Origin of the sequence: Enterococcus sp. DIV0970a, from assembly GCF_051711265.1 — a bacterium.
GTDB lineage: Bacteria > Bacillota > Bacilli > Lactobacillales > Enterococcaceae > Enterococcus_D > Enterococcus_D casseliflavus.
In genome coordinates this window covers 3,370,685-3,414,082 of record NZ_JBIOMF010000001.1, presented here as the reverse complement: position 1 = coordinate 3,414,082, position 43,398 = coordinate 3,370,685, and the positions used below count along the sequence as shown (strand labels likewise).

Here is a 43,398-nt window from a genome sequence, read left to right as displayed (position 1 = left end):
AAATTGTCCTCCTATAACTAAGAATAGATATAACTAAAATAGCACGGATTGAAAAAGTTTTCCACAGATTACGATAAAAAAGGTTAGAAAAAAATACTTTTCCACAAAACGGGATAAAAGAAAAATGGAAATGCACATGTTCGAAATTCGACTATCCACAGGTAGAAAAAGAATGTGCATAACTATAAAAAAATTTCCTTTATCCACAGATCGATGTGAAGATCACGCCTTGATAACACTAAGTTTTAGGGTAGTTATCAACAGTCAAAAAAGTGATTGTGGAAAACTTTTCTACAGGCTGTTCGTTTGTGGAAAAAGCCAAAATAACTCTGGGGAAAAAGTTATCCACAAAAATTAGCTATAAACAGCAAACCCACACAAATAAAAGGGATTGTGGATAAAGAATGCCTGATTTTGAGCAAACTTCTTATTGACAAACTAGTACTTGACTCGTTATACTATCAAAGTATGTCTGTGCGCATAAGCATTATCCTGATGGAGGTGGAAATAAATGAAAAGAACGTATCAACCAAATAAACGTAAACGTCAAAAAGTTCACGGATTCCGTAAACGTATGAGTACAAAAAATGGACGTCGTGTTTTAGCTAGCCGTCGTCGTAAAGGCAGAAAGGTTATTTCTGCGTAAGCCACTGAATGCCAGTGGTTTTTTTTATGCCGTTTTTGCGGAATATAGTGTCTGACTTTTGGCAAATATGGTATTATTGACAGGTGAGTGGTTACGGATTCAATCCGTTTCGCGAAGCTTAATTGAAAGAAGTGAAGGAACCGAAGATGAGAAAATCCTATCGAGTAAAAACAGAGCAAGATTTTCAAAAAGTTTTTCAGGCAGGAAATTCTTTTGCAAATCGGAAGTTCGTGGTGTATGTCTTACCTAAAGAGCAATCACATTTTCGAGTTGGTTTATCTGTAGGGAAAAAAGTCGGTAATGCAGTGAAGCGAAATGAGGTCAAACGCAAGATTCGTGCGAGCTTAACGGAAATGAAACCGCGAATCGAACCAGCGATCGATTTTATTGTGATCGCCCGTCCAAGTATCGCCACTTGTTCCTCAAAGGAAATCTACTCGAATTTAGAGCATGTCTTAAAGCTTGCCAAAATTATTCATTAATGGAAAGGAATTAGTTACGTGAAAAAAGGGAAACGCGTCTTACTATTTTTGGGAGTTCTCTCATTAGTAGTTGTCTTATCTGCCTGCGGTGCAACAGGTGAAGTAAATGCACAAAGTACCGGTCTATGGGATCGTTACATCGTTTATTATTTTGCAGAGGCGATCAAAGCCCTCTCCTTCGGCAATGCCGGGATCGGGATCATCCTCTTTACATTGATCATCCGGGTCATTTTGATGCCGTTGATGCACTTTCAAACCAAAAGCATGCGCAAAACGCAAGAATTACAACCGAAGCTAAAAGCGCTGCAGCAGCAATATGCGTCAAAAGATACAGAAACACAAAGCAAGTTAAAAGAAGAAACACAACGTTTGTATGCGGAAAACAATGTCAATCCCTATGCCGGCTGTCTACCATTATTGGTACAAATGCCGATTTTGATGGCCTTGTGGCAATCGATCTCACGGGTTCCTGCTCTGCAAGAAGGAAAATTCTTATGGCTGCAGCTGGGTGATCGTGACCCATACTTCATCTTGCCGATTTTAGCGGCGCTCTTTACTTTTGCAAGTACCTACTTATCAAGTATGAGCCAAGTGGAATCAAATGCGAGTCTGAAAATCATGAATTTCGCTATGCCAATGATGATCTTACTGATGGGGATCAACATTGCCAGCGGTCTTTCCTTGTACTGGGTCGTTTCCAATGCATTCCAAGTTGTGCAAACAATGATCTTAAATAACCCATTCAAGATCCGCCAAGAAAGAGAAGAAGCTGCCCGCAAAGAACGCGAGCGTGAACGTGCGCTGAAAAAAGCAATGAGTCCTAAAAAGAAACGGAAAAAATAAGAGGAGGTTGCACTGCAATGCCGATTTATGAAAATCTGACAGTAGATGAAGCAATTCAAGAGGGATTGCAAGTCCTTGGTATCACCAAAGATCAAGCAGTAATCGAAGTCCTGGATGAAGGAAAAAAAGGCTTCTTGGGTCTAGGAAAAAAACAAGCACGGGTCTCCATTGAAAAACGAATCGTTGAAGAACCGGCACCCGTTGAAGAAGTACCAGCAAAACCGCTGGTAGAACCAGATCCTGTGACGACAGAGGAAGCAAGCAGTGTGATGGAAGCGGCCGCGAGCGAACCTGTTTTGCTGACGGATCTTTCAGATGAGGAAGCGCTGGCTCAGCTGGGACTCTATCTGACAAATATTTCAAAAGCATTGAATGCACCCGCCTTAGTAAAAACCGCTCGTCAAGACGGCGTGATCGTCTTTCATTTAGAAACGCAAAAACAAGGCATTTTGATTGGGAAGCACGGCAAAACCTTGAATGCACTGCAATATTTGGCGCAAGTGTATATTCACCGCATCGCGAAAAACAAATTGTCGATTGTAGTGAATGTCGGAGATTACCGTGAAAAACGTCAAGCGATCTTAGAACGTTTGGCTAGCCGTACTGCTGAAAAAGTCAAACGAACAGGCCGCCCGGTCTTTTTAGAGCCGATGCCGGCGTTTGAAAGAAAGCAGATCCATTCCGTATTGAGTAAAGATGCGTATGTTCAAACTCATTCTGAAGGGGATGAACCGTATCGCTACTTAGTAGTGGAACCTGCGGACAAACGAATTTAATGAAAAAAGGGAAAGGCGGTCTGACAAGCCTTTCCCTTTTTTGATGGGAAAAAGCGATTGACAACAAATTTAAAACCAAGTATCCTTGACTAGAAATCATTCTTATCAAAGTCAACATACGTTACGTAGGTCAGCCTTTGGTATCAAAAAAGAGTCCGTATGCCGCGGACTCTTTTTTGTATTTTTCTTTGATGATAGAGGCAATTAGCCGCCGATGGTTGATTGAGTAAATTGAACCACTGTACCATAGGCAAAGATCTCAAGGTAGGTTTTGTCGCCTTCGACGATGCGGTCATGTTCGAAATGACAGTTGATCACTGCATTCGCTCCGTAGCTGTGGGCGGTTTCTTTTAAGCGATAGGTCACATCTGCCAACAGGTCGTTCAAATTCACAGATGTATCAAATAGATCTACTTCGATTTTGTCTGCCGCAAAGACGATATCCCGCACGACGTAAGGCCGATTCACGTTTCCTGTCGATAAAATGATTTCTTTAATGCGAGCAGCGCTGTTTGATGATTTGATGGTTTCCATAATAGATCCCTCTTTTCTTATTCTTTGCTTTTATTTTAAAGGTTTTTGCGGACAGATGCAAAATTTAAAAGTTTTTGAAGGAAGCTTGCGACTCGCGCAAAAATGTGCTAATCTATTTCCAGAATTTAATTGACAAGCAGTCAAAGTGCTAAGTCTACTCGTTTTTATTGATTTTCAATCAATTTGACGGGTGGAGTGGGCACTTTTTTTATGTGAAAAAATAGGAGGAGCAAGCAACATGGCGAATATTACGCAAGAATTTGATACGATTGCCGCGATTTCCACCCCGCCAGGCGAAGGGGCCATCAGTATTGTGCGATTAAGCGGGGAAGAAGCGATCGCAATTGCGGATCAGATTTTTCAAGCAGGCACTAAAACCCTCGCCCAAGTGCCTAGTCATACGATCCATTATGGTCATATCGTGGATCCAGAAGAAAACCGTTTGATGGATGAAGTGATGCTATCAGTGATGAAAAAGCCGCGGACCTTTACCCGAGAAGATGTCGTTGAGATCAATTGCCACGGCGGGATCGTTGTCGTCAATCAACTCTTGCAGCTGGTTTTACGACAAGGCGCACGGTTGGCTGAGCCGGGAGAATTCACGAAGCGGGCCTTTCTAAACGGACGGGTTGACCTTTCTCAAGCCGAGGCGGTGATGGACTTGATTCGTGCCAAGACCGATAAGGCGATGAATCTCGCAGTCAATCAGCTGGATGGCAATCTTTCCCACTTGATTCGGACCTTACGCCAAGAGATCTTAGAGACGCTGGCGCAAGTTGAAGTGAATATCGATTACCCTGAATACGATGATGTGGAAGAATTGACGACCCGCTTATTGCTAGAAAAAGCCACGATGGTCAAAGGGCAGATCCAAGCCTTATTAGCGACTGCCCAACAAGGAAAAATTTTGCGAGAAGGTTTGAGTACTGCGATCATCGGTCGGCCGAATGTCGGTAAATCCAGCTTATTGAACCATTTATTAAGGGAAGAAAAAGCCATCGTGACAGACATTGCTGGTACGACTCGAGATGTCATTGAAGAGTATGTCAATGTTCGCGGGGTACCATTGAAACTGATCGATACGGCTGGTATCCGCGAAACAGAAGATGTCGTTGAGAAAATCGGAGTCGAACGCAGCCGCAAAGCATTGGCAGAAGCGGAGTTGATTTTGCTGGTTCTCAACCAAAGCGAAGGATTGACCCAGGAAGACAAACAATTGCTGGAGCTGACTGCTGGCAGCCGTCGGATCATCTTATTGAATAAGACCGACCTTGAGCCAAAATTAGCACCTGCTGAGCTAGCGCAGTACGCAGCAGATGAACCGATTTTTTCTGTCTCTGTGTTGACCAACGAAGGCTTAGACCAACTGGAACAAGCCATTGCCGATCTATTCTTTGGGGGCAAGACCACCGATAAGGATGCTTCCTATCTTTCTAATACTCGCCACATTGCCTTATTAGAAAATGCCGTTCAGTCGTTGTCTGAGGTCATCCAAGGGATCGAAGCAGGAATGCCTGTCGACTTGGTTCAAATCGATATGACACGCTGCTGGGACTATCTAGGAGAAGTTGTCGGCGACAGTGTCCAAGATGAGTTGATCACCCAATTGTTCAGTCAGTTTTGTTTAGGAAAATAAAGAATGCGCCACTGGCGTAAAAAGGAGAACACCATGCAAGAATATCAAGCAGAAAGTTATGACGTGATCGTTGTTGGTGCCGGCCATGCCGGATCAGAAGCTGCCTTGGCAGCCAGCCGAATGGGGGCAAAAACCCTCTTGCTGACCATCAACTTAGACATGGTCGCATTCATGCCTTGTAATCCCTCCGTCGGCGGACCAGCAAAAGGCGTCGTGGTGCGCGAAATCGATGCTTTAGGCGGAGAAATGGGCAAAAATATCGACAAAACCTACATCCAAATGCGGATGCTCAATACAGGAAAAGGTCCCGCTGTGCGGGCCTTGCGGGCGCAAGCCGATAAACATGCCTATGCGGCTGAAATGAAACGAACGATCGAAAAAGAAGCCAATCTGACACTGCGCCAAGGAATCGTTGAAAAGCTGATCGTTGAAGAAGGCGAATGCCGTGGCGTCGTGACCTCTACAGGCGCTCGTTACCAAGCCCAAGCTGTAGTGATCACTGCGGGAACAGCGTTGCGAGGAGAGATCATCATTGGAGAGTTGAAGTATTCTTCTGGACCAAACAACTCCCAGCCATCGATTGGACTAGCCGATCATTTGAAAGAGCTTGGCCTAGAGATCGCTCGTTTTAAAACGGGTACACCACCGCGGGTGAAATCCAGCACCATCAACTATGAGGTAACGGAGATCCAGCCTGGCGATGAACAACCGAATCACTTTAGTTACAGCACACCCGATGAAGCCTACAATCAAAACCAAGAACCTTGCTGGTTGACCTATACGAACGAAGGGACGCACCAAATCATCAACCAGAATTTACACCGGGCGCCGATGTTTACAGGGATCGTTGAAGGAGTAGGTGCCCGTTATTGCCCATCTATCGAAGACAAAATCGTGCGTTTTGCAGACAAATCTCGTCACCAACTGTTCTTGGAACCAGAAGGGTTGAACACCGAAGAAGTGTATGTTCAAGGGCTTTCTACTTCTATGCCAGAAGATGTCCAAGTCCAAATGCTGCATTCCATCGCAGGTTTAGAAAAAGCGGAAATGATGCGGACGGGCTACGCCATTGAATATGATGTCGTGGTGCCTCATCAATTGCGTCCAACATTAGAAACCAAAGTCATCGAAAACCTCTTTACGGCAGGACAAACCAACGGAACCAGCGGCTATGAAGAAGCGGCCGGTCAAGGCTTGATCGCAGGCATCAATGCTGCTTTGAAAATTCAAGGCAAAGAACCCTTCATTATGAAACGCAGCGACGGTTATATCGGTGTGATGATCGATGATTTGGTGACCAAAGGAACCAATGAACCTTACCGCTTATTGACCTCTCGTGCCGAATACCGCTTATTGCTGCGTCATGATAATGCGGATCTGCGTTTGACCGAAGTGGGACATCAAATCGGGCTCGTCCCAGAAGCACAATACGAAGCGTATGTAGCGAAAAAAGAAGCTGTTGAAGCAGAAATTAAACGTTTATATAAGATCCGCATCAAACCAACGCCAGAAGTACAAGCGTATTTGACTGCTAAAGGGACGGCAACCTTGAAAGATGGTGTTTTAGCAAATGAATTCTTGCGTCGGCCTGAAGTGACGTATGCCGAAATGCTGCAATTTATCGAAGCCAATGAAGCATTGAAGCCAAAAGAGATCGAACAAGTCGAGATCCAAATCAAATACGAAGGCTATATCAAAAAAGCTCTCGAAAAAGTGGAGAAACTCAAACGGATGGAAGCCAAACGCATTCCTGAAAACATCGACTATGCCGCTATCAATGGCTTGGCAACAGAAGCCAAACAAAAACTGCAAAAAATCCAACCCGAAACCATCGCCCAAGCGAGCCGTATCAGCGGAGTAAACCCAGCTGATATCAGTATTCTGATGGTGTATATCGAACAAGGGAAGATTGCAAAGGTTAACTAAAGACGGTTAATATTCTTTGAATAACCAATTCATAAATGATAAATAGAGTGTCAAAAGCCCGCTGCGAATTGTTTTCGCAGCGGGCTTTTTGTCTTAATAATTGACTTATTCCACTTTTTCAATCGTAGTGGTTCCCCAATTCATGATGTTGCTGAGATGGACATAACCATCGTACAAATTCAAGAATATCGAGAAGGCACAGACGATATAGATCAATACATAAAAATTATTGGCCTTTTTGTTACGCCATAAGACAAAGCCATCTAAAATCAAACCTAATGGAAAGAGAAATGAGCCGATTCCAGCTAACAGTAGCAAGAGCAGACTTTCATCTTTTTCCGTTGCCATCGTTCTTTGGAGTAACGACAATTTTTCTTTTTTGTCGTTGATTTCTTGATTGTTGGTTTCGATCCGCTCTTTTAAGGCTTCGTTCTCACGTAAAAGCTCATCGATCGAGACTTGGTAGAGATCGCTCAACAAAATCAAATTCTCAATATCTGGATAGCCGCGCCCATTTTCCCATTTTGAAATCGACTGGCGTGAAATCTGTAATTTTTCTGCGACAGCTGTTTGCGACAATCCGGAAGACTCGCGACAGCTTTTTAATTGTTCTGCTAAAGCCAATGTATGCTCCTATCTGCTATTTAACAACTAGCTTCCCATTTGAGATCGTGGTTACGACACTCCCATTGGTAGTGATTATACCTGCTTTTTGCTTAAACGTACAGGTGGCTTTGGTGGACGTGTGAGTTAATGAACTAGAAGTGATACTTCCTCTGTGAGCAACTAAACTTAAATTCGAAGTGCCTGTAAATTGATTGCGGCTATTGACCGTTACATTATAACTAGCAGTCCAATTACCTGTGGATGTTTTTGACACACGATACGTTCCCGCTGCCAGATTTGCTCGGAATGACGGCAGTTTTTCAATGGTCAAAATCACCTCGTTGCCTTCTTCATCTACCGTAACCAGCTGCTCATAGGGACTATCTGATGCTAAGTCATAAACGAGTTCAGGTTCTTCCACTGTCTGGGCGGCAGCTGGGAGAGCAAAGAGGAAACAAAGAAAAATAAACGGCACAAAAAATAATTTTTTCACAAACACCACTCCTTGTACTTTTAATAATTCAAGTATACAAGGTTTATTTAGTTAAAGAAAGTACAAGCTAGTTTACAGGGGTAACGGCTGGTTCACAACTGTTGCTAGATCAGCATTTCATAGACTTATTTTTTAGGATGTCGAGAAATTTTAAACGTAATGGTTCATTCAAAAGGTCTTCGTTTTTTAGGTTTCTGACAATGAAACGTTGCTTTTTAAAAGAAACGTTAAAGAAGCGGTTGCTTTAGTTTTAACCAAACCTAGCTGTAAAAGGAAACAAAAAAGCGAAAGAGAAGGTAACGTTTCGCGCCGTTAAAACGACAAACGTAAGACCTCCTTCCGCTTTTTTGCGGCCAATTTTATTCTCCTAAATCAATATCCTTTTGATGGTCACCATCTTTTTTATAAACGTTCACCACGGATTCTTTGTTTTCGGCAATTTCTTTGGCACGGGCGATGGCCTCTGCTTTCTTATCGAAATGATCACTGGCACGTTTTGCTCCTTTGGAACGGACTTGCCATTTGTCGTCTTCATACACAACTTCTACATCCGCATCCATTAATTTTTCCGCATTCTTATTGGTTTGATGGGTATCGTCTTTTTGCGGATTTTTTTCTTTCTGAAAAGCTTTCTTCTCCTCTTCATCTGCATTGTCATACCATTTTTCTGCTTGACTCGTGGCGATCGGGATCGCCCGATCATCGGAATAGCCATCGGCTAGCAGGGCATTGGCGATATCGATCGCTTTTTTACGAACTAAGGGGTCTAGATTCTTCATTGACGCAGGATAATCACGGACATTCCAAGGCATTGTTTGTTTCCTCCTTTTTCTTGATCCAAGGTCATTTTCTTAGGGGTTCCCTTTTACAGGTACTACCAGTTACTACTTATTAGTTTACCCCCTTCTATAAAAAAGGGAAATCATTTGATTTCTGGTCAAAAATGGGGGCACTTTCTTTTTTCATTTTCTAATAAACGAGGATTTATTTTTGTTAACAAAGCGTTATATTTCCCAAAAAAAAATGAATGGTTTAGAATTTTATTATAGAGAAAAGGAGGACGTAAGAATGAGTGAACCTATTTTGACTGATCCACGGGAACTTTATCACACGGGTAAATACAGCAAACAGGAACAAGATACGCCTGCTTTACAAGAAGAAATGCGACCAAAACCTGATTGTGGTGAAGAATCTTATGAGGGAAGTCAGCAGTTAGAAAACCGGCGGGTACTGATCACCGGTGGGGATTCTGGGATCGGACGAGCAGCAGCGATTGCCTTCGCCCGTGAAGGAGCAGACATTGCCCTACACTTTTTCCCAGGAGAAGAAGAAGATGCCGAAGAAGTTGCAGGGTACATCAAAGAAGCTGGGCGCAAAGTGATCTTGCTACCCTATGACCTGCGAGACGAAGCGGCACCACAAGAGATCGTTGACAAAGCGGTGGCAGCATTAGGTGGGTTAGATACATTAGTATTGAACGCGGCACAGCAAATCACGCGGCCATCGATTGCAGAATTACCGATTGAACAAGTGAAAGACACCTTTATGGTAAACATTATCTCAATGTTTGCATTAGTCAAAGCTGCTGAGCCGCACTTACCGGCTGGGGGAGCGATCGTGACAACGACTTCTGTCCAAGCCTTTAGTCCAAGTGCCCATTTAATGGATTATGCGGCAACCAAATCGGCGATCGCTAGTTTTACAGTCAGCTTGGCGAAACAATTTGCTGAAAAAGGAATTCGCGTCAATGGGGTAGCCCCAGGACCGATCTGGACACCATTACAGTTAGATCATGGCCAACCGCAAGACCAGCTGCCTGAATTTGGTCAGCAAGCGTTACTTGAGCGGGCAGGACAACCAGCTGAGCTGGCACCTGTCTATGTCTTTTTAGCTTCCAATAAAGCTAGCTATGTGACAGCACAGATTTATGGTGTTACCGGCGGAGAAGCCATCAACTTGTAAGCTTATCAAAAATTGGAGAAAAAGGAGGAGGTGTCCTATGAGTAAAGGGTGGAAAATCGTATCAATTATCGTTTCGTTGATCTTTATCACTGTCTTATTACCAATCGTATTAATGAGTAATCCTTATATGCAGCTGCCATTTGGTTTGGACAGCAGAGGCAATGTCGTCACGTATTTCTTTGACAACTTGTTTATGCGTCAATATATGTTTTGGGTAGCTGTTGTCTTGATCGCCTTATTCTTGATCGTGATCTTAGTCGTGCTTCTTTATCCAAAAACCAAAACGACCTTTGTTTTGAAAGAGGATAAGGGCGCATTGACGATCGATAAGAAAGCAATCGAAGGACTTGTACGTACGAAAGTAAATGAAAAAGAATTTGTTGAAGGACCAAAAGTTCATGTCAAGGCGACCAAAAATCGAATTTTGATTAAAATCAAAGGACGCTTGAAACGGACGTCTGCCTTAGTCGGCAAAACCGAAAACTTAATGGCGGAAATCCAACAAGATGTCCAACGAGTGCTTGGTTCAAGTGAGAAAGTCAAAGTCGAAGTCAACTACGCGAATTTTGAACAAAATGAGACTCCGGAAAACCCGCGAGTAGAATAGGAGGGCTATGATGAACGAACTACAACAATACAAAATCCCATTGATTTTTGGAGCAATCGGCCTTGTTCTGGCTGTGTTGTTTGTAACGATCGGTTTTTTCAAAACATTGCTGATTCTACTCCTAACAGGTTTGGGTTTTGCGTTAGGATTGTATCTCCAACGTACCGGTATCATCGACGAATTTTTTAACCAACAATAACGCATTTTAATAGGAGGAATTTTTAATGAATAACGATAAAAACGAATTAAACAATGATAAAAAAGTCAGCGCACATCCAGATCCAGTGGTTCCTAACACCAATCATCAAGCAAATGAAAATGCGATTCCGATGACTGAAGCACCAGATCCAGTGGTACCAAATGCTGAAAAAGCAGTAGCAGGACAACAAAACGGACCAAAACCAGGGGATCATCCAGCACCAGGAAATCCAAATCCAGCAGGACATCATCCAGCACCGCCAAAACCTGGCCACAACGATTTTGAAGGACCAACTGGCGATGCACCCGTTCATGGTTCATTGACCTATGATGACAAAGTGATCCAAAAAATCATCGGGATCGCATTAGAACACGTGGATGGTCTGTTGACGGTCGATGGTGGTTTCTTCTCTAACATTGCGGAAAAATTAGTCAATACAGACAATGTGACTGCGGGTATCAATACCGAAGTAGGGAAAAAACAAGTAGCCGTTGATTTAGATATCGTGGTTGAATACGACCGCAACATCCCAGAAATCGCTGACCAAGTCAAAGAAGTCATCCAAAAAGAAGTAACGACAATGACCCAATTAGAAGTTATCGAAGTCAACATCAATGTTGTAGATGTAAAAACGATCGCTGAATACGAAGAGGAACAAGAAACGGTTCAAGACAAAGTATCGTCAGCTGCATCTAAAACCGGCGACTTTGCTTCACGTCAAACCAACAAAGCCAAACATGCGGCTTCCCGCGCGTCTGATCGTATCGAAGAATACAACGAGCCTCGGGTGAAATAAAAAAGTTTCATATGAAACAAAAACAAGCATTGATCCTGTGATCAATGCTTGTTTCTTTGAGAAAAAAGCTGACCAGGAGGGTTGGCAGCCTCGCTGGTCAAGGAAAAATGAAAAAAGTTTTTTGGATTGAAATGAGTATAATTCCCATGCCTTAAACCAACCTTAAAGCCCCAGTTAAAAAATGGTAAATTCTCCTAGAAAGCAATGTCTGGCTATTGCATCACATTGCTTTTTGCGTTAAAGTAGGAACTAGTCTGTGAAACATTTTTCTGTTTCACAAAATAGAAAGGATTCGTTATGCTACCTGAAGAATTTCATGAAGAATTACGCAAAAACGGGATCGTTTTAACCGAAGAACAAATGGAAAAATTCGCTGTCTATTTCGAGCGTTTAGTTGAATGGAATCAGAAGATGAATCTAACTGCAATCACGGAAAAATCAGAAGTGTATTTGAAGCATTTCTACGATTCTGTTTCCTTAGCTTTTGAAACCGCCTTTGACCCGCAAAGTCATTTGTGTGATGTCGGTTCAGGTGCTGGCTTTCCAAGTATTCCACTAAAAATCGTGTTTCCTGAATTAGAAGTGACGATCGTCGACTCTTTAAATAAGCGCATCACCTTTTTACAAACCCTTGTGACGGATCTACAATTGGAAAATGTCCACTTGTACCATGACCGCGCAGAAACATTTGGTCAAAACCCGCAATTTCGTGGGCAATTCGATTATGTGACTGCTCGTGCGGTTGCCCGTTTGAATGTGTTAACGGAACTCTGTGTGCCATTGGTGAAAAAAGCAGGCTATTTTTATGCGCTCAAAGCTGCCAAAAGCGAGGAAGAACTGGTTGAAGCCAAACCAGCCATCTCACTCTTAGGCGGCAAATTTATTGAAGAAAAAAGCTTTACCTTACCGGTCAGCGGCGATGAACGCCATCTTTTGATCATTCAAAAGAAAAAAGAAACGCCAAAGAAATACCCCCGCAAACCGGGAATGCCAGCGAAACAACCAATCAAATAGGAGGAAAATCAATGGCCCGTATTATTTCTGTTGCAAACCAAAAAGGCGGCGTAGGCAAAACCACCACAACGGTGAACCTAGGTGCGTCCTTAGCATTTGTCGGCAAAAAAGTGTTACTCGTAGATATTGATGCCCAAGGCAACGCCACAAGCGGTGTCGGCATTCGCAAACCAGATGTGGAACAAGACATCTATGATGTATTAGTCAATGAAACACCGATCGTTGAAGCGATTTTACCTAGCAGTCGGGAAAACTTGGATATCGTTCCAGCGACGATCCAATTAGCTGGTGCGGAAATTGAATTGACCTCCATGATGGCGCGGGAATCTCGATTGAAATCGGCTTTGAATGAAATCAAAGAACAATACGATTATATCTTTATCGATTGCCCACCATCTTTAGGTCATTTGACGATCAATGCCTTTACCGCCAGTGATTCGATTTTGATCCCAGTCCAATGTGAGTACTATGCATTAGAAGGGCTGAGCCAACTATTGAATACCGTGCGTTTAGTACAAAAACATTTTAACCCTGAGTTAGAGATCGAAGGGGTCTTACTGACGATGTATGATGCCCGCACGAACTTAGGCGCGGAAGTCGTGGAAGAAGTCCGCCGCTATTTCCAAGAAAAAGTATATGAAACCATTATTCCGCGGAATATCCGGTTGTCTGAAGCACCTAGTCATGGATTGTCGATCATTGATTATGATCCACGCTCAAAAGGAGCCGAAGTCTATCAGACGTTAGCAAAGGAAGTGTTAGCCCGTGAAGAATAAAGGGAAAGGATTAGGGCGTGGGATCGATGCGTTGTTTCAAGACCTGCAAGGGTTAGAAGAAGTCGATATCAAGACAGAAAAAGTCGTTGAACTGCCTTTAAACGAATTAAGACCCAACCCTTATCAACCGCGAAAAACCTTTGATGAGCTTTCATTACAAGAACTAGCCAATTCGATCCAGCATTCGGGGGTCTTTCAACCGATCATCGTGCGGCAATCATCCGTCAAAGGCTATGAGATCATTGCTGGTGAACGCCGGTTTCGAGCGTCCAAACTAGCTGGCAAGGAAACGATCCCAGCCATCATCCGCAATTTTGATGAAGAATCGATGATGCAAGTCGCCGTTTTAGAAAACTTGCAGCGGGAAGATTTGAATCCTTTAGAAGAAGCAGAAGCTTATGACATGCTGATGAAAAATTTGAAATTGACCCAAGCACAAGTCGCTGAACGCTTAGGGAAAAGCCGCCCGTATATCGCCAATTATTTGCGGTTACTGTCCTTGCCGAAACTCGTCAAAGAAATGGTTCAAGATGACCGTTTGTCTATGGGACAAGCCCGGACATTATTAGGGTTGAAAAACAAAGAACAGATCTTAAAATTAGCCAATCGTTGTGTCAAAGAAAATCTGACAGTCCGCCAATTAGAACAAATGGTCGCTGAGATGAACGACACGAAAAACGAAAAGAAAAAAGTTCCGCGTCTGATTCGGGAAAAACCGTACTATTTACGAGAAAGCGAAGAACGGTTGATGGATAAATTCGGCACAAATGTCGAGATCCGCGAAAAAGAAGGCAAAGGAAAAATCGAGATCGAATACCTGTCACAAAAAGATTTAACCCGTATTTTAGATTTATTGAACATTCAATTTGATGAAGCTTGAGGTGATAAAGATGTATGATCTTGGGGATATTGTCGAAATGAAAAAACCGCATGCCTGCAAAGCCAATCGTTGGGAAATCATCCGCATGGGGGCAGACATCAAAATAAAGTGTACGAATTGCGGCCACATCGTCATGATGACGCGCCGAGAATTTGATAAAAAGATGAAGAAAATCCTAGAAAAAAAAGAGAAAGAGTGAAGTGAAGCATGGCGTTAACTGCCGGAATCGTTGGATTGCCAAATGTGGGCAAATCTACTTTATTTAATGCAATAACCAAAGCAGGAGCAGAAGCCGCAAACTATCCGTTTGCGACGATCGATCCGAATGTAGGAATGGTGGAAGTGCCAGATTGGCGCTTACAGCGTTTAACAGAATTAGTCCGTCCGAAAAAGACAGTCCCAACCACCTTTGAATTTACGGATATTGCTGGAATCGTCCGCGGTGCCAGCAAAGGGGAAGGATTAGGCAACCAATTTTTGAGCCATATCCGCCAAGTGGATGCGATCTGTCATGTCGTTCGTTGTTTCGACGACGACAACATCACCCACGTGGAAGGCCGCGTGGACCCATTAGCTGATATCGATACCATCAACTTGGAGTTGGTTTTAGCAGATTTAGAATCCGTCAACAAGCGCTATACTCGGGTCGCAAAAATTGCTAAAACCAAAGACAAAGATGCGGTGGCGGAATTGGCCGTTCTTGATAAAATCAAACCGGTCCTAGAAGAAGGGATCTCAGCTCGTTCGATCGAATTTACAGATGAAGAACAGCGCATCGTCAAAAGTTTGTTTTTACTAACGACCAAACCAGTTTTATACGTTGCCAACGTAGCAGAAGAAGACGTGGCAGACTATGAAACCAATGACTATGTCAACAAAGTGAAGGAATTTGCAGCGAGCGAAAATGCGGAAGTGATCGTCATCAGTGCTCGTGCCGAAGAAGAGATCGCTGAGCTGGAAGAAGAAGACAAAGCAGAGTTTTTAGAAGCATTAGGAATTGAAGAATCAGGGTTGGATCAATTGATTCGTGCTGCCTATGATTTACTTGGTCTAGCAACGTACTTTACCGCTGGTGAACAAGAAGTGCGTGCGTGGACGTTCCGTAAAGGCATCAAAGCACCGCAAGCAGCGGGGATCATCCATACGGACTTTGAGCGCGGCTTTATTCGTGCGGAAACTGTTTCCTTTGAAGATCTGAACCAATACGGCACGATGCAAGCGGCCAAAGAAGCCGGTCGGGTACGTTTGGAAGGAAAAGATTATGTCGTGCAAGATGGCGACGTGATGTTGTTCCGTTTTAACGTATAAAGGGCTTTCTTCCCAGTGAATTTGTGGTAAAATGTCCATTGTGAAGAAAACGCAGAAGGGAGAATCAATTCATGGAACCAGAAACTCTGCGAAATTATGTTTCCGAAAATCGTGAATTAGAACAACAATTAACAAAACGAAACCAACAATATATATTTGATTTAAAAAAATCGCTAGAGGCAGCCAACCTTTCTGAAGAAGAAAAAACGATTGCCTTGCATGAGATGCTGCCGGTCTTAGTCAAAGAACAAAAAGGCGGCAAAACAGCCCGCCAATTATTTGGTACAGTGTCTGAACGCACCGAAGCCATCATCAACAAACCCGTTGAGCAAAAAGAATCCGGACCCTTCTTGATGTGGTTGGATAGCACCTTGCTGATTTTAGGGATTTTTGGCTTGATGTTAGGGGTTATGGGAATCTTTACTAGAGGACAAGCACAACCTTATGGCTTATTGACCCTCTTCTTGATGGCGATGCTTGCTGGTTGGGTCTTCTACTTGATGTACAAATACATGTATCAATATGAACGCCCAGGTGCCGATAAGAGCAAACGGCCGAAGATGTGGAAGATCATTTTGATTTTAGTCGCAGCCTTCATGCTATGGATCGTTGTGATCTCGCTTTCTGCGATGATCCAACCACCATTGAATCCACAAGTGGATCCTGTGATCGAAGCCTTGATCGGGGCAGTGGCATTAGCCGCGAAGTACTACTTGAAACGCAAATACAATATCATCAGCAGTATGTCTGTTCCTAGAGGCTGATGACTACACGTTGATCGTGCGCCTTCTTTTGTTAAAAAAGACCGCACGATCAGCGTGTTTTTTTGGCTCTTCGACATTTAGTGTTGGTAGAGAAAGATACAACTGAAAATTTAGTCATAACCAGTTAGGCAGATTGCTTAACTGGTTTTTGTTTTACTTGGAAGATTAAGCCTTGAATGAGATAAATTCTTGCTCGAAAGTTGTGGAAATTTCGATAGCCGTAGGCTACTCGTTTTATCACTTTTATCTTGTTGTTTCTTCCTTCTAATGCCCCATTACTATACCTGGTTTTTAAAGCATATTGAATCCCTAATTTGTATTTATTTAAAAACGTCAGCTTCTTACAAAACCATTGTGGGAGGCGTTGATCTAAGCTGTTGATCGTATCGAAAAAGCTTTGGCTGTCCTTGTGTTTAAAGTGATAGAGGAGGAGCTGACAAGTCTCGTAAGCCCTTGTTAATTGTTCGTCATAACTCAAAAGTTCATCGACGATCGCTTTTTGCGTCATTGGTCTACGAAAGGATCGATCATATTGATAATTGGAACTATCCAGATCATAAGCATGCTTAAGGAGCAATTTCCAGAATCGCTTCAATCGTCGATACTTTGTCGGTTCCGTTTTTTGAAAGCTGTTCATTGTTTTAATTCGCAACTGGTTTAACGCACGAGTGATTTGTTGGACAATGTGAAAGCGATCGGTCACGATTTTTGCGTTTGGGAAGACCGCCTTTACAAGTTCAAAATAAGGGGCATTCATATCCATCACGACGTATTTCACGTTCGCTCGTGCTTTTCGGGTGAATTTAAGGAAATATGGTTTTAAGAATGCAAGGCGACGATTCTCCAATACGCCGATCAATTGTTGGGTCTGCCCATTCATAAAGACAAAACTCATTTTTCCGCTGCAGGACTTCATTGATTTGAACTCATCAAAACAAAGGACCGAAGGTAACGTATCAAAACGAGGATGATACGTTTTTAAACAGGTGTGTAGGACACGCAGAACGGTTACGTCAGAGACAAAATAGCGATCGGCAATTTCTTTTCTTGTTGTATTCTTGGCCAGCTCCAAGGCGATTTGAACCTTTAATTCTTTTGAAAGATAGCAGTTTTCATCCACCAAGTTTGTCTGAGCATTGAATGTCGACTGACATTCTTTACAGTAAAAGCGCGTACGTACCAAGCGTAATTCTGTTTTGGTGTCTCGATAAGGCAAAAGTTGAACTTTTGTTTTGTGTGAGCCATTCTTGATGATTTGTCCTTCATTTTTGATGCCACATTTACGGCAATGGCTTGGTATATAGCTAAGTTTGGCATGGATAAGATTGATGCGAAACCCCTCTTCTTCTACTGTCTCTAACCATTCTTCTTCGAAGAATAAATTTTCATCTGTTAAACCTAACAATTTTCTAGTACAATGATCCATGGAGATATCCTTTCTTGGTTTGGTTTTGTTTTAGACGACTAAATTCTACCAGTTAGGCTATCTCTTTTTCTATCTTTTTTTACAAAAAAAGTGTCAATAGAAAATCCGTAGATTTTCCACCAACACTAAATATTGTAGAACCGTTTTTTTAGAAAAAATGGCGAATTATGAGATTTAACCAAAGGTTTGAAGAGGATTATTAAGAAAGCTTTCCGAATGGTTGACTTATGAAAAAATCTTTGCTATTTTTTTTAAAATACCTAAAAACTTTAAGGAGTGGTTACAAAAATGTCCAACTGGGAAACCAAATTTGTAAAAAAAGGGTTAACGTTTGATGATGTCTTATTGATTCCGGCAGAAAGTCACGTCTTGCCAAATGACGTGGATATGAAAGTGCAGCTTGCCCCGAATATTACACTAAATATTCCAATCATAAGTGCCAGTATGGATACCGTAACTGATAGTAAAATGGCGATCTCAATGGCGCGTCAAGGAGGACTTGGCGTAATTCACAAAAACATGAGTATCGCAGCGCAAGCAGATGAAGTGCGCAAAGTAAAACGTTCTGAAAGCGGCGTGATCATCGATCCGTTTTTCTTAACACCAAGCCACTTAGTTGCTGATGCAGAACATTTGATGAGCAAGTACCGCATCAGCGGGGTACCGATCGTAGAAACGATGGAAAACCGCAAATTAGTCGGTATCATCACGAACCGCGACATGCGTTTTGTCACGGATTATACGATGCCGATCAATGATGTGATGACCAAAGACCAATTGATCACAGCACCTGTCGGTACGTCGTTGAAAGACGCTGAAAAAATCTTACAACAACACAAGATCGAAAAATTACCGATCGTTGATGAAGCAGGGATCTTAAGCGGTTTGATCACTATCAAAGATATTGAAAAAGTGATCGAATTCCCGAATGCAGCCAAAGACACGCATGGACGCCTATTAGTGGCAGCGGCAGTCGGCGTTACCAGCGATACCTTTGAGCGCGCACAAGCATTATTGGATGCAGGCGTGGACGCGATTGTTATTGATACTGCCCACGGACACAGTGCGGGTGTTTTACGCAAAATCTCTGAAATTCGTGCGCATTTCCCAGAAGCGACATTGATTGCGGGAAATGTTGCCACTGCAGAAGGCACGAAAGCATTGTATGATGCTGGTGTCGATGTCGTAAAAGTCGGGATCGGTCCAGGTTCGATCTGTACTACTCGGGTGGTAGCCGGTGTCGGAGTTCCTCAATTGACCGCGATCTATGATGCAGCCTCTGTGGCACGTCAATACGGCAAAGCAATCATTGCCGATGGTGGGATCAAATACTCTGGGGATATCGTCAAAGCTTTAGCAGCTGGCGGACATGCCGTAATGCTAGGTAGCATGTTGGCAGGAACCGATGAATCACCAGGTGAATTTGAAATCTATCAAGGCCGACGCTTCAAAACCTACCGGGGAATGGGTTCATTGGGGGCAATGGAAAAAGGCTCCAGCGACCGTTACTTCCAAGGTGGCGTAAACGAAGCCAACAAATTGGTTCCAGAAGGCATCGAAGGGCGTGTCGCTTATAAAGGCAGCGTTTCTGATATCATCTTCCAAATGATCGGAGGCTTGAAATCAGGGATGGGTTATGTCGGTGCTGGCAATCTACAGCAATTACGTGATGAAGCACAATTCATCCAAATGAGCGGCAACGGACTAAAAGAATCACATCCCCACGATGTTCAAATCACGAAAGAAGCACCAAACTACTCTGTAAAATCATAAAATGTTTCACGTGAAAACCAACGCCCCCTCTGTTCAAAAGTGGACAGAGGGGATTATTTGTTCAAAAAAGAACGTCACTCTCAGCTATCTAGGCAAGAGTGGCGTTCTTTTCTTTAAAATCGCTGCTTGATGATCAGCAAATCGCTTTAGCAGCAGCTTATTCGTTTGATTTCAACGCATCGATCATGTTGACATGAGTCAGTTTTACATGGGTGACGTACATCACGATGATCGTAAAGAGAATCGTCATGCCGCCGGCTAAAGCATAAGCCGGCCAATTGATCACTAATGGAAAGACCATGTTTTCCATCGAAGCTTGGATCAAAATAAAGTCAGTCAAGAAGTAACCTACCACGTAACCTGCGAGAATCCCAAATAACGTAAAAACGATATTTTCCCGTACGATGTACATGGTGACTTCTTTATTGTAAAACCCTAATACTTTAATAGTAGAAAGCTCGCGAATCCGCTCGGAAACATTGATGTTGGTCAAGTTATACAAGACGACAAAGGCTAATGCCCCTGATAGTACAACTAAGATCAAGACAATGGAGTTCAAGTTGCCCATCGAATCATCCTGCATTTTGATCTGAGTAGAAAGGAACGTCGTGTTTTTGACTTTGTCGGTATCTAACAAGGCTGTTGATAAAGCTTCCTCTTGTTTTTTCGTCATCGTCTTGCTTTTGACTAAGAACGCATTCGGTTCAAAAGTACTGTCGGTGATTTCTTCGTAAAGAGTCGGTGACAGATAAAGGGAATTGCCTAAATAGTTTTCTGCGATGCCGCTGATAGGTACTTCAAAAGCTTCTTGATCGCTAGTATAGAAGGTCAATGTATCCCCAACCTGCAGATCATACAATTCTGCGTATTTCATAGTCAGCACGGCACCTTCTGTTAATGGCAGCTTCTGACCTGCCGTTGTTTTCAAATGGACATAGTCGGTAAACGCTTCTTGATCTGCCGGAACCATCAAGGTCAAACTTTGTTTTCCTTGGTCAGCTGGTCGAATCTCGATCGTTTCATTGTAGACTAGCATCGAATGGGTCACAAGAGGATCGTCTGTTAAAACCGTTTCAGCGGCAGCAACGGTTTCTTCCTTCGCATCATTTAAGGTCACGACGGCTTGATAATCCGTAATGGGCCCAAATTGTTTCGCAGTCACAGCACTTAAGGAATCTTTCAACCCAACGCCTGCCACCATCAGTCCCGTACAGCCGGCGATGCCAATGATTGCCATGATCATTCGCGATTTGTAGCGGAAGATGTTACGGAAGCTGACTTTTTGATTGAAGCTTAAACGTGACCATAAGGGCGTAATGGCCTCTAATAAAATCCGTTTCCCAGGTTTTGGCGCCCGAACTTGCAGTAGCTGGGCAGGTTTTTCCCGCAATTCTTTGATCAAAACAAAGAGGCAAGCACCGAGCGTCGCCAGTAAAAAGGCGATCGCGGCCAAAATAATTGGCGACCAGACATAATAGACGCGAATCCCGTCTAAAAGATACCGTTCGCTGGATAGAAAATAAATCAAACGCGGCAACAGTTCCGTCCCTAATACGGCACCACTGATAATGCCAATGGCCGAAGACAGGAGGGCATAAATCAAATATTTAAGGGAGATCTCGACTTTGCCATAGCCCATCGCTTTTAAGGTCCCGATCTCTTTGCGGTTTTCTTCTACCATCCGCGTCAGTGTCGTAAAGGTGATCAACGCAGCGATAAAGAAGAAGAAGACAGGGAACACATTGGCGATCGCTGCGATACGATCAGACAGCCCACCATATTCTTGGAAACCGGGGTTATCTTTGCGTTGGTTGTAAAGATACGTGGGTTCTGCCAAGTCTTCGATCTCTGCACGTTTTTCTGCCAGTGTTTGTTGGGCATCGGTTAGTTCTTGTTGCTGTTCATCTAATTGGGTTTGCTGCCGAGTCAACTCTTCTTCCCCAGTGGTCAATTGGCCTTCGAGGGCTGCTTGTTGTACGGGCGGCAGCTGTGCCAAGGCGGCTTGCTGTTGTTCTAGTTCCGCTTTGGCCTGATCCAGTTGGGCTTGTCCATCAGCTAACTGTTTTTGTCCATCGCGGACTTCTTTTTCTGCAGGCGCTAATTCATCAAAAGCATCTTGCTGAATTTCTGCTAAGCGTTCTTTAGGGCGATCCGCAAACAGTTCCTCAATCGTTTCTTGATGGGCTGCCATCTTGTCGGTGTAAGCATCGGAGTATGTTTCAAGGCCAGCGACATCATCAAAGGCGAGATAAAGGATCGTTTTGACCTCCATCTTGAACTGTTCTTCCGGCACATAAGCAAAATACGTCACGACACCGCTGCCGACATTCGCATAGCCACGTTCGGCAGCACTGATATAAATGGGAGAGGTGGCGAACCCAACGACCGTATAGTCTTTGTCCGACAGATTATCGGCATCATCGATCGTAAAAGTATCCCCTATTTGCCAGCCATAATTTTTTGCTTCGGTGTCCAGCACGATTTCATCGGCTTTTTCTGGCAGTCGGCCGTCCTTCACCAGTAGCTGGTTGAGTTCCTGTGAGGGATCATAAGAGGTCACTTGCACGACTTCATCTGAATTGGCAGCGTAATAAAATTGATAGGCGGCTTCTGTGTGAGCACCGCTTTTTTCCGCCGCATCAATGTCGTCCTCCGTCAATCCCAGCGTGGAAGTGACTTGCAGATCTGCTAAATGCTGACCGTTGACATATTCACTCGCGGAATGGTTCAGGATCGGGCCGGTCGCTTTGACACCGACAAAGAGAAACGTTCCTAAAAAAATGATCAAGGTGATTGCGATAAAGCGGCCTTTTGATTGGCGAATCTCTCGCAAACTTGCTTTAAGATAGGTCTTATTTTTCATCAGATCCTCCTACCAAACGATTTCATCGATCGAGATTGGATGAGGATTCTCTTCAATGGAACGGACAGTGGCATCGTTGATATGGATCACCCGATCGGCGATCGGGGCAATGGCGCTGTTATGGGTAATGATCAGCACCGTATTGCCGTTTTTCCGACTGGCGTTTTGCAAAAGCTTCAACACTTGTTTGCCTGTTTCAAAATCCAAGGCACCAGTCGGTTCATCGCATAATAGTAATTTCGGGTTTTTGGCTAACGCCCGAGCGATCGATACCCGCTGCTGTTCCCCACCAGAGAGCTGCGAAGGAAAGTTGTTTTTACGGTTTTCTAACCCGACTTGTGCTAAGACTTCATCAGGATCGAGTGCATTCGGTGAGACTTCTGTTGCCAATTCAATGTTTTCTTTCGCTGTCAGGTTCGGCACCAAATTATAAAACTGGAAGACGAACCCGACGTCTTTGCGGCGGTATTCCGTCAGCTGTTTGTCGTTAAACTTCGCGATATCGACATTGTCGATAATGATTTGTCCTTCATCTGGCGAATCCATCCCGCCTAAAATATTCAAAACGGTCGATTTTCCTGCACCACTGGGTCCAAGGATCACCACTAATTCGCCTTCTTCAATGGCAAAGGAAAGATCGTTGTTGGCAGTGATGGTGGTTTCGCCCATCTGATAGCGTTTATATTCATTCTTTACTTCAACATAACTCATTAATAAAGCCTCCATTTTTTAAACACGTGTTGATTTAATCACATGGTGTTAGTATACTAAGAAAGAAAAGTAAGAGCAATCCTCAATGCTTACGTATTTGTCATTAAATAGACAAATATTGATCAAATGTACAGAGAAAAGGGGAAATGATATGGTGGGGACTGTGGGGAATCGTCGAACGATCTACTCGAAAAAAGTGATCCGACGCGCCTTTCAGGAGTTATTGTTGGAAAAAGAGTACCGCAAAATCACGATCAAAGAGATTGCGGAACGAGCCGATATCAACCGAGGAACATTTTATAAATATTATAAGGATACGGCCGCTTTGTTGGAGGAAATCGAAGGGGAGCTTGTTGAGCAGATCGCATCGAACTTGCAGCAGGAAAATTTGTCATTGGATCTTTGGTTGGAAAAGCTGTTGACGATTTTGTATGAGAATCCTAGTACGACCCATTTGATTTTGTTGAACAACAGCCATTTGCTGAATCTTTTATTGTCAGAGATCAAACCGGAGACCTTGAAACGGTTTGCCCAATACTTTCAAGATGCTTCCGAGGAAGAATTGGAACTGTGTCTTAGCTTTTTTGTCTGCGGGTCTATCGGGTTGATCGAACGCTGGCTCAAAGATTTCTCAACGATGTCGCCAAAAGCTGTCGCTGAACTGTTGATCCAAATTTTTGTGACTAATGTATATGAGGATAAGAAGGGCTAAAAAAAGAGGGAACGATCCAACAACCAAAAAGGAACGCAGCAAGAGACAATTTGCTGCATTCCTTTTTTTATTTAGTCAACGAGGCGCTCGTCGTTCATCCCAAAGAATTGATGCAATGGTTTTTGCCGTGCTTCTAATAATTGATCGACAGTCACGAATTCGTAGCCTTCGTTTTTGAGCATTTTAATGACTCCCGGTACGGCTTTCACAGATTTCGGGTGAATATCATGGATCAAGATCATGGCACCATTAAAGACATTTTGTTGCACCAAGGCATTGATCTTCTTCGGATCCTTCAATTTCCAGTCTTGAGAATCGATGTCCCATTGAATGATCGGCATGCCAATGGTTTGTGCGCTTTGTTTGTCGATAGCGCCATAAGGGGGCCGTAAATTTCTAGGTAGTAAACCCGTCGCATTATAAATGGCTTTGTTGGTTTTTGTGACTTCTGCCTGCAAATCTTCCGCTGAAAGAGTATTCAGCTGCGGATGAGAGTAAGAATGACTGGCGATCTCGTGTCCAGCTTCTTGGACTTTTTTAGCAGCTTGCGGATATTGCTCTACCATTTGTCCCAGCATAAAGAAGGTCGCTTTGACGTCATTTTCTTGTAAGATGTTCAACAGATCCATGGTGGATGTACTGTTGGGTCCATCATCAAAGGTCAATGCCACGTATTTTTTATTGGGGTCTAAACTTGGCAAGGCATTGTTGAGTTGGTCAGCAGCCACGAGATCAGGATCAATGAATGGGGCGATCTCGCTGTAAGACAGGGTGATTTCCGTCGCTCCCGTCTGATTTTTTGGCAATTCGATGGTCAGCTTCTCTGGATCATAAGTAAATTTCGAATCGAAGGTGATCCGCTCCATGGCCAAGACGGCGTCGATGATTTTGGCGGGGTCTTTGGCTTGATCCAGCAGTTTTTGCTGAATGACTTGTTGAATACCTAATAAGCTGCCTTCATCAGGAACCAGTTCTTTCAAAGACAATTCGGTTTGCGTCTTCTCTGATATGAAGATCGGTGCATCCGTTAGGCTGTCCGCATCTTCAAAACGTCCGGTTTCTCGATTCCACACATAGCTGTCGGCTTTCAATGAATAAGTAGACACCTTTGAAGCCGCTGCTTGTGCTTGGATGCGGGCAACGGTGACGACTTCTTTTTTCGTTTGTTTTTTACGCAAGTGATCAGCGGCTTGTGTCAACCGTTCTTTGATATCTTTGATGGGAAACGTATCAAGGTCTTGCGGGCGGTAGATCAATTCTTTGGTTGCGCCTTTGGAGAGCACTTCAGGCGTTGTTTTTAACCCATTTTGGCTTTGTTCTGCTTGGATTGATGCCAGTAATTTCTCCGCAGCCGCCTCATATTTTTCTTGGGCGGCGACTTCTTGTTGGTGTAACGTGTAAAGGACTGAGCCAGCCGTTGCGATCAGAACGATCAATAATAAGGCAAATAAGGAAAAAATTGCTTTTCGATACGGCTTCTTTCTCGAGGGTGGTCCTTTCGGTCTTTCTTCAGCGGATGCTGTTCGTTTTTGATTATTGTTTGGTTTCTTGTGCAAGTCACTCCGACGGGCATAGGTCTTTCCTTCGGGCATTGGTGAAGCTCCCTTCATTCCATCCTAAATTATGCCCACGTTACCATAAGTCACAGGTACTTTCAACGATCATGCCCGGTTTCTGATAGAGACTTAAAAAGATGAAGGGATTTTTCTAATTATTCATTTAAAAATTACAGCCTTGTTGCGTTGTTTCTCTTGCAAGAAGCGATCAAAGGCGTTAGGGGGTCTTTTGCAACCACTATCTATTAGGTGAACTAGAAAACCCCTTCGTAACAGATCACGTGGAGTGACTGTTACGAAGGGGGTGCAATTAAGGGTGCTAAGGCTTAGGCTTTTTCGATTTTTGTCAGTCCGCCCATGTAAGGAACCAGAACTTCTGGTACCGTTACACTGCCGTCTTCGTTTTGATAATTTTCAAGCACTGCGGCTACCGTCCGACCGACAGCCAGACCAGAGCCATTTAGTGTATGCATGTAGTGAATCTTGCCCTCTTGATCGCGGTAACGGATCATGGCACGGCGTGCTTGGAAGTCTTCACAGTTTGAGCAAGAGCTGATCTCACGGTACATTTCCTGAGCAGGGATCCATACTTCTAAATCATAGGTCTTTGCTGCAGAAAAGCCCATATCTCCTGTACACAAGCTAAGCACTCGGTAAGGCAAGTTGAGTTTTTGCAAAATATCTTCGGCATTAGCCGTCATCTTTTCTAATTCTTCATAAGAATGGTCAGCATCACTGAATTTCACCATTTCAACTTTATTGAATTGGTGCAGACGAATCAAGCCGCGGGTATCACGACCAGCGCTGCCAGCTTCTGAACGAAATGATGGGCTCAAGGCAGTGAAGTAGGCAGGGAGCTGTTCTTGTTCTAAGATCTCCCCTTGATAGTAATTGGTCAAAGGTACTTCAGCAGTCGGAATCAAAGTCAAATCCGTGTCTGCCAATTGGAAAACATCTTCTTTGAACTTTGGAAATTGTCCCGTGCCAAACATTGCTTGGCTATTGACGATATAAGGGGTGATCATCTCGGTATAGCCATGCTCATAGACATGCTGATCCAACATGAAGTTGTATAAGGCACGTTCCAAACGAGCACCTAAGCCTTTGTAGTAAACAAAGCGGCTGCCAGAAACTTTGGCGCCCCGCTCAAAGTCGAGGATCCCCAACTCTTCAGCGATCTCCCAATGCGGTTTTGGTTCAAAGGCAAAGGCTTTTGGTTCTGCCCAGCGGCGGACTTCTACATTGTCGTCTTCATCTTTGCCCACCGGAACAGAATCATTCGGCAAGTTCGGTAACGTCGTGGCGATCTCTTTGATGTCTTCATCAATTTGAGCGATCTCTTCATCCAATTGCTTGATTTGGCTGCCGACTTCTTTCATTTGGGCAATTTTATCAGCCGCGTCTTCTTTTGCCCGTTTCAAGGCAGCGATCTCACCAGAAACATCGTTGCGCAATTTCTTGCGTTCTTCCGTTTGGACTAAGAGTTCTCTGCGACGTTCGTCAAGCGTTAAAAAGCGGTCCAATACTTCTTTTTGCACGCCTCGTGTTGCGAGTTTGCTTTGTACTTCAGCAAAATTTTGGCGAATCATTTTTACATCTAACATAGTGATACATCCTCCTTTGATTTTTCCATAGAAAAAAGGCCATTCCGATCCCGTGTTGCTTGGGACGAAATGACCATTCGCGGTGCCACCCAAGTTCAGCTTGCGCTGCCCTTGCTGCTCGTATCGTGAGCCAACGATTTTTCTTTCGAAAAATACACGTTAAAGAACTGGATTCTATTTTTTCCAACACTGATTTTCACCAACCATCAGCTCTCTTTACTAGATGAAAAAAATATACTAGGTTCTGTGCCTTGATTATTTTCTTTAGCATACCCAAAAAATGTTGGGGCGTCAACCATAGGTTTGTGTGTTGGACAAATTGTTGCGCTTCAACGGGAGATGAATAATAAAGGACGTCCATTCTGGCGTTGATTTGGCATAGATATAGCCGCCATGTAAGGCGACGATGCTTTGAGCGATCGCTAGACCTAAGCCAGTTCCTCCTGTTTCTTGAGAGCGGGATTCTTCCACTCGATAGAAACGGTCGAATAGAGAATCAAGGGCTTGCTTAGGAATCATCTGCCCATTGTTTTTGACGGTTAAGATCGCTTCGGTTCCGACTTTCTCGACCTCCATGCGGATCTTATCGGCGCCTTTGCCGTATTTCAAGGCATTTGACAGCAGGTTGTTGAAAACTCGCACCAGTTTTTCGGTATCGCCATCCATTTCGATATGCTCTGGACGGGTGTAGGTTTCGATCTTGATGCCTTTTCGGCTAGCTTCTAATTCAAAGTCTGCCGCCAATTGTTCCACTAGCTGGGCCATATCGAATTCCATCACATTAATGGGCACGCTAGGCTGACGCACTTTCGTGTATTCAAACAAATCATCGACGAGGGATTTCATTTGTTTGGCTTTGACATACGCCGTATGAGTATATTTCAGCAATTCTTCTTCCGAATGGTATTGTCGATCTTCAATTAGACCTAAGTAGCCGATGATCGAAGTCAATGGTGTCCGAATGTCATGACTGACATTGGTGATCAGCTCATCTTTGGATTGCTCGATCCGCCGTTCATCTTCGATCGCCGCCACCGTACTGTCGACTAAGCCATTGATATTAGAAACGATCCGACTTAAATCGCCCCGTAACTCGAAGGGGATGCGATGATCGTAGTTGCCTTCTGCGATAAAGTGCAGCTCGCTGATAATGTGACGTAGCTGCATTTGATGGTAACGACGAATCAAACGCCAATATAAGACGATCACATCTAATAGGAAGAACATCGGTAGAATGAAGTTGCGACCACTGCGGAAGATATCTGTGTTGAAGGCAGCCGTGAACGCATTCTTCGATTCATAGATCGCTTCGACTAAAACCGGTGAGTTTTCCCTTATTGAGGTCAAGATGACCAAAATAGCGACATTTAATAGAAGTAAAAGAACAATCGTTACAATTCCTTCCGCAAATAACTCACTGATTTCCTTTGAGGTCAACGTGATCCGTTTCTTTTTTTCGATTGGTGTGTTGCGCTTTTTTTCAGTTGGTTTACTTCGCATCTATTTTGTAGCCGACCCCCCATACTGTTTGGATGACTTTTTCACCATCCGTGGCTTCTTCGATCTTATCTCGCAAGTGACTGACATGGACCATCACTGTTTTGGCAGAAACGACACTTTCTTGTTTCCAAACTCGTTCAAAAATCTCATCGGCGCTAAAGACACGGTTGGGATGCGATGCCAATAAGTAGAGGATGCCAAATTCTAATGCGGTCAATTGGATCTCATTGCCATCCACCGTTTTTACTTCATGGGAATCGCGGTTGATGATAAGTGAGCTTACTTCCAGAATCTCTGGTTGATTTGAAGCAGCCTGCATCTTGGTTCTTCTCAATAACGATTTTACCCGTGCCATGACTTCTAATGGATTGAAAGGTTTGGTGACATAATCATCAGCACCGGCGACCAATCCACGAATCTTATCCATATCGGTTGTTTTAGCGGTCAACATAATAATGGGGATTTGGGATTCTTTTCTCAATTCTTTGACGACTTGCATGCCGTCCATTTCAGGCATCATGATATCTAAGATCAATAGCTCGATATCAGAAGTGGTGCGAATCTTGGTCAGTGCTTCTTTTCCATCGTATGCTTTGACCGATTCATAGCCTTCATTGTGTAAGTAAATGCTTAATAGTTCTACGATCTCTTTGTCATCATCTGCTACAAGTATTTTCATACTGGGTCCTCCTAGGAACAATATTCTTTTCTCCATTTTAGCAAATATTCCACAAAATAGATAAAATCATACTTAAATTTATAAGAATGATAGGAATTAAGAAAACACAAAAAGGAAAAAGACGAACGATAGGCTAATAATAACGGAAAAAGTCCTTAAAAAAGGCGGAAATAACGGACTAAAAATCACGAATCATCTTTGGAAACGGAGTAACTAGAAACGTTGGTCTATCAATCATTTTATGGTTGACGAATAGCACAAGTCTTGGTATATTATTACATGTGCCAAATGACTAAATGAATTCCTAAAAAGAATTGAAAAAAGTAGTTGACGCACAGCTCGACAGATGATATTATAACGAAGTCGCAATTTTAAAATAGTTAATTGATGTTGATACATCAACAAAATTAATTGCAAAAAGTTGTTGACAAATAACAAATCATTTGTTATTCTAATTAAGTCGCTGAGACAGCCGCTACGAAGTTGAAAAACAACGAGCGAAAAAACTTTTAAAAAAGAGTTGACAATTAAATGCCACCCTGATATAATATAAAAGTTGCTAACACAGCACGGTAGACCTTTGAAAACTGAACAAAGCAAGCAAACGAACCAATGTGTAGGACGTTTCAATTTATTGGAACAAATACATGCAAGCAATAGCTAGCAAAGTTAATTTTTATGAGCTTAATGACCGTATGGTCATTCAAACAAATCATTATGAGAGTTTGATCCTGGCTCAGGACGAACGCTGGCGGCGTGCCTAATACATGCAAGTCGAACGCTTTTTCTTTCACCGGAGCTTGCTCCACCGAAAGAAAAAGAGTGGCGAACGGGTGAGTAACACGTGGGTAACCTGCCCATCAGAAGGGGATAACACTTGGAAACAGGTGCTAATACCGTATAACACTATTTTCCGCATGGAAGAAAGTTGAAAGGCGCTTTTGCGTCACTGATGGATGGACCCGCGGTGCATTAGCTAGTTGGTGAGGTAACGGCTCACCAAGGCAACGATGCATAGCCGACCTGAGAGGGTGATCGGCCACACTGGGACTGAGACACGGCCCAGACTCCTACGGGAGGCAGCAGTAGGGAATCTTCGGCAATGGACGAAAGTCTGACCGAGCAACGCCGCGTGAGTGAAGAAGGTTTTCGGATCGTAAAACTCTGTTGTTAGAGAAGAACAAGGATGAGAGTAAAATGTTCATCCCTTGACGGTATCTAACCAGAAAGCCACGGCTAACTACGTGCCAGCAGCCGCGGTAATACGTAGGTGGCAAGCGTTGTCCGGATTTATTGGGCGTAAAGCGAGCGCAGGCGGTTTCTTAAGTCTGATGTGAAAGCCCCCGGCTCAACCGGGGAGGGTCATTGGAAACTGGGAGACTTGAGTGCAGAAGAGGAGAGTGGAATTCCATGTGTAGCGGTGAAATGCGTAGATATATGGAGGAACACCAGTGGCGAAGGCGGCTCTCTGGTCTGTAACTGACGCTGAGGCTCGAAAGCGTGGGGAGCGAACAGGATTAGATACCCTGGTAGTCCACGCCGTAAACGATGAGTGCTAAGTGTTGGAGGGTTTCCGCCCTTCAGTGCTGCAGCAAACGCATTAAGCACTCCGCCTGGGGAGTACGACCGCAAGGTTGAAACTCAAAGGAATTGACGGGGGCCCGCACAAGCGGTGGAGCATGTGGTTTAATTCGAAGCAACGCGAAGAACCTTACCAGGTCTTGACATCCTTTGACCACTCTAGAGATAGAGCTTCCCCTTCGGGGGCAAAGTGACAGGTGGTGCATGGTTGTCGTCAGCTCGTGTCGTGAGATGTTGGGTTAAGTCCCGCAACGAGCGCAACCCTTATTGTTAGTTGCCATCATTTAGTTGGGCACTCTAGCGAGACTGCCGGTGACAAACCGGAGGAAGGTGGGGATGACGTCAAATCATCATGCCCCTTATGACCTGGGCTACACACGTGCTACAATGGGAAGTACAACGAGTTGCGAAGTCGCGAGGCTAAGCTAATCTCTTAAAGCTTCTCTCAGTTCGGATTGTAGGCTGCAACTCGCCTACATGAAGCCGGAATCGCTAGTAATCGCGGATCAGCACGCCGCGGTGAATACGTTCCCGGGCCTTGTACACACCGCCCGTCACACCACGAGAGTTTGTAACACCCGAAGTCGGTGAGGTAACCTTTTTGGAGCCAGCCGCCTAAGGTGGGATAGATGATTGGGGTGAAGTCGTAACAAGGTAGCCGTATCGGAAGGTGCGGCTGGATCACCTCCTTTCTAAGGAATATTTCGGAAGACTACACATCGTTTGCCTTTGTTCAGTTTTGAGAGGTTTACTCTCAAACAAAATTTGTTCATTGAAAACTGGATATCGAAGAAATAATCAAAACAAGTAACACACACCGAGTTGAAATGTTAAAAGAGTTTTTTAATAAGTTCAACGCTTATTTTCTTGAGCAACCTTCTATCGCTAGAAGAAGTACTCAAAACCGACCGAAAGGTCAAAGGTTAAGTGAATAAGGGCGCACGGTGGATGCCTTGGCACTAGGAGCCGATGAAGGACGGGACTAACACCGATATGCTTTGGGGAGCTGTAAGTAAGCTATGATCCAGAGATTTCCGAATGGGGGAACCCAGCATCTTTTATAGGATGTTACGTCTGCGTGAATACATAGCGCAGTCGAGGTAGACGCAGAGAACTGAAACATCTAAGTACCTGCAGGAAGAGAAAGAAAATTCGATTCCCTGAGTAGCGGCGAGCGAAACGGGAAAAGCCCAAACCAACAAGCTTGCTTGTTGGGGTTGTAGGACTCCGATATGGTAGTCTATTCAGATAGTCGAAATACTTGGAAAAGTATGTCAAAGAGGGTAAAAACCCCGTAGGCGAAATTTGGATAACACCTAGGAGGATCCTGAGTACGGCGGAACACGAGGAATTCCGTCGGAATCCGGGAGGACCATCTCCCAAGGCTAAATACTCCCTAGTGACCGATAGTGAACCAGTACCGTGAGGGAAAGGTGAAAAGCACCCCGGAAGGGGAGTGAAATAGATCCTGAAACCGTGTGCCTACAACAAGTTAGAGCCCGTTAATGGGTGATAGCGTGCCTTTTGTAGAATGAACCGGCGAGTTACGATAGCATGCGAGGTTAAGTTGAAGAGACGGAGCCGTAGCGAAAGCGAGTCTGAATAGGGCGAATGAGTATGTTGTCGTAGACCCGAAACCATGTGATCTACCCATGTCCAGGTTGAAGGTGCGGTAAAACGCACTGGAGGACCGAACCCACGTACGTTGAAAAGTGCGGGGATGAGGTGTGGGTAGCGGAGAAATTCCAAACGAACTTGGAGATAGCTGGTTCTCTCCGAAATAGCTTTAGGGCTAGCCTCGGAATTGAGAATGATGGAGGTAGAGCACTGTTTGGACTAGGGGCCCATCTCGGGTTACCGAATTCAGATAAACTCCGAATGCCATTCATTCATATCCGGGAGTCAGACTGTGAGTGATAAGATCCATAGTCGAAAGGGAAACAGCCCAGACCACCAGCTAAGGTCCCCAAATAACTATTAAGTGGAAAAGGATGTGGGGTTGCACAGACAACTAGGATGTTGGCTTAGAAGCAGCCACCATTTAAAGAGTGCGTAATAGCTCACTAGTCGAGTGACCCTGCGCCGAAAATGTACCGGGGCTAAATAGTTTACCGAAGCTGTGGAGTGCACCATTAGGTGCATTGGTAGGAGAGCGTTCTAAGGGCGTTGAAGGCAGATCGTGAGGACTGCTGGAGCGCTTAGAAGTGAGAATGCCGGTATGAGTAGCGAAAGACAGGTGAGAATCCTGTCCACCGAATGACTAAGGTTTCCTGGGGAAGGCTCGTCCGCCCAGGGTTAGTCGGGACCTAAGCCGAGGCCGACAGGCGTAGGCGATGGACAACAGGTTGATATTCCTGTACCCGTTGTTTTTGTTTGAGCAATGGAGGGACGCAGGAGGCTAAGAAGTGCAGACTGATGGATATGTCTGTTCAAGCAGTAAGTCTTGGTAGGAGTCAAATGCTTCTACCTATACGGACAAGCTGTGATGAGGAGGGAAATAATAGTACCGAAGCTTCTGATGTCACACTGCCAAGAAAAGCTTCTAGTGAGAAAACAACGGCCCGTACCGCAAACCGACACAGGTAGTCGAGGAGAGAATCCTAAGGTGAGCGAGAGAACTCTCGTTAAGGAACTCGGCAAAATGACCCCGTAACTTCGGGAGAAGGGGTGCTGCTCTAACGAGCAGCCGCAGTGAATAGGCCCAAGCGACTGTTTATCAAAAACACAGGTCTCTGCAAAATCGAAAGATGACGTATAGGGGCTGACGCCTGCCCGGTGCTGGAAGGTTAAGAGGAGTGCTTAGCGTAAGCGAAGGTACGAATTGAAGCCCCAGTAAACGGCGGCCGTAACTATAACGGTCCTAAGGTAGCGAAATTCCTTGTCGGGTAAGTTCCGACCCGCACGAAAGGCGTAACGATTTGGGCACTGTCTCAACGAGAGACTCGGTGAAATTTTAGTACCTGTGAAGATGCAGGTTACCCGCGACAGGACGGAAAGACCCCATGGAGCTTTACTGTAGTTTGATATTGAGTGTCTGTACCGCATGTACAGGATAGGTAGGAGCCGTAGAGATCGGGACGCCAGTTTCGATGGAGGCAATGGTGGGATACTACCCTTGCGTTATGGCCACTCTAACCCGCAGCCCTTATCGGGCTGGGAGACAGTGTCAGATGGGCAGTTTGACTGGGGCGGTCGCCTCCTAAAAGGTAACGGAGGCGCCCAAAGGTTCCCTCAGAATGGTTGGAAATCATTCGAAGAGTGTAAAGGCAGAAGGGAGCTTGACTGCGAGAGCTACAACTCGAGCAGGGACGAAAGTCGGGCTTAGTGATCCGGTGGTTCCGCATGGAAGGGCCATCGCTCAACGGATAAAAGCTACCCTGGGGATAACAGGCTTATCTCCCCCAAGAGTCCACATCGACGGGGAGGTTTGGCACCTCGATGTCGGCTCGTCGCATCCTGGGGCTGTAGTCGGTCCCAAGGGTTGGGCTGTTCGCCCATTAAAGCGGCACGCGAGCTGGGTTCAGAACGTCGTGAGACAGTTCGGTCCCTATCCGTCGCGGGCGTTGGAAATTTGAGAGGAGCTGTCCTTAGTACGAGAGGACCGGGATGGACTTACCGCTGGTGTACCAGTTGTCTCGCCAGAGGCATCGCTGGGTAGCTATGTAGGGAAGGGATAAACGCTGAAAGCATCTAAGTGTGAAGCCCACCTCAAGATGAGATTTCCCATTTCTTTAAGAAAGTAAGATCCCTGAGAGATGATCAGGTAGATAGGTCAGAAGTGGAAGGCCAGTGATGGTTGGAGCGGACTGATACTAATCGATCGAGGACTTAACCAAAAAGAAAAAAGCACGTAAACTCGGAAGAGTTTTGATTTCTTCGATCCAGTTTTGAGTGAGCAACACTTACTCAATTGAATAGTGTGGTGGCGATAGCAAGAAGGATACACCTGTAACCATGCCGAACACAGAAGTTAAGCTTCTTAGCGCCGATTGTAGTGAAGGGTTTCCCTTTGTGAGAGTAGGACGTCGCCACGCGTTTTTTTTACCTTATGGGGGTTTAGCTCAGCTGGGAGAGCATCTGCCTTACAAGCAGAGGGTCAGCGGTTCGATCCCGTTAACCCCCATATGAGTCGTTAGCTCAGTTGGTAGAGCATCTGACTTTTAATCAGAGGGTCACAGGTTCGAGCCCTGTACGACTCATAGTAATAACCTATGCGGGTGTGGCGGAATTGGCAGACGCACTAGATTTAGGATCTAGCGCCTTCGGGCGTGGGGGTTCAAGTCCCTTCACCCGCACTTCATTGCCGGCTTAGCTCAGTTGGTAGAGCATCTGATTTGTAATCAGAGGGTCGAGGGTTCAAGTCCTTTAGCCGGCATCAGGAATATGCGGAAATAGCTCAGTGGTAGAGCACCACCTTGCCAAGGTGGGGGTCGCGGGTTCGAACCCCGTTTTCCGCTTTGCCTTAGCAATTTTCAGCCGGGGTGGCGGAACTGGCAGACGCACAGGACTTAAAATCCTGCGGTGAGTGATCACCGTACCGGTTCGATTCCGGTCCTCGGCATTTCATAATATGCGCCCATAGCTCAATTGGATAGAGTGTTTGACTACGGATCAAAAGGTTAGGGGTTCGACTCCTCTTGGGCGCGTAGTCTTTTTATTTGTTTCATTTTTATTATCGGGAAGTAGCTCAGCTTGGTAGAGCACTTGGTTTGGGACCAAGGGGTCGCAGGTTCGAATCCTGTCTTCCCGATTTTTTGATGCCTGAAGCATTCGCTTCAGGCTTTTTTTGTGTTTTCAGCCAGTGAGAAGACCTGAAAATATGATACAATAGTAAAAAACGAGGAGGAAATTGTTTGAAGGGAAAAATCATCAAAGCGCTAAGCGGATTTTATTATGTGGCATCAGAAGATGAAATCTTTCAAACCCGCGCTCGAGGAAATTTTCGGAATCGAAAAATCACTCCTTTGGTGGGGGATGAAGTGATCTTTGAAAGCAGCAATCAAACAGACGGTTATCTTTTAGAGATCTTGCCGCGAAAAAATGAGCTGGTTCGACCGCCAGTCGCAAATGTGGATCAAGGGGTGGTCGTGACAAGTCTAGTTGAGCCGAACTTCTCCTATAACCTATTGGATCGCTTTTTAGTGACGTTAGAGTATGAGGGGATCGAACCGATCGTCTTTTTGACAAAAGCGGATCTTGTGAAAGATCTTGCCGCAATGAAAGCAATTGAGGAGACCTATCAAGCAATTGGCTACCACGTGATCACGTCAAAAGCAGAAGGCGAAGATCTATTGGAACTTCAACGGTACTTTCCTGAGCGGATCACCGTATTTATGGGACAATCCGGTGCTGGAAAGTCGACATTGCTGAATCGGATCGTCCCAGAATTGGCATTGGAAACGGGAGTGATCTCAGAATCTCTCGGGCGGGGGAAACATACGACCCGTCATGTGGAGCTCTTGCCGATTTGTGATGGATTGGTTGCCGATACACCAGGATTTAGTTCGATCGACTTTTTGGAAATCGAAGCGGTGGAGTTACCCAAACTATTTCCTGACTTTTTAGCGGTAGCTGCCAACTGTCGTTTTAGGGAATGTAGGCACCTTAATGAACCTGATTGTGCAGTTAAGCAGGGGGTTGCAGCAAATGAGATTGCCGAGACTCGTTATAAGAATTACGTGCAATTTTTAGAAGAGATTGAAAACCGACGTCCGGTTTATAAAAAGAAGAAAAAGTGAGGGAAAAGCATGATAAAACTAGCACCATCTATTTTAAGTGCCGATTTTGCAAATCTTCAAAGAGACATTGAGCTGGTAGAGCGCCATGGCGCAGATTATATTCACGTAGACGTGATGGACGGTCATTTCGTCCCTAATATTACCTTAGGCCCAAACATCGTTAAAGCGATTCGCCCAGTTACCAAACTGCCGTTGGATGTTCACCTAATGATCACCGAACCAGAAAAGTATATCCATGCCTTCGCAGAAGCTGGGGCAGATATCATTGGGATCCACGCGGAAGCAACACCTCATATCCATCGTGCGATCCAAATGATCGTGGCAGAAAATGTCAAAGCAGAAATCGTCATCAACCCAGGCACACCAGTATCAGCCATTGAACATGTTTTATCTATGTGTGATCAAGTGTTAGTCATGACGGTCAATCCTGGATTTGGTGGGCAATCCTTTATTGAAGAATCACTAGAAAAAATTGCGGTACTGGCTGCTTTAAAAGAAGAAAAAGGCTACCAATATGATATCGAAGTAGATGGCGGGATCGTTCCTGAGACAGCCAAACGCTGCCTGGAAGCAGGCGCAAATGTCTTTGTAGCAGGAAGCTATATTTACGATGCCGATGAACCTGCGGCGCAAATCAGAGCCTTGAAAGAAGCTTTACAGTAAATGAAAATTTTGTTAGCGGCAGGTGGAAGTCCTGAAAATTGGCCACAGTTGATGGCGTATGATAAATACATTGGAATTGATCGTGGGGCCCTGTTTTTGCTTCAGCACCAACGGCCAGTCGATCTGGCAATCGGTGATTTCGACTCCCTGACCGCAGCAGAACTGCAAGCGGTCAAACAACAAGTTAAGACAGTGATCCAAGCCCCTGCTGAAAAAGATGATACAGATACTCAATTGGCATTGGTTGAGACGTTGCGTCTTTATCCAGAAGCGCAAATCGACGTGACTGGTGCAACGGGGGGACGCCTTGACCATCTTTTAGCCAATCTGTGGTTAGTTTTAGAAGATCGGTTTCGTCCATTTGCCCCAAATCTGCGTTTTTTAGATCGTCAAAATGTCGTTCAGTTCTTTTTACCAGGCACCTATCAATTAGAAAAAGAACCCGAGATGCAGTATTTGGCGTATTGCTGTTTGACGCCGGTAACAGATTTGACGTTGATAGGTAGCAAGTATTTATTAGAAAACGTCCAAGTGCCGTACCCAACTTCTTATGCCAGCAATGAATTTCTGACACAAACAGCAGGTTTTTCCTTTAGCAGCGGGATGATAGCAGTCATTCAAAGTTGTGATTAAGAGACGCAACGTCTCTTTTTTTTGTTGAAAATTTCAGAAACTTAATTACAAAAAAAACATTAAGACGGTCAACTTAGCTTTTGTTTGCAGGGTATTAATGGTAAAATTGGAACTACAGTTTGGAATTATTTGAGGTGTCTTTGTGAAAAAGTTTAATCCTAATAAAAATATTATCATCACATTGATTATTGTGATTTTAGTTGTCACCGTATTAAGCGTGACGATCGCCCGCAGAGCTGCGGGAAACTCCACCAATGTTGTGCAATCAACGGTCAATGACTCCGTTGGCTTTATCGATAAAGTGATTACGGCGCCTTTTCGTTGGATCGAAAATGGTGCGAATTCAGTCAAAAACTTGTTTGTGACGTATGAAGAAAATGAACGTTTAAAAGAGAAATTGGACAGTTTTGATGAATTGGAACAAGCGAAGGACAATGCGCAAAGAGAAATCGATGCCTTGAAAGAAGAGCTAGAGCTGAATGCGACCTTGACGAATTATGAACGGATCTCCGCCAATGTCATCAATCGGTCACCTGATACTTGGCAAGATATGCTGATCGTGGATCGAGGCTCAAGAGACGGCGTTGAGGTCAACATGGCGGTCATGTCGCAAAAAGGCTTGATTGGTCGTGTGATAGAAGTCAATGCAGCTTCTTCTAAAATTGAACTTTTGACTTCTGAAAACCAGAATTCTAACCACTATCCGGTTCGGATCAGCGGCGAAGATGGGTCAAACTTTGGGATTCTAAGTAGTTACGATCAAAAAGAACGTTCCTTGGTCATTACCCAGTTGACAGGGGACAATGAGCTGAAGGAAGGCGATGTCGTGCAGACCTCTGGATTAGGAGGAAACTCACCTGCCGACTTAGCGATCGGAACAGTGATCCGTACCACCAAAGATGAGTTTGGTCTTGATACCCAAGTGTTTGTAAAACCGTATGCCCAAATGTATGATATTCAAGCAGTAACGATTATCAAACGCTTGGCAGGTGAGGAATAGCCATGAAAAAGCATGACTACATCAAATACCTGGCAGCGGGCGTCTTCTTTTTGATGATGTTGGCAGATGGACAACTGACGCGTTTTTTAGAAAAATGGACCCAAGACAATTATATCGCCAGTGCGCATCTTTTATTGATCGCCCTTTTATGTGGCGCGAAGTATTTGCCGAAAAACTTTTTGATCACCACGGCGCTTGTGATCGGCTGCCTCTATGACGTGTATTATGTCGGTGTGATCGGCATCTACACGGTGGCGTTTCCCTTGATCGTGTGGATCATGTATATTTTGCAAAATACGCTTTATCAAAATGTATTTACCATGTTTTTCGGAATGATCATCTTTGTTACAAGCTTAGAAGTTGTGACGTTGGGCGTCCAGTTGCTATTTAAGATCGCATCAGTTAGCACGTCATTCTTTGTTTCCCGCTTTTTAGCACCAACGCTTTTATTGAACATCATTTTGTTTATCCTTTTAGTCGTTCCATTCATGAAGCTATTCAAAGACGAATAGCTTCATTTTTTTTGCGTTTGACTGTATAAAAATAACAGCGATTGAAATGTTTTTGTAATATTCCTTTTATCTCTCTGACATACGGCTGTGTTACAATCACACTATCGTGAAGGACTTTAGGTATTCTTAAGCATTTATACATAAAAAAACCATATTAGGGGAAGCAACAGCCGGAGGAATGAAGAGTGAAAAAGCGAATTTTATCTTTATTGTTAGTAAGTTCAATTGTTCTTACTTCTGCAGCAGCACCGACACTTGTCTTTGCATCAGATTTTGACAATAAAATTGAAGAAAAAAATAAGGAGATCTCTGACTTGCAAAGCCAGCAAGCGAGCATCCAGTCACAAGTAGCAGCACTTGAAAGCGACGTGGCTGCAATCAATGAAAAAGCCCAAACTTTGTTGCAACAACAAGGTGATTTGCGTGCGGATTCTGAAAAGTTGAAGCAAGAAATTGCTGATTTGAAAGTCAGAATCGAAAAGCGTGAAGAAGCGATCCAAAAACAAGCCCGTGACGTTCAAGTCAATGGACAAAGCACGAACTTTATTGATGCAGTATTAGAAGCTGACTCTTTAACAGATGCTATTGGCCGTGTGCAAGCAATGACGACGATCGTCAATGCTAATAAAGATCTTGTGGATCAACAAAAGGCAGACCAAGAAGCAGTTGAAGCGAAAAAAGCGGAAAACGACGATAAATTGGCAGAGATCGCAGCGAACCAATTTGAATTAGAAACACAATTAGGGGATTTACAAGCCAAACAAGCTGATTTGAATGTTTTGCAAGCGGAATTGGCTGTTCAACAAGCATCTAAAGAAGATGAAAAAGCTGATTTAGAAAAACAAAAAGAAGAATACGAAGCAGAACAAGCTCGCATCGCTGCAGAAGAAGCGGCAGCAGCAGCAGCTCGTGAACAAGCAGCACAAGAAGCAGCGGCTCAAGAAGCGGCAGCAGCTGAAGCAGCTACTCAGGAAGCAGCATCAAGCGAGTCTTCAACGTCGAATTCAACGACATCAAACTCAACAACAAATTCTAGTACGACGACTGATACTACGCAAGGCAGTTCATCACAAGGTGGCGGTTCAACAAATACGACACCATCGACTCCTGCCAACAATAATAATAGCAATAACAACCAAGGATCGAACAATAGCGGCAATGGTGCAAGCAATACTCCTGCACCCGCACAAACGGTCAACGGTTCAGCAATCGTAGCAGAAGCAATGAAATACATTGGTACTCCTTATGTATGGGGTGGTACGACACCAGACGGCTTTGACTGTTCTGGCTTTACACAATATGTATTTGCTAAAGTTGGGATCTCATTACCACGGGTAACTTACGCACAAGAATTTTCTGGTACGGTGATTTCGATCAATGAAGCAAAAGCTGGTGACTTGTTATTCTGGGGTAGCCGCGGAAGCACACACCACGTGGCGATCGCTATGGGTAACGGACAATACGTTCATGCACCAACACCAGGTCAAAATGTTTCTGTTAGCAGTTACTCTTATTACTCACCAGATTTCGCGGTACGCGTAAACTAAATCAATTGAAGCTATTTCAAAAGCTGGCGTTTTACGTCAGCTTTTTTTGATTTCTGTTTTAAAAAACGTATGCTTTTTTTGTTTTCAGTCTTGCCAGAACATCTTATAATAGAGAAGAGAAAGGAAGCGGATAAAATGAACAAGACCTCGTCTTCCAGAGAAAAAATGATAACGGTTAAGTTTTATACGAATTATCTTTCTCGCATGATGATGCCGAATTTAAGTATTTTTATTGCGTGGATGCTGATTTCATTCCTGCTACCTTTTTTTTCAGTCGATCAACAAGTGATCCAGCAAATGGAACAAGGGGTCTTGACTGTGCTGCTGCCCCTCATGATCGCCTATACAGGTGGGCAAATGTTGGCGCCTGAACGAGGTGGGGTCGTAGGAGCAGTGGCGGTCTTAGGGGCTATTCTCGCAACCGATATTCCCCAGGTCTTTGGGGCGATGCTGCTGGGGCCGCTAGCGGGCTGGCTATTGTACCGCAGTGATTCGATCGTGAGCAAAGTCAAAAGTGGCTATGAGATGCTGGTGCGCAATTTTATTGCAGGTGCGTTTGGCGGACTCCTTTTTTTAGGCAGTTACTTCCTATTGGCGCCGCTTTTTAATTGGTTCAGTCTCGGCAGCTATCAGCTGGTTGATTATTTTGTTCAGCAAAACGTTTTGCCCTTTATTCATATCATTGTAGAACCATTGAAGGTTTTGTTTTTTAATAATATTGTCAACCATGGTCTATTTACACCGCTAGGGATCGAAGCAGCGGCACTCAATGGTCAGTCGGTTTTATTTTTGATCGAGGCCAACCCCGGTCCAGGATTAGGGGTCTTAGCGGCGTATCTTTTTTTTGGTTCAAAGCGAAACCGAACGAATGCCGCAGCTTCCGTTTTTGTGCAGGCTATTGGTGGGATTCATGAAGTGTATTTCCCGTTTGTTCTGCTCGATCCTTGGGTGTTGCTCGGTCCGATCGTTGGTGGTTTCAGTGGCACGCTGATCTTCCAATTTTTAGGGGTAGGCTTAAGAGCGCCTGCGTCTCCGGGCTCGATCTTAGCGATTTTACTCAATACACCGCCGTCTATGATCCTAGGTGTCTTAGCTGGGATTATCGTCAGTACGGTCGTATCGTTTGCGATCGCTAGTGTGCTGTTAAAACGGAAGTCCAATATAGAAAATGAGGAGCGTAAGATGCCGAAAATGAAGAAAGTCACTGAGATCGTCGTGGCCTGTGACGCAGGGATGGGGTCCAGTGCGATTGGTGCCAGCATACTAAAAAAACAGTTACAAGAAGCCCAGCTAACGTTTCCTGTCCGCTATCAGTCGATTTATCGTGTGACGGATGATCCCAAGCTGTTAGTGATCACCCAACGGGAATTAGCAGCTATTGCCCAAAAGCAGACACCACACGCACAGCATTATGTGCTAGATAATTTTTTGGCGGCAGATGAGTATGCTCCGCTGATCCAAGAATTACAAAGAAGAGAACAGGATCCGCAAAAATCGTTACAAATCGAAGCAGCAAATCCGCTAGGGTTTTCAACGATCATCTTTTTGTATACTGGAAAAAAACGCGGTTCACAAACGATGGCAGTGGAGATACTAAGAAAAATGGCCCACCAACAAGCGCTTCCTTTGACCATCAAAAAAATGGCATATGAAGGACAAGCTCTTGATCCTACGGCAATCTATATCCTCCCGAAAGAACTTGCAGAAAAGTGCTCGATCCCAGATGTTCCTTTACTGGTGGTGGATGATTTATTGACGACAGATGCGTATCGTCAGTTACTGACAGAAGGAGTCGACTATGTTTTTGACCAATCGTGAAACACTTTTATTAACGGAATTGATGAATAGTACCGGTCCGGTTTCTTTAGATCGCATGATGCAAGTCTTAAAAGTCAGTAAACGAACGGTGTACCGTGAACTGGCTAATCTAGAAAAATCCTTAGAAACAGTAGATGCTACCTTAGAGAAGGTCGGTCGTGGTCATTTCCAAATTTTTGCATCAGAAACGAGCATTCGCCAATTGCAAGAAGCCATTATGGCAGATACCGATCAAGAATTCGCGGCTAGTGAGCGACAACATCGTATTTTGCTGCAACTGACTACCGCCACGAAGCCTGTATCTAGTCATTTCTTCTTGGATCGCTACCAAATCAGCAATACGACGTTTTTTTCAGATATCAAACAGCTAGAAGAAAGTCTCGCACGGCTGCCGTTAAGGATCGTGCGCAATCAAGGGTATGAGATCGAAGGCTCCGAAAAATATCGGCGGTTGATCACAGCCAATACACTAGTGATGGAGATCAATGAATACCAATTTTTCCATTTACTAGAAACCGATGATGAAGCCCCGTTTATTTTTCAATTTCTGTCCCGCGACCATCTATTGCTAGCCCAGCGGCTGATTCGGGAAACCATCGAACCGCAGTTCAAGGAACTTAGTGACCGCAAATTGGCGTTTATCGTCTTGATGCTGGCGCTAGCCATGGATCGTGTAGCTTTGGGCTACACGGTGGAAGAAGAGACGTACCCGAGTCAGATCAACAAAGACTTGCTGAAGGTGGCGAAAAAGATTTTTGCTCAGATCGCCGAAAAGACGAAACTGCTTTATTCCATCAACGAAATCGTCTTTTTTGCCGTGTTACTAGGTGATTT

37 protein-coding genes, 8 tRNA genes, 3 rRNA genes and 1 other annotated feature (1 of these 49 running past the window's edge) are annotated in these 43,398 nt (G+C 44.3%); of the genes, 37 read left to right on the top strand and 11 right to left on the bottom strand.

The genetic code is table 11. The features are described 5' to 3' along the window. Nucleotides 1-511 precede the first annotated feature (511 nt). The 4 genes from rpmH (at nucleotide 512) to jag (ending at nucleotide 2,747) form a co-directional block, all read left to right on the top strand. Nucleotides 512-646: a 50S ribosomal protein L34 gene (gene rpmH / locus IGK14_RS16530; RefSeq protein WP_002356012.1), complete on the top strand. Its 135-nt coding sequence runs from the start codon at nucleotides 512-514 to the stop codon at nucleotides 644-646. 146 nt (nucleotides 647-792) lie between these two features. After that, nucleotides 793-1,128 (top strand): ribonuclease P protein component, encoded by a 336-nt coding sequence (gene rnpA / locus IGK14_RS16525; RefSeq protein WP_008376940.1) that lies wholly within the window; start codon nucleotides 793-795, stop codon nucleotides 1,126-1,128. 18 nt (nucleotides 1,129-1,146) lie between these two features. Then, the gene (locus tag IGK14_RS16520) at nucleotides 1,147-1,971 is read left to right on the top strand and encodes a YidC/Oxa1 family membrane protein insertase (RefSeq protein ID WP_010748469.1); all 825 of its coding nucleotides are present in this window, start codon (nucleotides 1,147-1,149) and stop codon (nucleotides 1,969-1,971) included. Between the two features lie 17 nt (nucleotides 1,972-1,988). Next, nucleotides 1,989-2,747 carry an RNA-binding cell elongation regulator Jag/EloR gene (jag, locus tag IGK14_RS16515; RefSeq protein ID WP_010748468.1) on the top strand — a complete coding sequence of 253 codons (759 nt, stop codon included), beginning with the start codon at nucleotides 1,989-1,991 and terminating at the stop codon, nucleotides 2,745-2,747. A 204-nt stretch (nucleotides 2,748-2,951) separates the two neighbouring features. On the opposite strand, the gene IGK14_RS16510 is transcribed toward jag, so the two are convergent. Beyond that, nucleotides 2,952-3,281: a heavy metal-binding domain-containing protein gene (locus IGK14_RS16510; RefSeq protein WP_005226284.1), complete on the bottom strand. Its 330-nt coding sequence runs from the start codon at nucleotides 3,279-3,281 to the stop codon at nucleotides 2,952-2,954. Nucleotides 3,282-3,519: 238 nt separating this feature from the next. Here IGK14_RS16510 and mnmE point away from each other — a divergent pair, with 238 nt between their 5' ends. Together mnmE and mnmG are read left to right on the top strand one after the other, a co-directional pair. Next, nucleotides 3,520-4,917 (top strand): tRNA uridine-5-carboxymethylaminomethyl(34) synthesis GTPase MnmE, encoded by a 1,398-nt coding sequence (gene mnmE / locus IGK14_RS16505; RefSeq protein WP_010748467.1) that lies wholly within the window; start codon nucleotides 3,520-3,522, stop codon nucleotides 4,915-4,917. Between the two features lie 33 nt (nucleotides 4,918-4,950). Continuing rightward, entirely contained in the window at nucleotides 4,951-6,843 is a 1,893-nt protein-coding gene (mnmG, locus tag IGK14_RS16500; protein ID WP_010748466.1) for a tRNA uridine-5-carboxymethylaminomethyl(34) synthesis enzyme MnmG, read from the top strand. A gap of 105 nt (nucleotides 6,844-6,948) precedes the next feature. On the opposite strand, the gene IGK14_RS16495 is transcribed toward mnmG, so the two are convergent. The 3 genes from IGK14_RS16495 to IGK14_RS16485 form a co-directional block, all read right to left on the bottom strand. Then, the gene (locus IGK14_RS16495) at nucleotides 6,949-7,467 is read right to left on the bottom strand and encodes a helix-turn-helix domain-containing protein (RefSeq protein WP_005232932.1); all 519 of its coding nucleotides are present in this window, start codon (nucleotides 7,465-7,467) and stop codon (nucleotides 6,949-6,951) included. A gap of 16 nt (nucleotides 7,468-7,483) precedes the next feature. Then, nucleotides 7,484-7,951 (bottom strand): DUF5626 family protein, encoded by a 468-nt coding sequence (locus IGK14_RS16490; protein WP_034695231.1) that lies wholly within the window; start codon nucleotides 7,949-7,951, stop codon nucleotides 7,484-7,486. 350 nt (nucleotides 7,952-8,301) lie between these two features. Next, nucleotides 8,302-8,754 carry a DUF2188 domain-containing protein gene (locus IGK14_RS16485; protein WP_010748464.1) on the bottom strand — a complete coding sequence of 151 codons (453 nt, stop codon included), beginning with the start codon at nucleotides 8,752-8,754 and terminating at the stop codon, nucleotides 8,302-8,304. A gap of 256 nt (nucleotides 8,755-9,010) precedes the next feature. On the opposite strand from IGK14_RS16485, the gene IGK14_RS16480 reads away from it, so the two are divergent. From IGK14_RS16480 to IGK14_RS16435, 10 genes are all read left to right on the top strand, one after another. After that, entirely contained in the window at nucleotides 9,011-9,904 is an 894-nt protein-coding gene (locus IGK14_RS16480; RefSeq protein WP_005226260.1) for an SDR family oxidoreductase, read from the top strand. 37 nt (nucleotides 9,905-9,941) lie between these two features. Then, complete coding sequence (gene amaP, locus IGK14_RS16475; RefSeq protein ID WP_010748462.1) at nucleotides 9,942-10,511, top strand: alkaline shock response membrane anchor protein AmaP; 570 nt, start codon at nucleotides 9,942-9,944, stop codon at nucleotides 10,509-10,511. Nucleotides 10,512-10,518: 7 nt separating this feature from the next. Beyond that, entirely contained in the window at nucleotides 10,519-10,710 is a 192-nt protein-coding gene (locus IGK14_RS16470; RefSeq protein ID WP_005226258.1) for a DUF2273 domain-containing protein, read from the top strand. A gap of 25 nt (nucleotides 10,711-10,735) precedes the next feature. Then, complete coding sequence (locus tag IGK14_RS16465; RefSeq protein WP_010748461.1) at nucleotides 10,736-11,506, top strand: Asp23/Gls24 family envelope stress response protein; 771 nt, start codon at nucleotides 10,736-10,738, stop codon at nucleotides 11,504-11,506. A 297-nt stretch (nucleotides 11,507-11,803) separates the two neighbouring features. Then, nucleotides 11,804-12,520 (top strand): 16S rRNA (guanine(527)-N(7))-methyltransferase RsmG, encoded by a 717-nt coding sequence (gene rsmG, locus IGK14_RS16460; RefSeq protein ID WP_005226256.1) that lies wholly within the window; start codon nucleotides 11,804-11,806, stop codon nucleotides 12,518-12,520. A gap of 11 nt (nucleotides 12,521-12,531) precedes the next feature. Beyond that, nucleotides 12,532-13,296, top strand: coding sequence for a ParA family protein (locus IGK14_RS16455; protein WP_005226255.1), 765 nt, complete (start codon nucleotides 12,532-12,534; stop codon nucleotides 13,294-13,296). Then, complete coding sequence (locus IGK14_RS16450) at nucleotides 13,286-14,176, top strand: ParB/RepB/Spo0J family partition protein (protein ID WP_438712642.1); 891 nt, start codon at nucleotides 13,286-13,288, stop codon at nucleotides 14,174-14,176. Before IGK14_RS16455 ends, IGK14_RS16450 begins: the two co-directional genes overlap by 11 nt. 10 nt (nucleotides 14,177-14,186) lie before the next feature. Beyond that, nucleotides 14,187-14,375 carry a DUF951 domain-containing protein gene (locus IGK14_RS16445; RefSeq protein ID WP_005226253.1) on the top strand — a complete coding sequence of 63 codons (189 nt, stop codon included), beginning with the start codon at nucleotides 14,187-14,189 and terminating at the stop codon, nucleotides 14,373-14,375. Between the two features lie 8 nt (nucleotides 14,376-14,383). Continuing rightward, nucleotides 14,384-15,484 (top strand): redox-regulated ATPase YchF, encoded by a 1,101-nt coding sequence (gene ychF, locus IGK14_RS16440; protein ID WP_005226252.1) that lies wholly within the window; start codon nucleotides 14,384-14,386, stop codon nucleotides 15,482-15,484. A 71-nt stretch (nucleotides 15,485-15,555) separates the two neighbouring features. Then, nucleotides 15,556-16,248 (top strand): DUF1129 domain-containing protein, encoded by a 693-nt coding sequence (locus IGK14_RS16435; protein WP_010748460.1) that lies wholly within the window; start codon nucleotides 15,556-15,558, stop codon nucleotides 16,246-16,248. A 124-nt stretch (nucleotides 16,249-16,372) separates the two neighbouring features. Here IGK14_RS16435 and IGK14_RS16430 read toward each other — a convergent pair whose 3' ends face one another. Next, nucleotides 16,373-17,674 carry an ISL3 family transposase gene (locus IGK14_RS16430; RefSeq protein WP_016249826.1) on the bottom strand — a complete coding sequence of 434 codons (1,302 nt, stop codon included), beginning with the start codon at nucleotides 17,672-17,674 and terminating at the stop codon, nucleotides 16,373-16,375. A 288-nt stretch (nucleotides 17,675-17,962) separates the two neighbouring features. On the opposite strand from IGK14_RS16430, the gene guaB reads away from it, so the two are divergent. Beyond that, a complete protein-coding gene (gene guaB, locus IGK14_RS16425) occupies nucleotides 17,963-19,447 on the top strand; it encodes an IMP dehydrogenase (RefSeq protein WP_005226250.1) in 1,485 nt (494 codons plus the stop codon). 157 nt (nucleotides 19,448-19,604) lie between these two features. On the opposite strand, the gene IGK14_RS16420 is transcribed toward guaB, so the two are convergent. Continuing rightward, nucleotides 19,605-22,310 (bottom strand): ABC transporter permease, encoded by a 2,706-nt coding sequence (locus tag IGK14_RS16420; protein ID WP_010748458.1) that lies wholly within the window; start codon nucleotides 22,308-22,310, stop codon nucleotides 19,605-19,607. A 9-nt stretch (nucleotides 22,311-22,319) separates the two neighbouring features. Next, the gene (locus IGK14_RS16415) at nucleotides 22,320-23,021 is read right to left on the bottom strand and encodes an ABC transporter ATP-binding protein (protein ID WP_010748457.1); all 702 of its coding nucleotides are present in this window, start codon (nucleotides 23,019-23,021) and stop codon (nucleotides 22,320-22,322) included. Between the two features lie 85 nt (nucleotides 23,022-23,106). Here IGK14_RS16415 and IGK14_RS16410 point away from each other — a divergent pair, with 85 nt between their 5' ends. After that, nucleotides 23,107-23,733 carry a TetR/AcrR family transcriptional regulator gene (locus IGK14_RS16410; RefSeq protein WP_010748456.1) on the top strand — a complete coding sequence of 209 codons (627 nt, stop codon included), beginning with the start codon at nucleotides 23,107-23,109 and terminating at the stop codon, nucleotides 23,731-23,733. A 71-nt stretch (nucleotides 23,734-23,804) separates the two neighbouring features. Here IGK14_RS16410 and IGK14_RS16405 read toward each other — a convergent pair whose 3' ends face one another. The 4 genes from IGK14_RS16405 to IGK14_RS16390 form a co-directional block, all read right to left on the bottom strand. Then, the gene (locus IGK14_RS16405; RefSeq protein ID WP_438712637.1) at nucleotides 23,805-25,325 is read right to left on the bottom strand and encodes a polysaccharide deacetylase family protein; all 1,521 of its coding nucleotides are present in this window, start codon (nucleotides 25,323-25,325) and stop codon (nucleotides 23,805-23,807) included. Between the two features lie 290 nt (nucleotides 25,326-25,615). Further along, nucleotides 25,616-26,893, bottom strand: a complete 1,278-nt coding sequence (gene serS, locus IGK14_RS16400) for a serine--tRNA ligase (RefSeq protein WP_010748454.1) — start codon at nucleotides 26,891-26,893, stop codon at nucleotides 25,616-25,618. A gap of 57 nt (nucleotides 26,894-26,950) precedes the next feature. Continuing rightward, nucleotides 26,951-27,149, bottom strand: a binding site (T-box leader). A 35-nt stretch (nucleotides 27,150-27,184) separates the two neighbouring features. After that, on the bottom strand, nucleotides 27,185-28,393 hold the full coding sequence (locus tag IGK14_RS16395) for a sensor histidine kinase (RefSeq protein WP_005226244.1): 1,209 nt from the start codon (nucleotides 28,391-28,393) through the stop codon (nucleotides 27,185-27,187). Continuing rightward, nucleotides 28,383-29,072 (bottom strand): response regulator transcription factor, encoded by a 690-nt coding sequence (locus tag IGK14_RS16390; protein ID WP_008376963.1) that lies wholly within the window; start codon nucleotides 29,070-29,072, stop codon nucleotides 28,383-28,385. The genes IGK14_RS16395 and IGK14_RS16390 overlap by 11 nt, the downstream gene beginning before the upstream one ends. 713 nt (nucleotides 29,073-29,785) lie before the next feature. On the opposite strand from IGK14_RS16390, the gene IGK14_RS16385 reads away from it, so the two are divergent. The 19 genes from IGK14_RS16385 to IGK14_RS16295 form a co-directional block, all read left to right on the top strand. Next, a 16S ribosomal RNA gene (locus tag IGK14_RS16385) occupies nucleotides 29,786-31,345 on the top strand. A 229-nt stretch (nucleotides 31,346-31,574) separates the two neighbouring features. Further along, nucleotides 31,575-34,489, top strand: a 23S ribosomal RNA gene (locus IGK14_RS16380). An 82-nt stretch (nucleotides 34,490-34,571) separates the two neighbouring features. Then, nucleotides 34,572-34,687 (top strand): 5S ribosomal RNA (gene rrf / locus IGK14_RS16375). Together the 16S, 23S and 5S rRNA genes with 8 tRNA genes alongside form the textbook arrangement of a ribosomal RNA operon. Nucleotides 34,688-34,703: 16 nt before the next feature. Beyond that, nucleotides 34,704-34,776, top strand: a tRNA-Val gene (locus IGK14_RS16370). Nucleotides 34,777-34,779: 3 nt separating this feature from the next. Further along, a tRNA-Lys gene (locus IGK14_RS16365) sits at nucleotides 34,780-34,852 on the top strand. A 14-nt stretch (nucleotides 34,853-34,866) separates the two neighbouring features. Next, nucleotides 34,867-34,948, top strand: a tRNA-Leu gene (locus tag IGK14_RS16360). A gap of 7 nt (nucleotides 34,949-34,955) precedes the next feature. Beyond that, a tRNA-Thr gene (locus IGK14_RS16355) sits at nucleotides 34,956-35,028 on the top strand. 10 nt (nucleotides 35,029-35,038) lie between these two features. Beyond that, a tRNA-Gly gene (locus IGK14_RS16350) sits at nucleotides 35,039-35,110 on the top strand. Between the two features lie 18 nt (nucleotides 35,111-35,128). Continuing rightward, a tRNA-Leu gene (locus IGK14_RS16345) sits at nucleotides 35,129-35,214 on the top strand. A gap of 11 nt (nucleotides 35,215-35,225) precedes the next feature. Then, nucleotides 35,226-35,299, top strand: a tRNA-Arg gene (locus IGK14_RS16340). A gap of 30 nt (nucleotides 35,300-35,329) precedes the next feature. Beyond that, nucleotides 35,330-35,403, top strand: a tRNA-Pro gene (locus tag IGK14_RS16335). 103 nt (nucleotides 35,404-35,506) lie between these two features. Further along, on the top strand, nucleotides 35,507-36,391 hold the full coding sequence (gene rsgA, locus IGK14_RS16330) for a ribosome small subunit-dependent GTPase A (protein ID WP_154694635.1): 885 nt from the start codon (nucleotides 35,507-35,509) through the stop codon (nucleotides 36,389-36,391). Nucleotides 36,392-36,400: 9 nt separating this feature from the next. Further along, nucleotides 36,401-37,054 (top strand): ribulose-phosphate 3-epimerase, encoded by a 654-nt coding sequence (gene rpe, locus IGK14_RS16325; RefSeq protein WP_010748842.1) that lies wholly within the window; start codon nucleotides 36,401-36,403, stop codon nucleotides 37,052-37,054. Next, a complete protein-coding gene (locus IGK14_RS16320) occupies nucleotides 37,055-37,687 on the top strand; it encodes a thiamine diphosphokinase (protein ID WP_010748843.1) in 633 nt (210 codons plus the stop codon). It begins immediately after the preceding gene. 142 nt (nucleotides 37,688-37,829) lie between these two features. Further along, nucleotides 37,830-38,687 carry a rod shape-determining protein MreC gene (gene mreC / locus IGK14_RS16315; protein ID WP_010748844.1) on the top strand — a complete coding sequence of 286 codons (858 nt, stop codon included), beginning with the start codon at nucleotides 37,830-37,832 and terminating at the stop codon, nucleotides 38,685-38,687. A gap of 2 nt (nucleotides 38,688-38,689) precedes the next feature. After that, a complete protein-coding gene (gene mreD / locus IGK14_RS16310) occupies nucleotides 38,690-39,199 on the top strand; it encodes a rod shape-determining protein MreD (protein WP_010748845.1) in 510 nt (169 codons plus the stop codon). Between the two features lie 185 nt (nucleotides 39,200-39,384). Continuing rightward, nucleotides 39,385-40,746 (top strand): C40 family peptidase, encoded by a 1,362-nt coding sequence (locus IGK14_RS16305; protein WP_154694634.1) that lies wholly within the window; start codon nucleotides 39,385-39,387, stop codon nucleotides 40,744-40,746. A 69-nt stretch (nucleotides 40,747-40,815) separates the two neighbouring features. Continuing rightward, entirely contained in the window at nucleotides 40,816-42,564 is a 1,749-nt protein-coding gene (locus IGK14_RS16300; RefSeq protein WP_034696252.1) for a PTS sugar transporter, read from the top strand. Beyond that, nucleotides 42,545-43,398, top strand: the start of a protein-coding gene (locus tag IGK14_RS16295) for a BglG family transcription antiterminator (protein WP_438712632.1). 1,177 nt of this gene lie beyond the right edge of the window; 854 of the gene's 2,031 nt are visible here — the first part of the coding sequence; the start codon lies at nucleotides 42,545-42,547; the stop codon falls past the right edge of the window. The genes IGK14_RS16300 and IGK14_RS16295 overlap by 20 nt, the downstream gene beginning before the upstream one ends.

Bases quoted from the DNA above. Each gene is read 5' to 3' on its own strand.
- rpmH (WP_002356012.1), top strand. From the start codon at position 512: ATGAAAAGAACGTATCAACCAAATAAACGTAAACGTCAAAAAGTTCAC.
- jag (WP_010748468.1), top strand. From the start codon at position 1,989: ATGCCGATTTATGAAAATCTGACAGTAGATGAAGCAATTCAAGAGGGA.
- serS (WP_010748454.1), bottom strand. From the start codon at position 26,893: ATGTTAGATGTAAAAATGATTCGCCAAAATTTTGCTGAAGTACAAAGC.
- rnpA (WP_008376940.1), top strand. From the start codon at position 793: ATGAGAAAATCCTATCGAGTAAAAACAGAGCAAGATTTTCAAAAAGTT.
- IGK14_RS16465 (WP_010748461.1), top strand. From the start codon at position 10,736: ATGAATAACGATAAAAACGAATTAAACAATGATAAAAAAGTCAGCGCA.
- guaB (WP_005226250.1), top strand. From the start codon at position 17,963: ATGTCCAACTGGGAAACCAAATTTGTAAAAAAAGGGTTAACGTTTGAT.
- rsmG (WP_005226256.1), top strand. From the start codon at position 11,804: ATGCTACCTGAAGAATTTCATGAAGAATTACGCAAAAACGGGATCGTT.
- rpe (WP_010748842.1), top strand. From the start codon at position 36,401: ATGATAAAACTAGCACCATCTATTTTAAGTGCCGATTTTGCAAATCTT.
- IGK14_RS16390 (WP_008376963.1), bottom strand. From the start codon at position 29,072: ATGAAAATACTTGTAGCAGATGATGACAAAGAGATCGTAGAACTATTA.
- mnmG (WP_010748466.1), top strand. From the start codon at position 4,951: ATGCAAGAATATCAAGCAGAAAGTTATGACGTGATCGTTGTTGGTGCC.
- ychF (WP_005226252.1), top strand. From the start codon at position 14,384: ATGGCGTTAACTGCCGGAATCGTTGGATTGCCAAATGTGGGCAAATCT.
- IGK14_RS16405 (WP_438712637.1), bottom strand. From the start codon at position 25,325: ATGCCCGAAGGAAAGACCTATGCCCGTCGGAGTGACTTGCACAAGAAA.
- mnmE (WP_010748467.1), top strand. From the start codon at position 3,520: ATGGCGAATATTACGCAAGAATTTGATACGATTGCCGCGATTTCCACC.
- IGK14_RS16480 (WP_005226260.1), top strand. From the start codon at position 9,011: ATGAGTGAACCTATTTTGACTGATCCACGGGAACTTTATCACACGGGT.
- IGK14_RS16470 (WP_005226258.1), top strand. From the start codon at position 10,519: ATGATGAACGAACTACAACAATACAAAATCCCATTGATTTTTGGAGCA.
- IGK14_RS16510 (WP_005226284.1), bottom strand. From the start codon at position 3,281: ATGGAAACCATCAAATCATCAAACAGCGCTGCTCGCATTAAAGAAATC.
- IGK14_RS16395 (WP_005226244.1), bottom strand. From the start codon at position 28,393: ATGCGAAGTAAACCAACTGAAAAAAAGCGCAACACACCAATCGAAAAA.
- IGK14_RS16435 (WP_010748460.1), top strand. From the start codon at position 15,556: ATGGAACCAGAAACTCTGCGAAATTATGTTTCCGAAAATCGTGAATTA.
- IGK14_RS16420 (WP_010748458.1), bottom strand. From the start codon at position 22,310: ATGAAAAATAAGACCTATCTTAAAGCAAGTTTGCGAGAGATTCGCCAA.
- IGK14_RS16455 (WP_005226255.1), top strand. From the start codon at position 12,532: ATGGCCCGTATTATTTCTGTTGCAAACCAAAAAGGCGGCGTAGGCAAA.
- IGK14_RS16410 (WP_010748456.1), top strand. From the start codon at position 23,107: ATGCTTACGTATTTGTCATTAAATAGACAAATATTGATCAAATGTACA.
- mreD (WP_010748845.1), top strand. From the start codon at position 38,690: ATGAAAAAGCATGACTACATCAAATACCTGGCAGCGGGCGTCTTCTTT.
- IGK14_RS16300 (WP_034696252.1), top strand. From the start codon at position 40,816: ATGCTTTTTTTGTTTTCAGTCTTGCCAGAACATCTTATAATAGAGAAG.
- IGK14_RS16415 (WP_010748457.1), bottom strand. From the start codon at position 23,021: ATGAGTTATGTTGAAGTAAAGAATGAATATAAACGCTATCAGATGGGC.
- IGK14_RS16485 (WP_010748464.1), bottom strand. From the start codon at position 8,754: ATGCCTTGGAATGTCCGTGATTATCCTGCGTCAATGAAGAATCTAGAC.
- amaP (WP_010748462.1), top strand. From the start codon at position 9,942: ATGAGTAAAGGGTGGAAAATCGTATCAATTATCGTTTCGTTGATCTTT.
- IGK14_RS16320 (WP_010748843.1), top strand. From the start codon at position 37,055: ATGAAAATTTTGTTAGCGGCAGGTGGAAGTCCTGAAAATTGGCCACAG.
- IGK14_RS16430 (WP_016249826.1), bottom strand. From the start codon at position 17,674: ATGGATCATTGTACTAGAAAATTGTTAGGTTTAACAGATGAAAATTTA.
- IGK14_RS16445 (WP_005226253.1), top strand. From the start codon at position 14,187: ATGTATGATCTTGGGGATATTGTCGAAATGAAAAAACCGCATGCCTGC.